48 protein-coding genes and 1 pseudogene are annotated in these 49890 nt (G+C 39.6%); 34 read left to right on the forward strand and 15 right to left on the reverse strand.

What is annotated here, in order from left to right; translation table 11 throughout:
* Positions 1 to 265 precede the first annotated feature (265 nt).
* From DXB52_RS16960 to DXB52_RS07800, 28 genes are all read left to right on the forward strand, one after another.
* On the forward strand, positions 266 to 559 hold the full coding sequence (locus DXB52_RS16960; RefSeq protein ID WP_270370109.1) for a helix-turn-helix domain-containing protein: 294 nt from the start codon (positions 266 to 268) through the stop codon (positions 557 to 559).
* Positions 540 to 932: a TnpV protein gene (locus tag DXB52_RS07665; protein WP_118106879.1), complete on the forward strand. Its 393-nt coding sequence runs from the start codon at positions 540 to 542 to the stop codon at positions 930 to 932. The genes DXB52_RS16960 and DXB52_RS07665 overlap by 20 nt, the downstream gene beginning before the upstream one ends.
* Before the next feature lie 216 nt (positions 933 to 1148).
* The gene (locus DXB52_RS07670; protein ID WP_118106880.1) at positions 1149 to 1655 is read left to right on the forward strand and encodes a hypothetical protein; all 507 of its coding nucleotides are present in this window, start codon (positions 1149 to 1151) and stop codon (positions 1653 to 1655) included.
* Between the two features lie 83 nt (positions 1656 to 1738).
* Positions 1739 to 2953: a hypothetical protein gene (locus tag DXB52_RS07675; protein WP_118106881.1), complete on the forward strand. Its 1215-nt coding sequence runs from the start codon at positions 1739 to 1741 to the stop codon at positions 2951 to 2953.
* A 250-nt stretch (positions 2954 to 3203) separates the two neighbouring features.
* Entirely contained in the window at positions 3204 to 5774 is a 2571-nt protein-coding gene (locus tag DXB52_RS07680) for a SpaA isopeptide-forming pilin-related protein (protein ID WP_181989177.1), read from the forward strand.
* Positions 5761 to 7653: an isopeptide-forming domain-containing fimbrial protein gene (locus DXB52_RS07685; protein ID WP_270370110.1), complete on the forward strand. Its 1893-nt coding sequence runs from the start codon at positions 5761 to 5763 to the stop codon at positions 7651 to 7653. The genes DXB52_RS07680 and DXB52_RS07685 overlap by 14 nt, the downstream gene beginning before the upstream one ends.
* Positions 7654 to 7673: 20 nt before the next feature.
* Positions 7674 to 8504: a class C sortase gene (locus tag DXB52_RS07690; RefSeq protein ID WP_118106883.1), complete on the forward strand. Its 831-nt coding sequence runs from the start codon at positions 7674 to 7676 to the stop codon at positions 8502 to 8504.
* Positions 8491 to 9210: an isopeptide-forming domain-containing protein gene (locus tag DXB52_RS07695; RefSeq protein ID WP_147343358.1), complete on the forward strand. Its 720-nt coding sequence runs from the start codon at positions 8491 to 8493 to the stop codon at positions 9208 to 9210. Before DXB52_RS07690 ends, DXB52_RS07695 begins: the two co-directional genes overlap by 14 nt.
* On the forward strand, positions 9211 to 9888 hold the full coding sequence (locus DXB52_RS07700) for a class B sortase (RefSeq protein ID WP_118106885.1): 678 nt from the start codon (positions 9211 to 9213) through the stop codon (positions 9886 to 9888). It begins immediately after the preceding gene.
* A 107-nt stretch (positions 9889 to 9995) separates the two neighbouring features.
* On the forward strand, positions 9996 to 10310 hold the full coding sequence (locus tag DXB52_RS07705; RefSeq protein WP_147343359.1) for a hypothetical protein: 315 nt from the start codon (positions 9996 to 9998) through the stop codon (positions 10308 to 10310).
* A complete protein-coding gene (locus DXB52_RS07710; RefSeq protein WP_118106887.1) occupies positions 10307 to 11539 on the forward strand; it encodes a type III secretion system chaperone family protein in 1233 nt (410 codons plus the stop codon). Before DXB52_RS07705 ends, DXB52_RS07710 begins: the two co-directional genes overlap by 4 nt.
* 14 nt (positions 11540 to 11553) lie before the next feature.
* Complete coding sequence (locus DXB52_RS07715; RefSeq protein ID WP_118106888.1) at positions 11554 to 12177, forward strand: hypothetical protein; 624 nt, start codon at positions 11554 to 11556, stop codon at positions 12175 to 12177.
* 4 nt (positions 12178 to 12181) lie between these two features.
* Positions 12182 to 12535 carry a hypothetical protein gene (locus DXB52_RS07720; protein WP_118106889.1) on the forward strand — a complete coding sequence of 118 codons (354 nt, stop codon included), beginning with the start codon at positions 12182 to 12184 and terminating at the stop codon, positions 12533 to 12535.
* 17 nt (positions 12536 to 12552) lie between these two features.
* Positions 12553 to 13389 carry a hypothetical protein gene (locus DXB52_RS07725; protein ID WP_118106890.1) on the forward strand — a complete coding sequence of 279 codons (837 nt, stop codon included), beginning with the start codon at positions 12553 to 12555 and terminating at the stop codon, positions 13387 to 13389.
* 14 nt (positions 13390 to 13403) lie between these two features.
* Positions 13404 to 13793, forward strand: a complete 390-nt coding sequence (locus tag DXB52_RS07730; RefSeq protein ID WP_118106891.1) for a PrgI family protein — start codon at positions 13404 to 13406, stop codon at positions 13791 to 13793.
* Positions 13794 to 16457, forward strand: coding sequence for a VirB4-like conjugal transfer ATPase, CD1110 family (locus DXB52_RS07735; protein WP_118106892.1), 2664 nt, complete (start codon positions 13794 to 13796; stop codon positions 16455 to 16457). It abuts the gene before it with no gap.
* 1 nt (position 16458) lies between these two features.
* Positions 16459 to 18363 (forward strand): CHAP domain-containing protein, encoded by a 1905-nt coding sequence (locus DXB52_RS07740; protein WP_118106893.1) that lies wholly within the window; start codon positions 16459 to 16461, stop codon positions 18361 to 18363.
* Positions 18364 to 18381: 18 nt separating this feature from the next.
* On the forward strand, positions 18382 to 19197 hold the full coding sequence (locus tag DXB52_RS07745) for a DUF5038 domain-containing protein (protein WP_118106894.1): 816 nt from the start codon (positions 18382 to 18384) through the stop codon (positions 19195 to 19197).
* 95 nt (positions 19198 to 19292) lie between these two features.
* Positions 19293 to 20966: an AAA family ATPase gene (locus DXB52_RS07750; RefSeq protein WP_118106895.1), complete on the forward strand. Its 1674-nt coding sequence runs from the start codon at positions 19293 to 19295 to the stop codon at positions 20964 to 20966.
* A gap of 86 nt (positions 20967 to 21052) precedes the next feature.
* Positions 21053 to 21586, forward strand: coding sequence for a helix-turn-helix domain-containing protein (locus DXB52_RS07755; protein ID WP_118106896.1), 534 nt, complete (start codon positions 21053 to 21055; stop codon positions 21584 to 21586).
* Positions 21587 to 21954: 368 nt separating this feature from the next.
* Positions 21955 to 22188: a hypothetical protein gene (locus DXB52_RS07765; RefSeq protein ID WP_118106898.1), complete on the forward strand. Its 234-nt coding sequence runs from the start codon at positions 21955 to 21957 to the stop codon at positions 22186 to 22188.
* A 125-nt stretch (positions 22189 to 22313) separates the two neighbouring features.
* Positions 22314 to 22697 (forward strand): hypothetical protein, encoded by a 384-nt coding sequence (locus DXB52_RS07770; protein WP_118106899.1) that lies wholly within the window; start codon positions 22314 to 22316, stop codon positions 22695 to 22697.
* Positions 22694 to 23083, forward strand: a complete 390-nt coding sequence (locus tag DXB52_RS07775; RefSeq protein WP_118106900.1) for a plasmid mobilization protein — start codon at positions 22694 to 22696, stop codon at positions 23081 to 23083. Before DXB52_RS07770 ends, DXB52_RS07775 begins: the two co-directional genes overlap by 4 nt.
* Complete coding sequence (locus tag DXB52_RS07780; RefSeq protein WP_118106901.1) at positions 23055 to 24095, forward strand: relaxase/mobilization nuclease domain-containing protein; 1041 nt, start codon at positions 23055 to 23057, stop codon at positions 24093 to 24095. The genes DXB52_RS07775 and DXB52_RS07780 overlap by 29 nt, the downstream gene beginning before the upstream one ends.
* Before the next feature lie 110 nt (positions 24096 to 24205).
* A complete protein-coding gene (locus DXB52_RS07785; protein ID WP_118106902.1) occupies positions 24206 to 24496 on the forward strand; it encodes a hypothetical protein in 291 nt (96 codons plus the stop codon).
* Positions 24478 to 25329: a hypothetical protein gene (locus tag DXB52_RS07790; RefSeq protein WP_118106903.1), complete on the forward strand. Its 852-nt coding sequence runs from the start codon at positions 24478 to 24480 to the stop codon at positions 25327 to 25329. The genes DXB52_RS07785 and DXB52_RS07790 overlap by 19 nt, the downstream gene beginning before the upstream one ends.
* Positions 25330 to 25332: 3 nt before the next feature.
* Entirely contained in the window at positions 25333 to 25911 is a 579-nt protein-coding gene (locus DXB52_RS07795; protein WP_118106904.1) for a septation protein SpoVG family protein, read from the forward strand.
* The gene (locus DXB52_RS07800; protein WP_118106905.1) at positions 25908 to 26942 is read left to right on the forward strand and encodes a DUF5688 family protein; all 1035 of its coding nucleotides are present in this window, start codon (positions 25908 to 25910) and stop codon (positions 26940 to 26942) included. The genes DXB52_RS07795 and DXB52_RS07800 overlap by 4 nt, the downstream gene beginning before the upstream one ends.
* Before the next feature lie 360 nt (positions 26943 to 27302).
* Here DXB52_RS07800 and DXB52_RS07805 read toward each other — a convergent pair whose 3' ends face one another.
* From DXB52_RS07805 to garD, 13 genes and pseudogenes are all read right to left on the reverse strand, one after another.
* On the reverse strand, positions 27303 to 27893 hold the full coding sequence (locus DXB52_RS07805; RefSeq protein WP_181989180.1) for a Maf family protein: 591 nt from the start codon (positions 27891 to 27893) through the stop codon (positions 27303 to 27305).
* Between the two features lie 302 nt (positions 27894 to 28195).
* Positions 28196 to 28597: a DUF5300 domain-containing protein gene (locus DXB52_RS07810; RefSeq protein ID WP_118106907.1), complete on the reverse strand. Its 402-nt coding sequence runs from the start codon at positions 28595 to 28597 to the stop codon at positions 28196 to 28198.
* A gap of 232 nt (positions 28598 to 28829) precedes the next feature.
* On the reverse strand, positions 28830 to 29687 hold the full coding sequence (locus DXB52_RS07815; RefSeq protein ID WP_015527994.1) for an aldo/keto reductase: 858 nt from the start codon (positions 29685 to 29687) through the stop codon (positions 28830 to 28832).
* Positions 29680 to 30906: an NAD(P)-dependent oxidoreductase gene (locus tag DXB52_RS07820; RefSeq protein ID WP_118106908.1), complete on the reverse strand. Its 1227-nt coding sequence runs from the start codon at positions 30904 to 30906 to the stop codon at positions 29680 to 29682. Before DXB52_RS07820 ends, DXB52_RS07815 begins: the two co-directional genes overlap by 8 nt.
* A gap of 94 nt (positions 30907 to 31000) precedes the next feature.
* Positions 31001 to 31891, reverse strand: a complete 891-nt coding sequence (gene garR / locus DXB52_RS07825; RefSeq protein ID WP_055148600.1) for a 2-hydroxy-3-oxopropionate reductase — start codon at positions 31889 to 31891, stop codon at positions 31001 to 31003.
* Between the two features lie 18 nt (positions 31892 to 31909).
* Positions 31910 to 32998 (reverse strand): iron-containing alcohol dehydrogenase family protein, encoded by a 1089-nt coding sequence (locus DXB52_RS07830; RefSeq protein ID WP_015527997.1) that lies wholly within the window; start codon positions 32996 to 32998, stop codon positions 31910 to 31912.
* 31 nt (positions 32999 to 33029) lie between these two features.
* Positions 33030 to 33980 carry a hydroxyacid dehydrogenase gene (locus tag DXB52_RS07835; RefSeq protein WP_117499244.1) on the reverse strand — a complete coding sequence of 317 codons (951 nt, stop codon included), beginning with the start codon at positions 33978 to 33980 and terminating at the stop codon, positions 33030 to 33032.
* Between the two features lie 18 nt (positions 33981 to 33998).
* Positions 33999 to 35324, reverse strand: a complete 1326-nt coding sequence (locus DXB52_RS07840; RefSeq protein ID WP_055148596.1) for an enolase C-terminal domain-like protein — start codon at positions 35322 to 35324, stop codon at positions 33999 to 34001.
* A 158-nt stretch (positions 35325 to 35482) separates the two neighbouring features.
* The gene (locus DXB52_RS07845) at positions 35483 to 36370 is read right to left on the reverse strand and encodes a dihydrodipicolinate synthase family protein (protein WP_015528000.1); all 888 of its coding nucleotides are present in this window, start codon (positions 36368 to 36370) and stop codon (positions 35483 to 35485) included.
* Between the two features lie 20 nt (positions 36371 to 36390).
* A complete protein-coding gene (locus tag DXB52_RS07850; protein WP_055148593.1) occupies positions 36391 to 37803 on the reverse strand; it encodes a GntP family permease in 1413 nt (470 codons plus the stop codon).
* 14 nt (positions 37804 to 37817) lie between these two features.
* Positions 37818 to 38717, reverse strand: a pseudogene (gene garR / locus DXB52_RS07855) (2-hydroxy-3-oxopropionate reductase); the annotation flags it as partial.
* A gap of 449 nt (positions 38718 to 39166) precedes the next feature.
* Positions 39167 to 41092 (reverse strand): sigma 54-interacting transcriptional regulator, encoded by a 1926-nt coding sequence (locus tag DXB52_RS07860; RefSeq protein WP_118106909.1) that lies wholly within the window; start codon positions 41090 to 41092, stop codon positions 39167 to 39169.
* 220 nt (positions 41093 to 41312) lie between these two features.
* Complete coding sequence (garD, locus tag DXB52_RS07865; protein ID WP_055148587.1) at positions 41313 to 42830, reverse strand: galactarate dehydratase; 1518 nt, start codon at positions 42828 to 42830, stop codon at positions 41313 to 41315.
* Between the two features lie 219 nt (positions 42831 to 43049).
* Between garD and DXB52_RS07870 the strand changes: the two genes are divergently transcribed.
* The 5 genes from DXB52_RS07870 to DXB52_RS16975 all read left to right on the forward strand — a co-directional run bounded on the left by DXB52_RS07870 (position 43050) and on the right by DXB52_RS16975 (position 46776).
* The gene (locus DXB52_RS07870; protein WP_118106910.1) at positions 43050 to 43964 is read left to right on the forward strand and encodes a LysR family transcriptional regulator; all 915 of its coding nucleotides are present in this window, start codon (positions 43050 to 43052) and stop codon (positions 43962 to 43964) included.
* A gap of 76 nt (positions 43965 to 44040) precedes the next feature.
* Positions 44041 to 44871 (forward strand): PA domain-containing protein, encoded by an 831-nt coding sequence (locus tag DXB52_RS16965; protein WP_318550650.1) that lies wholly within the window; start codon positions 44041 to 44043, stop codon positions 44869 to 44871.
* Positions 44868 to 46145, forward strand: a complete 1278-nt coding sequence (locus tag DXB52_RS16970) for a hypothetical protein (RefSeq protein WP_318550649.1) — start codon at positions 44868 to 44870, stop codon at positions 46143 to 46145. The genes DXB52_RS16965 and DXB52_RS16970 overlap by 4 nt, the downstream gene beginning before the upstream one ends.
* Positions 46142 to 46606 (forward strand): GNAT family N-acetyltransferase, encoded by a 465-nt coding sequence (locus DXB52_RS07880; protein ID WP_472520036.1) that lies wholly within the window; start codon positions 46142 to 46144, stop codon positions 46604 to 46606. The genes DXB52_RS16970 and DXB52_RS07880 overlap by 4 nt, the downstream gene beginning before the upstream one ends.
* The gene (locus DXB52_RS16975; protein WP_472520037.1) at positions 46603 to 46776 is read left to right on the forward strand and encodes an N-acetyltransferase; all 174 of its coding nucleotides are present in this window, start codon (positions 46603 to 46605) and stop codon (positions 46774 to 46776) included. The genes DXB52_RS07880 and DXB52_RS16975 overlap by 4 nt, the downstream gene beginning before the upstream one ends.
* On the opposite strand, the gene DXB52_RS07885 is transcribed toward DXB52_RS16975, so the two are convergent.
* Positions 46763 to 47899 (reverse strand): glycerate kinase family protein, encoded by a 1137-nt coding sequence (locus DXB52_RS07885; protein ID WP_118106911.1) that lies wholly within the window; start codon positions 47897 to 47899, stop codon positions 46763 to 46765. The genes DXB52_RS16975 and DXB52_RS07885 overlap by 14 nt on opposite strands.
* Before the next feature lie 367 nt (positions 47900 to 48266).
* Here DXB52_RS07885 and DXB52_RS07890 point away from each other — a divergent pair, with 367 nt between their 5' ends.
* Positions 48267 to 49349 carry a CdaR family transcriptional regulator gene (locus DXB52_RS07890; protein WP_118106912.1) on the forward strand — a complete coding sequence of 361 codons (1083 nt, stop codon included), beginning with the start codon at positions 48267 to 48269 and terminating at the stop codon, positions 49347 to 49349.
* 90 nt (positions 49350 to 49439) lie between these two features.
* On the opposite strand, the gene DXB52_RS16055 is transcribed toward DXB52_RS07890, so the two are convergent.
* Complete coding sequence (locus DXB52_RS16055; protein WP_147343360.1) at positions 49440 to 49709, reverse strand: hypothetical protein; 270 nt, start codon at positions 49707 to 49709, stop codon at positions 49440 to 49442.
* Between the last annotated feature and the right edge of the window lie 181 nt (positions 49710 to 49890).

A 49890-nucleotide genomic window follows, 5' to 3' on the forward strand; every position in this document is an offset into this window, starting at 1 on the left:
AATGGAAATAAAAGAAAATGTTGCACAGAAAAATGTTAAGTGTTCTGGGAAATATATCTATTAACAAAAAGATTTGATCAGAAATTTGGATTGAATCTTTTTTTATTGAAAAAAAAGAGATATGCCGGAAGATGATTCTGATTTCTTTGATAACGTCATTGAGTGGAAAAAGGTGCACAATGTGCGTAAAAAGGATTGAAAAAACACACACTGTGTGTTATATTAAAACTAGAAACACGTACAAAGTGTATAAAAGTTGGTGGTAATGATGAATGAAAAAAAGAAATATATTGACATAGATAGTGTCGTTGGAAATCTGGATGAAGTAACGGTAAAAGACTTACGAAAACAAGCGGGGATGAGCCGTAAGGATTTCTGCAATAGTTTTGAAATTCCGTATCGCACCTTACAGTCCTGGGAACTTGGAGAGAGAGAAATGTCAGATTTTTCAAAACGATTACTGGCATATGTCATAAAAACAAGTGAACTGGTGGAGAATTATAAACGAAATTTAGAGAAGCAAGTGGAAGGAGAGCAGGATGGAGAAAAAAAAGAATAATACAGAATTAGATTTGGACGAGGATGGAATTCCAAAATTGGAATATATTCAAGTGGGCGAATTCCTACTGCCGAATCTGTCACTGGAAAAGGTGGATGGATATATAGGAAGATGGGGAATCATGAGAAAAGAGTACCTACAAAAACACAAACCAGCTGTCTATTCTTCGATGCTTTTGATGGATGAATTAAATCAACATCTGATTGATATTCAGAAGACAGCAGATGAAAGAATGGATGTGTTGGAAAAACAATTGCTGGAACGTGATCCGGCACCGGATAAAGCCAAAGATGGTATGGCATGGACAAGACATATGAATCAGATCAGACATCAGGCAGAGGAATATGTAAAAAGTGAGATCATTTTCAATTAAAAAAGGGAAATCTATTTTTCAATGATTGTCCCCTTAAGAAATGAAATTAAAGTAGCTGCCGCCCTACCATATCCGGTCGCATATGCTCCGGGTGAGACGTGCTAGGTACTTCCTACATAAAGTAAACAATTAAAGTGTATAAAACTTACGTTTTTTTGGAAAATAGTAAAAATATTTGAGGGTTAATGTTGGATTCAAAGGAGGGGAAGAAGTACAATGTATGGAAGACCAAATTATAGTCGAAATTATGTGGCTTATGAATGGGTTTTATCAAAGGATGAACTCATTACAGAATTAAAGAAACGCATTGATTTTTTGGAAGATGATCAAGTGAAAAGAGCGACAGAGCATATAAATTTAATGGGAGAAAATATAAATCTGCGGCAGAATCTTTTAAAAGCGAAAAAAACGATTGAAGTATTGAAAGAACAGCAGAGTGATTTTGATATAAGAATTTACCAAGAGAGATTAAAGAAACTTGAAGCAGAAAGAGATCATTTCCGCTTGTTATTACAATGGACGGAGTACGAACTGAAAGAAGAAAAGCAAAGACAAATGAGTGAAAGTTTTGATTTCTTTAAAAATTGTAATTCTCCTGGAGAATTGGCAAAAAGAAAAAAAGCATTGATTAGTATTTTCCATCCGGACAGTGAATGTGGAGATACTGAAATTACATGTATGATACTAGAGCAATATGGTCAGAAAATAGAAAATTACGAATAAAAATTGACTGTTTCTATCAAAAATCACGGAGAAATAGATGTACCGAAATTCGGTACGAAAGCAGCATGAGAAGGAGAAAAGGTATGAGAAGAAAAATAGTAGCAATTCTGTTAGCAGTAATGACAGTTTCTACAGCAGTAATTGGTTGTGGAGATAATAAAACAACTGAGACAGAAAGCAAAAAAGTACAAACATCAACAGAAACATCAGACCATGATGAAATCAAGAAATATATTAAAAATGCAGATGAAATTGTAATTGTAAAAGATGCTAAGAACCTGGATCTTGAAAAAGCAGTGAACAGTCTGGTATCCGAGGAACAGAAAGCAAAGGTAGAATCTGTTACTGTAGACGATAGCAAGGTTGACTCTACAAAGGCAGGAACCTATCCTCTTACAATTACAGTGAAATTGAAAGCTGAAACTACAGAACAGAATATAGCATCCTCAACAACAGAAAGCAGCACAGAAAGTCAGGACGCATCAACAACGGAGAAAGAGCCGGATACAGTGAAAGATACCGTAGATGTAATTGTAGCTGAAAAGAAGGATGCAGAGGATCTTCTGAATAAAGGATCAGCTGTCATTGGTGATGACAGTAAAGTAGAAGTAAAAGAAGATAAGAAGAATGCTTCCAATGATGGAAAGGAAGAGGAAAAGAAAACAGAAGATTCTTCTAAGCAGGAAGTGTCTAATAAGACCGATTCCAAGAAAGAAGAGTCAAAGAAGGAAGATACGAAGAAGAATGATACAAAGAAAGAACCTTCTAAGCAGGAGAAACATGCAAAGAATGATTCTAAGAAGAATGAGGCATCAAATACATCTACTTCTAATAAAAAACAGGAAACAACAAAGCCTACCCCATCAACGTCTACTACTACAAAACCGGCAACAAATAGTGGAAGTAACAAAGATAATTCCAATAAGACAGAAACAAAACCAGTTCACCAGCATAACTATGTAGCACAGACGCATGTAGTTCATCATGAAGCAACCGGACACAATGAGCCGTATGTGGTGCAGGATGCATGGGATGAGCAGGTAACAACATATGAGGATTATCCATGGGATTGCTGTAACGTATGTGGTGCGGATTGTACAGCAGACCCAGGTGGTCATGCATATCAACATGCAATTAAAGGTGAAGGCGGCGGACATCATACCGAATATGATTCACGACCAGTTACAAAAACAGTACATCATGATGCGGTCTATGGAACACGCTGGGTGCAGGATACAGCAGCATATGATGAAACAGTAGTAGATGGATATGTTTGTTCCTGTGGAGCAAGAAAATAAAAATGTACCGAAATTCGGTACAAAGAAGAGAATCACAAAAAGTGGTTCTCTTTTTTGTGCTCAAATTTAAAGGAAAGGAAGAAAAATGTAAATGAAAAGATGTTCCAGAGCACCGCCCGGTGGAAAATATCTCCATTAAAGATGAATGGCAGGAAGGAAAAAATAATAGTTTGACATAACTATAAGAAGGGAAGAGAAAATGAAAAGAAAAAAGAAAAAGGCTAGTCGGATATTTTCATTTATCTTAGCCATGATGTTTTTGACTACAGCATTTTTTTCTAATTTGGTAGATGCCAAGGAACGCAACCTTTCAGATAATTCAAGTGTTGATAAACAAGAAAGAATACAATTAGCTCAGACATTAGGTCTGGAAAAGTGGATTGATTCGGATGGATATCTTTCAGAAGATTATTATAAGGATAAGACAGATCTGGAACTTTCTGAAATGGGTGTTGCTCCCTTGATACATACAATCGACCTTAATAGCGAAGTCATGACATTATCTGTAACGAAATACCAGAAAGTTTCATATGGAAATACAGTTGTTGGATATTTTGAAGTTGATGGTTATCCGTCACTATGTTGCGAACATGATCGACGTACACCAGAAGCCGGTGCCTCAACCGGATCTTGGGAAGAAATTACAGACGCGAATTTACGAACAGTTATGTACTATGGCTACACCGGTCCAGGCAATATTTTCAGTGACTATAATAAAGGCTGCGTAGGTACATCTTTAGCACTTAGCTATTATGTCCGTGGTCTGTCCTCAACTGGTATGGGAGGTCCGCATTCAGCTGGAGCAGAAAGAGTTGGAATGTCGCAGCTGATCTATAAGGCTGAACAAAAAGCATCTGTTCCAAGTGGATTCAAAGTGTATCGTGTTACAACAAATGGTGGATCAACACAAAGATTAATGTTCTCAATTTATAATCCTAAAACTTATACAAGTTTGACAGTACAAAAGACATGGAATGATCAGAACAATAAATATAATCTTCGTCCATCTAGTGTGAAAATTAATTTGTATCGGTGGAGTAATAAAGATTCAACAAGAGTTCTTATTGGTAGTGCAAATATTACTCCAAGTAATAATGAATGGAACTGGAAAGTGACATGGAATAATCTGATTCGTACAGATGGGGATACGATCTATGATTACACGGCGCAAGAGGAAGCAGTTCCAGGTTATACAGGAAAAATGTCATGGGAAGGTTCGTATGAAAAAGGTTGGGTAGGAAAACTTACAAATACGCTTCAGACAGGATCAGTCAATTTACAGAAGACATCTTCTGTGCCGGATGTAACAAATGGAAATGACTGTTATTCTTTGAAAGGTGCTGAATATGGTGTATATAGTGATTCATCACTATCGGGTGCGTCCAAAGTAGGTGTCTTAACTACAGATGAAAATGGGGAGTCCAACACACTCACCTTAAATGCTGGGACGTATTATGTAAGGGAAACAACAGCTCCAAAAGGTTATGCATTGGATAAGACAACCTATACAGTAACGATAAAGCCAAATGAAACTTATAAATTAAAAGTATCTGACAAGCCAACATTAGACCCGGTCGGTGTCCTACTTGGAAAAGTAGATAAGGAAACGAATCAGAATAAACCGGAGGGTTCATTGTCGTTGGAAGGTGCATTGTTTACAGCTAAATTCTATGCGGGAGTTCAGTCGGATTCAGACCCGGCGGTAGAGGGAAAGACTGCTAACAGAACCTGGATATTTAGAACAAACGAAGATGGATTTTGCTATTATGAGGAGAAATATTTAGAGTCTGGTGATGAATTATATTTATCACCCACCAAAAATCCGAGTTTGCCAATTGGTACACTTACTATTCAGGAAACCAAAGCTCCAGAAGGCTATCTGATCAATCCGGAAGTTTATACGGTTAAGATCACAAGCAATAACAACGGTTCGGAGTTTGTTTATACTTATAATCAACCGACAATTCCAGAGCAGTCCTTAGATCTAAACATTGTCAAAAAGGAAAAAGGTAAGGAGTATGCGATTGAGGGAGCTGTGTTTGAGCATACAAAACCGGACGGAACAACAGAGACCGTGACTACAGATGCAAACGGAGTATGTAAGTTCAAGACATTAGGCTATGGACAGCATAAGGTACGAGAGGTATCTGCACCGGAGGAATATACCGTAAATAGCGGAGTTGTAACCTTTACCGTTGCTAAGGACAATAAAATTACCTTAGATTCTAATACAGCAAAGGATAATTCCATGCAGTTTGAGGTTGAAAAAGAAGGAACCGCACGATTATGTGTAGAAGATACTTTAGCTCCATATCAGCTGAAAATAACAAAAGTCAACGAGAAAGGAAAAACACTGGAAGGTGCAGAGTTTACGCTCTACGAAGATGCGGAAGGTACGAAAGTGGTTTCTAAGATCGTTACAGATAATACCGGTGTTGTGACAACAGATCCGTTAGAAGTTGAGAAAAAGTATTACCTGAAGGAAACAAAAGCACCGCAGGGATATCGAATCCCAAAAGATATCAATGGAAACGATTATGTGTATGAAATCTATACCAAGATCAATGATAAGAGACAGTATGAATACTATGTAAATGGTGAAGTTCATACAAAGGATTCCGGAGATTATGCGATCGAGGGAACTCCGCATGAGCGAATTGTGAATCTGAAGGTAGAAAACCACACCGGATTACAGATGCCGGAGACAGGAAATCATGCAACACTAATCATTGTTTTACTTGGTGCAGGCTGTATGCTTGCAGCGATCATTCGTCAAATGAAGAAAGGAAGAGGGAAAGAGGATGAACATGAAAAAATCTAATAAGAAAAAAGTCGCAATGATATTAACTGGAACACTCGCTTTAGCAGGTGCAATTAGTTCTACTCCAATGCCATTGTTCCAGAATGGAATGGCTGCGGTTGTTTATGCGGCAGATGGGACAGAATATAGTACGGTCAAGGGTATTGCTACAATGGGAACTGGACAGGCACACATTGATATTGCAGGAAATGAGGGACAGACACTGGTTGGAAAGAAGTTTAATGTATATAAGCTGTTCGAGGCAGAAAATGCAAAAGGTGGGGAATCCATCAATTATACATTCAATCCAACTTATGAGCAGGCTTTAAAGAATGTCGTAGCAAAAGCATTGACGAAAGCAGGTACAACAATTGCAGCTGCAGATGTAACAGAATATCAGGTGATCGACTACATCCAGTCTTTAAATAATTACCCAGTTGAAGGAGCTACTACAGAGCAGAAACTGGAAAGCCGTTACAGTGCATTTCGTTATTTCATTGAAGAGTTGAGAGATGAGATGACAAAATTAAATGAAGTACCAGAAGTAGTCAACGTAAAAAATGTTCGTTCTGATAATTCTATTCGCCTGGACGGACTTGAATATGGTTACTATGTCATTGATGAAGTGTCCAACGTAGAAGGAACACATTCCGCAAGCTCTCTTTGTATGGTAAATACTGCAAATCCTGCAGCACAGGTTATGATCAAGTCAGATTATCCAAGTATCACAAAGAAGATCCAGGAAGATGATTCAGATGCAAATATCAAAGATGCAGACAGATGGAATGATATTGGAGATTATGAGATCGGACAGACAGTACCATACAAATATACATCAAATGTTCCGGATATTAATGGATATGATACTTATTACTATGCATGGCATGATGTAATGGATGATGCGCTGACATTCAATGCAAAGAGTGTAAAAATTGAAATTTCCGGAACAGTAGACGGAAAAGCCAAAACTTATACGTTGAATAATGATGAGTTTACTGTGACAGAGAAGCCGGACAATGGCGATACTTTTATGATCGCAGTCGCTGACCTCAAGGCAATTGTGGATCGTGAATTTGATGAAGTCGACAACCGGAAAGAGAATACCTACGGACAGACTGTAACACTTACATATAATGCAACACTGAATGATAAAGCTGCAGAAAAAACAGGACGTCCAGGATTTGAAAATGATGTCCGCCTTGAGTTCTCCAATGACGCTGATTCAACAGGAGAAGGAAAGACTGGATATACACCATGGGATACTGTTGTATGCTTCACCTACAGATTAAATCCAATCAAAACGAACGATCATGACAAGGTGCTGGATGGAGCAAAATTCCGTCTGTACTCAGATGCGGATTGCAAGAATGAAGTATATGTAAAAGAAGGACAGGATGGATATATTGTCATCAACCGTGATTCCATTGGCGGTACAGACCACACAGGTGGCACAAAGCCAGATACAGCGGTAGAAATGGTATCTAATGCAAATGGAACATTTAATATCTATGGACTTGACAGTGGAACATACTACCTCAAAGAGACAGATGCTCCGGATGGATACCGTTTATTAAAAGACCCGATCAAGCTGGAACTCAAAGCAACATTTTCAACAGAGCGTGACAGCTATGTGAAAGGTGATGGTGCAACAGATAAGACGCTTACCGCATTTGATGCAAATGCAAACATCAAGACATTCTATAACGGACTTAGTAAATCAGAAGACAAAAAACTGGAAACAAGTGTAGAAGATGGTTCTGCAAATATCACGATTGTGAACCAGGTTGGAAAGAAACTTCCGATCACAGGTACATCTTCTGTAGTGATCATGCTTGGAGCAGGTGTTGTTCTTATGAGCGTTGCCATTGCAAAAGGACGTAAGAAAGACGAAGAGATCTAAGCAAAAAGGAAGGAGATTGCATGAGAAAAAAATGGAGTACGGGAGTCATATTCATCATTGGATTTGCACTCTGCTGTCTACCAATTATCTGGAATGTGATCGAGCAGCGGCATCAATCAGATGCCGTTGCTACTTACCAAAACGCAGTAAGCAAAAAAGATGATACAAAGCTTAAGGAGATCATGGACAATGCAGCTGCATACAATGACATGCTTTACCAGACAGGCGGTGCAGTTGTAGATAATTCTGATACTGATATCTTAAGTGACGAAAGCTATGAAAAGCAGCTGAACATATCCGGGAATGGAACAATGGGAAGTCTGGATATCCCAAAGATTAATGTGGAACTGCCGATCTATCATGGAACGGATGATACCGCACTGTCAAACGGAATCGGACACCTGCAGGGAACGAGCCTTCCTGTGGGCGGAGCAAATACCCATTGTGTTCTGACCGGACACAGAGGACTTCCAAGCTCCAAACTCTTGATCCGCTTGGATGAGATGGTGGAAGGAGATCTGTTCTTCTTAAGGATTGGAAATGAAACACTTGCATATAAGGTGAATAAGATACAGATCGTAGAGCCGGAAGATGTCTCCGGTCTGCAGATCGAAGCAGGAGAGGATCTGGTGACACTGGTTACGTGTACACCATATGGAATCAACACCCATCGGTTACTGGTGACCGGAAAGCGTGTGGAATATAAGAAGGCACAGCATGATGCGATCAAACAGGAACTTCCATCTGCGAGAGAACTTATCTTTTTCCTCTTGCCATTTTTGTTTGCTGCGATAGCAATCGGATTGTATTTATGGAACAGAAGGGAGACATATGAAGATGGTAAGATATAAGCAGATACTGGCCGCAGCGTGTGTATTTGCAGCTCTTGGTGCATCAAATGTAGCTGCGGCAGAGACAACATTAAATGAGAATGATCTTGTGATCGATAAAACGGTCACGGTCATTGGAGATCAGGTGTTGCCGGACAGTGAGGAGCTTGCAAAGGTCGAAGAGGTAAGAACCGGAAGTATTGGGGTGGTGCTGACCGACGGAAAAGCAGGAACAGAAAAAAGTAACGTAAAGATTAGCTGTCAGAAAGTTGCAGATATTATGGATGGAGAATATGTACTGACAGATACTTATAAAAAGAGTGAAGTAGATTTAAATGCGATCGAGAATGCAAATGATCTAAAAACTGCGGCAGAAAAATTGCTTACAACTGCGGGAGAAAGTACAAGTGCAGTACCGACAGATGCAGATGGATCTGTAACATTTAAAAACTTAGAGGTAGGCGTATATCTGATTTATGCACAGGATACAGAAACCTATGACACAGTAGAACCATCCTTGATCGCAGTACCGACCTGGAATGATTCAGAAGGTGAGATGCAGTATGATGTTATGATCGCACCAAAACATACGGAAAAGCCGGAAAAAGAAGACAATGTTGCACCGCAGACAAGTCTTCAGGAGAATACTTGGAAGTATGTTACAGCGGCAGGCATCTGTGTGTTTGGAGCATTGCTTTGTACGATTTTGTATAAGGGGAAACATTAAATGAGAGACAGAGTATACAGATTTCTGAGCGTGCTATTCCTTGGAATGGCAGTAGTATTTTGCTTTCTTGCCTATCACGAACATAAACCATTTCTGGATGCAAAGATCAGTCATGAAGCAATCAAAAAAACGGCTGTAGTCCCGGAAAGTAATGAGGATGCATCAGATCCTATGAAGAGGAGGATTGATTTTGAATTACTTAAGGAAGTCAATCCAGATATCATTGGATGGCTTTATATCCCACAGATCGGAGTGGATGAGCCTATCTTACATGGCAGAACAGATACAGAATACTTAAACAAAGGATTTGATGGAAAACGAAGTGTACTAGGTTCAGTATTTACCTTTGCTCATGTAAATGAAAACTTGTCAGATCCGCATATCTGTCTTTTCGGACATAACATGATGTCCGGACAGATCTTTGGAAAATTAGATGAACTTACAGTGGATGAAGACAAAGTACAAAGCATTTATATCTATACGCCAGAGCGAACCAAGGGACTTACAATCGTGTCTGTATATTCCTGTCACAAAAAAGATGCGGTATTCCAGGATGATTGGAAACCAGATCAAGAGGATGTACAGACCTTTACTTTAGCAACTTGTACCGGCTATTCAAGGACTCCGTATCGTTTGGCTGTCAATTGCAAAGTGACAAAAGAAAAACTCATCCTTTAAGGAAGGAAAACAGTGGGATGAAAAGAGTAATCATTACCATCCTGATCTTTTTATTTGGCATCGGCTGCGGCTTCGGTGCATTTTTTATGCTCAAAACGGGTGGAAATATGAAAAAAGAAGAACTAAAAAGTGTACAGCGGCTAGAAGTTCCTAAGACAGAAACAAAAGCAAGTAAAGAACAAAAGAAAAAGGAAGAGCCAAAGAATAGCGAACAAGTGAAAGAAAAGGATGATGTACCGAATTTCGGTACACAAGAGGAGAAAACAAAAGCAGTAGAAGAAATCTTAAGTGGTCCTGCACCAAAAACTGGAGAAGAAAGCAGAATTTTAGTGTTTTCTGTATTGCTTGGGATGTCTGTAACTGTGATGGGTGGAACTATTTATAGAATTAAAATGAAGAAGGGAGCGAATGGAACATTATGATAAATGAAGCAAACCAAGATCCGTTGTACCGAGATTTGAATGAAATCTACCAAGAACGGGAGAAACTGTTTCAGCAAAGAGAACGGGATTATCTGGAACAGAAAAAAACATTAAATAACTTACTCGAATCGATCAAGCAGGAAAAAGAGACGTTGAACCAAAAAGGACAGGAACTCAAAAAACAACAAGAGGAACTGCATAAAGAGGAACAAAATCAGCAAACTTGGTATCAGCAGCTCTGTGAAGAAAAAAAACTGCTTGAACGAGACAAAGAAGAACTGAACAAAAAAGAAAAGGAGTTTGAGACAGCAAAGGATTCCATGGAAGTACGCTATCAGGTGCAGATTGAAAAAGCAAAAAACATGGAAATCCAGGCAAAACAGTCAAAGGAAACTTTTGAACATAAGTTAGATATGCTAGGACTTGTTTTGGATGCAGATGGCAAGCCAGGAGGAGAAGCAACCAAGTTTTTTGAATCCTTACTTGGTGGAATGAATAAGTGGAATGAAGAAGAACTGCAGAGTCTTGAAGAAGAGAATAAAGCTTACGAAAACGAGAGCAGAAATTTAAAAGAGGAACTCGAAGAGCTGAATAAAAAAAGTAAACAGCTTGAAGAAGAAAATAATCAGCTACAAAGTGAAAAGGAGAGCCTTTCTGAGAAAATTAAGAGAATTGAAGCAGAAAAGAACCGTTTGTTAACACTGGTATCAAGTATCTCTCAAAGCAAAAAAGAGGAAGCTGTACCGAATTTCGGTACAAATGAGGAAGAAGAGGAAGACGCAGCGAATTCCGATACAAAAGAAAAACCTTATGTTCCAACCTTCGGAAGAAAACAGGAGTCCAATGAGTCAGAGCGAGAGAGTGCAGTATTTGAAGAGCTGACAGCATCCGTTTTAAACAGATATTTGGTAAAAAATGAACCAAAATATATTTCTGCTGAAATCAAACACTCCGAAGAGGGGGAACAGCTGCATGTTAATATCAATAACTTAGATTATGTGTTCCTGTTTTCAAGTCCGGCAGCGTTTGACATTTCAGCTCCAAAGAAGAAAAGCAGAGCATTAGATAAACTGCTTGTTCGTTTAAATACACAGCATCCGGGAGTGAAGTTTTATTATGACGAACAGGAGCATCGGGTTTATGCATCCGGATATTTCAGCAATACCATGGCTCCGGAACGGTTAATGGAGAAAGTGCATGAAGTAAGTGACTGTTTCCGTCAGAAGTAGAGAGGTGGGTACCAATGACAGCTTTACAGTATATGGGAACAGGCATCGTTTTTGCGTTAGTTGCCGGAATTTGTTTTGTGGGTGCGATCGTTTATTTCCTTCTTACAAAGCAGAAACACTATCTGTATGCAGAACGATTGGGAAGAATGAAATTCCCGGAGCAGTTCTACAAAGATATGAAAGAACAATATGAAAAGACGGAAAACATTTCACAGACGCTAGATCTTCTGTTGGAGCAATATCCGAAAGGAAAAGTAGCAAAACGTTTACGTGCATCTAAGGATTATTTAAAGAACAGTCATTATAAGGATTATGAAACCGCATTGTATCGTTATCTGTCAGATAGTGATACAGCAAATGTGATCACAGAGCTTCTGTTAAAGGATTTACGAAAAATATGCAGGATTCCATGTAAGCAGGAGAAAATACTGGAGAGGAGAATAAAAATGAGAAGAAGTAATTGGAAAACAAAAGTAATAGTAGTAATCGCATTTATTTTAAGTATTGTATTAGGAGTTGTAGCAGCGATGTTTGCACCAGATGTATGGAAAGGTTTAGTAGGGTTTGGAACCTTTGCGGTTGTGCTGCTTGTATTAGTATTTATTTTAGTAAAAGTTTTACATATTGGGAGAGAGTAAGGATATGAGAAAGAAATTGATAAAACTGGATAGAAAAAAATTGGTAACACTGATGACACTTTCTTTAATGATGTCTGCAGTATTTGTTTTGCAGTTAGGATTTCCGGTTCTTGCTGCAGAAACTGATGGAAATACAGTAATCAAGACTGGTTTTAATACAATCTATGGGCTGATTGCAGCAATCGTATCCTCCATCGGAAGTCTGTATCTGCTATGGGGTGTTTTTGAGTGGGCACAATCCATGAACTCTCAGGACGGTGGTGCACAGTCTATGGCATTTAAACGAATTGCAGGCGGTCTTGTTGCAGTTATCACACCACAGTTGATTCCAGTGATCACTTCAAGTGTAGGAGCATAAAAAGGAGGAGAAGAAAGATGCCAGACTGGTTGCCGGATTTTCTAAATGGCAGTTTATTATACGGACCATTCTATCAGATTGCCAGTGCGATATGGAATACTGCCATGTCAGCATGTATGGGAATCATGACAAAGACACCGGAAGGATTTTCATCTGCTACATGGACTTATGTAAATAATGAATTGTATCCGTGGGCTTTGTCCATCGGAATTATGAGTCTGAACTTTTTTGTGATGATGGGATTTTTTAAAGCAGTTGGGAACTTCAAAGAAAATATGACAATTGAACTTATGATCGAAGCAATGATCAAGGTGGTTGTCTTAAACGTACTGTTGGTAAAAGGATTGGACGTGATCAAAAAGATTTTTGAAATGGCATCGGCAATGGCAGGAACGGCGGTCATGATTGAACCGCCGGCCTTCTTTACTGGTGATGTGGATGTCGGTTCTGTTATGTTTTTCTGGATCTATGGGTTGTTCTACTTCCTTGTAGCAATGGTCTGTGCATTTCTGATTCTGATCACGCTGTACAGCCGCTATATTAAGTTGTATCTTCTGGTTGTAACATTCCCACTTGCAATGCCTTCGATCACAGGAGGACGTGGAATCGAAGGAACAGCCTATGCATGGATGAAAAGCTTTCTATCCAATACGTTTGAAATTGTCGTTATAGCACTTGCCATTGCAATCGCAGGAAGAATCACTTCCGGTATCTCCATTTTTACATCTGATAGTGCCATTTTTAATGCGTTTGATGGATTTGCCCAGGCTCTTAATTCCATGATCTATATGATCCTGATGGCAGTTTCCGTAAAAGGAGCACCAACGTTTTTAAATAAAACATTCAATCTGTAATGAGGTGAACGTGCATGAAAATAAATTTAAATAAAGATTTTGAGGAACAATATAAAAATGAGTTATGGAAAGGTTTTACCGCAAGGGAATTAGGGTATGGTGTGGTTGCTCTGCTTGTTGCCGGAGGAGTCGCATTTTCTGTGTGGAAGGCAACAGGCCTTGCAATCAATCTTTCTATTTATGCCGGAATCCCATTCATGGTTCCGATTATTTATCTAGCAATGGTGAAGCACCAGGGACATACCTGGATTGAATCATTAAAAAATATGTGGTTTTATATGCAAACCAAAGAACTGCCTTGTGAAATGGAAGAAAGGAATGTTTCACAGCACAGAATCTTTTCTATGGATACAAAATGTATCAATGAGCCAAAGAAAAAAAGAACTACAAGGAGGAAGAAATAAATGTCAATCTTTAACGGAAACAGTCTGTTTCTGTCAAAAAAAAGCAAAACAATGCCGGTAGTAAAAGTACCAAAGAATGTAAAACAATCTCTGCAGATTGACAGAGCCTTTGAGAATGGGATATTTAAGATCGAGCCAAAAGAAAAAATGGCGGTTTATGACAGATGCTATATCTTTGAAGATATTAATTACATCAACAAGAATATCGGAGAACAGAACGATTTTCTTATGAATCTGATGTTTTGGTTAAATTCGATGGATGTAGAATTTAAAATCACATTAGCCAATGAATATCAGAGCATGGAAGAGTTTTTGGAGTCTATTCGTGCAGAAAAGAATAAAGCAGAGTATCCGGATATTGCAAATGGAATCAGACAGTGGCAGGATGAAAGAATCAAGGAAACCAATCCGAATGTAACTACGCTGCGTTATCTGACCGTGACTACAAGAGCAGATAATGAAGCGAATGCAAGAGTGTATTTGAATGCGATTGAGACAACCATTATGGAAGCATTTGCCGGATGGGGAAGTCGTATTGAAAAGCTAAGCACCTTGGAACGTTTGGAATCACTGCAGAAACTGATCTGTCCGAATCATCCGGAGCAACAGGACTATATCAATCTCCCATCCGATAAAAAGAAACATCAGAAAGACTGGAAGAATGATATCCTGCCACGAGGCATCAAACAGTATCCAAACTACATGGTCATGGGAGATACCTATGTTACTGTTTTATTCGGACACAGATATCGTCAGGCAATTGATACCGACAAGTTTATCCATTCCATGTCGAATGTTTCTTATCCATCTTTTCTTACACTGGATTATGCTCCGGTTGAGACAGACCTGGTAAACGATAAGCTGATCAATGCACAGGTCAATAATGAAAGAGCAATCACCGAAGAGATTGAACAGAAGCGAAATGCAGGTATTCCGGCCATTAACGCTTCTTATCCAAGAGAGAAGAAAAAGAATGAGATCGAGTCCTATATCGATCAGTTGGATGAAAATGATGAAAAGGGATTCTTTCTAAATTTGTTGGTTGTAATCACTGCTCATGATGAGGAAGAACTTGCAGAACGTATGAAAGAAATGCAGGCAATCGGAAAAAGAGAAGGTGTTGTGCTAGAAACCTGTGATTATACACAGTTAAAAGCATGGAATACAGCACTCCCGATCGGTGGAAGACAAGTTGATTATATGCGTTTCTTCTTAACTTCTTCCCTTGTTGCATTTCAGCCTTTCTTTGCACAGGATGTCATTGAGCCGGGAGGACAGATGATGGGACTCAACCATACTACAAAGCATTTCATTGTGGGGAATCGAAAGAAACTGCCGAATCCGCATGGAATTATCGTAGGGCTTTCCGGTTCCGGTAAATCTATGCTGATCAAGTTGACTGAGCTGTCACAGACATTGCTTGCAACAGATGACGATATTATGATAATCGACCCACAAAACGAATTCCGGGATATTGTGGAGAAAGACAAAGGAAGTTATTTTGATCTGACACCAAAAAGCGGAATCTTCCTAAATGGATTTGAGGTATCAGAAGAAGTGTTTGCATCTTCCGTAGCAGTGCAGAAAGAATTTATTGCGCAACAGACGGAATATGCCAAGACCTTGTGTGCAGCTGTAATGAAAAACATCAATGTTACACAGGAGCATGATTCGATCATCAGCCGATGTACGGAACGCATGTTTAAGGATGTATTTGAACAGAAAAAACTAAAGAAACAGCCGACACTTTTGTGGCTGCGGGAGGAAATCCATAAGGAATTACAACGAGTCGATAATGAGCATGATGAAGCCTTGATCCGAGAGATCTACAACAGTTTGGAAGAATATACCATTGGTAGCTGTGATATGCTGGCTCATCCATCCAATGTAAGTCTGAATCGTCGTATGATCGGCTTTGGAATGTCCAATGTGCCGGAGAATAATTGGGAGGCAGTTATGGTCACGATCCTGCATTATCTGTCCGTTCGTATGGATTACAATAAGAGGTTCCAGAAAGCAACGCATCTTGTGATCGATGAGACACAGGTAGTATCTAAGAAACCAGGGAGTGCAAGTCAGCTTAATAATGCGGTTATTACGTTCCGTAAGTTTGGTGGGATTGTAACAATGGCTATGCAGAATGTAACAGCAGCCTTATCTAATCAGACACTGATTGAATTGTTTCAGAACTGTTCCTACAAAGCTTTTCTCGATCAGGGTGGTGTAGATGCACAGAGTCTTGCTGCTATCCAGGAATTTAGTGCAAAGGAATTTAAAGCACTGTCTTCCGGAAATATCGGTGAGGGTGTTATGGTGTGGAATAAAAAGGTTGTGATGTTTGATGCACTAATCAGCAAGGAGAACGTATTGTATAAAAATTACAGTACTAACTTCCATGAAAAAGCGAAGGAGCAAAAACGGTTATCTTTTGAAGAAGAGGTTGTACCGAATTTCGGTACAAAAGAAAAAATAGAGCCACGTTCTGTGTTGAGTGAAAAAGAAGAAGAACTGATTCTTAAGGTTTCCTGTATTATGGATATCACAGTAACAGATGTGGAACGTTTGTTTAATAAAGATACAAAAACTTGTCTTGGATATCTGAAATTATTAGAGGAGAAAGGAAAACTCAGAGAAGTAGAGGGTAGATACAGAAGGGTTGGATAGGATGCGGATTAATGCAAAAGACGAAAAAACATTTAAAGCAACAGCACTTGCCTTAAATGCTGCAAAGCAGTCAGTAAAAACTTCCAAGCAGCATATGACAGCCTTGAGTATGGGAAATGAACCAGACCGCCAGGGAGAACAATCAGCTTATGTAGATCCAACAAGGTTTTTAGATGGAAAAGAGATTCATAAATGGAATCAGTTACCGCAATCATTAAAGAAAAGATATATAGCTGAAGGAATAAAAGAAGCTAAAGCAAGTTCAAAAGCAAGAAGCGGAATTCTAAAAGACAATTATGATTTCACAGAAGAGATTGAAAAAAAAGTAGCAAATGTTTATACAGCAGATCTTTATCGTATGGAGGAAACATCAGGGGTAAATACATATCAAAGATTTGAGTACAATCCGTTGAAAAGATTCCAAAATCGTTGGAATCACAGAGAGAAAAATAAAAAGCTATCATCAGAAAATGAAATACAAGGAGTTACGGACAAGAAAAGTTCAGCTGCAGGACAAGAATCCATCCGAAAAGGAGAAAGATATCTTTCCAAAGAGCAGGAGCAGATAAAACTACAAATAAAAGCAGGAATCAATAAGGAGAGTGTTGCGGGAAAAGCGGTAGCTGATTCGGCAACAGCAACAAGTACAGCAGCTTCCGGTGCAGCTACAGCAGGAGGAAGTCTGGTTGTCACGGCAGGGAAAAAAGCAGCTGATAAGTTCAAAGATTATATGCAGGAACGCTCCATGGCAAGTGAGCAGGCAATTAGAAATGTAGAATCCAAAATGACAGAGATCAAGAATGCAAACCATGAAATGGATTCCTTGCCATCCTCTTTGAAATATATTGGTGCGGCAGTTGGTGCGGTATTACTATCCGTACTTGCCGTTGTGGTTCAGGCAGTATTTTCATTCCTTGCAGTTATAATTGGAGTGATCATTGCAATCTTAGTTCCAATCATTGTAGTGGTAACAATCATTTCAACGCTCATAGGGATTATAGCTTCCCTAATGTCTTCGACTCCTGTGATAGCAGGAGGTGGAGAAAGAATCGTACAGATCGCTTTGCAGGAAGAAAATAATCCAAGTGGAGCAAAGTACTGGCGATATGTTATGGGAAGCCAATTTGTTAATGGTGATGTGACTCCTTGGTGTGCGTGCTTCGTGTCCTGGTGTGCAAACGAAGCAGGACTGATTGATTCCGGTATTGTTCCAAAAGCTGCAGCTGTTCGAGCGTATCACAGGTACTATGCCGAAAGAGGACGTTTCCATTACGCATCCGAAGGCTATACGCCGCAGCCTGGAGACTTTATCGTGTTTGGTGCGGATACACACATTGGAATTGTTCAGTATGTGGAGAATGGAAGAGTAGTTACAATTGAAGGGAACACTTCGGATGCAGTACATTCAAGAAGCTATGCATTGAATAGTTCGTATGTTACGGGCTATTGTAATCCGGAATATCCGGCAGGAACTACGATTGAAATCCCGGAAGGAATGGGAACAACTCACACTTATATGGGATGGAGAACAATTACAAGTCGGACAAGTTTACAGTATCAGTTAAGGGAACAAAGTGGAGAACATTATGACAGTGAAGGATTTGGAATCATCGATGGAAGATATGTGATCGCTTGTACAACCTTATATGGACAGGTTGGAGATTATGTAGATTTTTATCGGGAAAATGGAGATGTCTTGCATTGTGTGATTGGAGATATCAAGAATCAGAATGATCCGGGATGTAACCAGTATGGACATCAGAATGGGGAGCGTGTGGTTGAGTTTGTTGTTCAATATAGTACGTGGTATCCATCTCATGCGAATCCTGGAACGCCAAGCTGTAAACCAGAATGGAACTCAAGAGTTGTTAAAGCAGTGAACTTGGGATATAACTATTTTCATTAAAGAAATGGTGAGAAAAAGATGAAGAAAAGAATTTTAATCAGTGTTCTTTTACTAGCTTTGCTGTTTGGAATTTTGTTTGGTGGTATTTTTCTGCTTAGAAAAAATGCGAATGAAAAAGAAAAAATAAAATCCGAAGAACAGACAGTTGAGCTTGAGAAGAAGACAGAAGAAAAAGAAGAACAGCGGAAGATGGACTTTGTAAATGTCAATTTATTGGAGTCTTTTTTTTCTGCTGAAGAAATCAAAAGCATGGAACAGCAAGCAGAAAAGTTGTTAAAGCAGGATGAATTATTTGCTTCTGTTACTACGCTTACTTGTACCGATGCAATTTATGAAACACAAAATCAGATCCGCTTCTATTTTACATTGGATGATGGAAGCACTTTGTTTGCGTCCTATAAAAAAGAAGACAATAGCTTTTTCTTCTGGACAGAAAAGAAGGAAGATTCTGAACAGGCGATCGCAGAATGGTTGAAACAAAAAGAAGCAGATACAAAGGCTGTCGATACAAGTTCCTGGGAGGAATCGCAGGAACTTCCAATCAAATGGAATGAAAAAGGACAGGAAAATATCCCGGTAGTTTTATCCGGAAAAGAAAATCTGCAGGGGAAAATTCCAGAAGAAGACTTGAATTATTTGGAAACAAAGTTGCAAAAATTTCTGGAAGAGAATAATGAGTTGAGAAGAGAACTTTCAATTTTGGCAGACAAAATCATCCAAACAGATCAGGAGGTAACATTTGAAGCAGACTTTATAACACCACGAATTGACAAAAAACAGTTGCAGGTAACGTATCATATCAAAGAAAAAAGCTTTGGGTTTATGATACAATAAAAGTTATTGGCAGTAGGAAGTATTGAAATACACTAGAAAATTTTGTACACTGATAATAAGAAAATTTAATTATAATTGTCGGAGAGGGTGATGGTATGGAAAAGTGGCAGGATAAAGCGTTATTAGAGATCAAAAAAAAGATGAGAATTGTAGATGGAAGAAATATTTCAGCAGAAGATTATCCTGAAAAAAGAGATTGCTATCCAAAATTATATAAATATATAACAGAACACAATCCAGATTACAATGGAAAAATCTGTGCATTATATGGACTGAGGCGTACCGGGAAAACCGTTATGATGAACCAGTGTATTTCTGAGTTGCCACCAGAAGAGAAAGAAAAGAGCGTTTATATTTTATGTAAAGAAACCTGTGATATGCTGGAAATGGAGCAGGTGCTTGATGAGTTATATGAAAAAGGAAAGCGTCTTTTCTTTATAGATGAAGTGACACTAATTGAAGATTTACAGGTGTATGGAAATGTATTTTCAGATTATTATCGTACAATGGGAGCAAAGATTGTTATTGCAGGAACAGATTCTTTTGGAATCTATATGGCGAAAACAGATATTCTTTATGATCGCACAATTCTAATCCATACTTCACAGATTCCATATGCGGAGTTTAAAAGAATTTGTAAAAAAGATTTGGATACTTACATTGAGTATGGTGGAACACTTACTAATACCACTTATAAAAATAACCAAAATGCAGATGAGTATCTTAATACAGCTATCGTAGAAAATATCCTGCATGGATTGGAGGGAAGAGAAGAAAAAAGAAAACATGCTACAGTTTTGACAGAACTTTATGATCGAAATGAACTTGTTTCTGTAATCCAGAAAATGATTAATAGATTCAGTTATGAAATTACTATGAAAGCAATTAATCGATCCTATAAAAGTGCACCTCTGTATGCAACATACCAAACTGATAAATCAAAATACCAAGGAAAACTTAAGATTATGTTTATTAATGATGCAACAAAGTCAGCATTAGGAATAAAAAATAATGATGAGATGCAGACAGTAGTAACACAAGAAGATTTGGAAATGATAAAAAAATATTTGAGATTTTTGGATCTGTATATCACAATACCAACATTTCAATCTCTGAAACGGGGAGGTGGGCGAGACTTAGAAATCTTGCAACAGCCAGGAATGATTTATGCACATGCGACGGAATTACTACATCAATTGGAGCAGGATAATGTATGGAATAATACGTGTGAGATTGAAGACAAAACAATATTTATGCAGAGGGCAGATCAATTTGTGAAGGGAATTCTTCTTGAAAATATTATTCTTTCCGAAACATATAAATGTTATCAAGAGATTGATCGCAAACGGTTTTATGTATCACAATTATCAGTTGGTCCAGTAGATGACTTGCCGGATGCGGAGGCTGATCTAATCATTGTAGACATGGAGAAAAAAGAAAGTTATCTATTTGAAATCAAACATTCAGATCAAGTTGTAGACAAACAGACTCGGCATTTGCGAAATGAAGACTTTATAAATTATATCAATGAAAATTTTGCTCCGGTGAAAAAATGTTGTGTAATATACAATGGACAACCGACAAGAAACGGAGCAATAGATTATCTGAATGCTGAGAAGTTTCTGATGTGTATTCATGAAATGGATTTGTCAAAGAGAGAAAATCTGGATAAATTATTTCAAACAGACGAAATCGAAAAAGAAATAAATCCAGAGACAAAATCGAAGAAAAAAAAGGCGAAGAAAAATAATATTTGCTTGTCAAGGTGAGAAGGACAATAATAAAAAGTATGAACAGTGGAAACAAATTCTGCTGTTCTTTTTTTACATATTTTTGTTAGAGGTGAGAAGAAAAAATGAAATTATCTGTTTATTTAAAAATCGGAACCAAGATGAAAAATTTGAGAAAAGAAAAAGGAATTTCTCAAAAAAAGATGGCAGAAAGATTGAATCTAATCCCTTCTGCATATTCTAATTATGAAAATCTAATCTGTGAGATTCCTGTTGAAGTCATGCAAAAATTTTGTGAAGAAGTTGAATGTAGCATGGAAGAATTGATTGAATTTGATATAGGAAATTTGGATGAAGTCCATCCGGTTTCTTCACTTTCAGATTTGATTCTGTCGATCATGGAGCTGAATAAAAAAGATCTTCCTGTTTCGGTGGCATTTCACATGGAGAAGAAAAAAATGAATGTGGATTTTCGAGCAACAGAGACGAAGTTTGAAAAAATCTTGGATGAACTGGAGGGTGAACTTGGAAAATACCAGGAGAAAAAAATTGATAAAAATCAATTCAGACAGAATGTGCGATCGCTTCTGGATGGAGAAACTAACTACAAAAATAACTACCTAAATAACGAAAAAAAGGGTCTTAGGGAAGTTCCCTAACAAGAAGGTGAAATGTCTGACATTTTGCGTATCTTGCAAATCACCTTCGGTGATTCAGAGAAAGCCATACAGAAAGCTGTACAAAAGCCATACACTCAGCCATACGAAAAACAAGGGTTGCCATACGCAAAGCTGTACAAGATGGCTCAATTGCCATACGATGCCATACAGAAAGCTGTACAGTACAGCAGGAAAGCCATACAGTGCCATACAAGGAGCTGTACAAGACGGCTCGAAAGCCATACAGTACGGCTCAATTGCCATACGATGCCATATACAAAGCCATACAGTACAGCAGAAAAGCCATACAGTGTACATACAGAAAGCCATACACGAAAAAAGATAATAAAAAGAAGGAGACAACTAAGATGGAAAAATTAAAAAGAACATTCAGATTATCCGAACAGGCAGTGGAAGCGATTGAAAACAGAAATCGGAAATTATATCCGACTGCGACTGATTTTTTAGAAGCAAAAATATTGGCACCAGCAGATAACAGTACAGAAATGTTACACAAAATTTCTGCGCAGTTAAGAGAAATGGAAAGTCTTCTTGTTCAACAGTATCATAAAAAAATAGAAGAAGAGCAGCCATTCCATTGAAAATGTGTACCTAAAGTAACCTAGATAAAGGTGATTGGATTTGATAAAATAAAATTAGAAAACCAGAGGTAAGGGATGCAATTCAGCATCTCTTTTTTAAAACAGGAAACGGAGTAGAGTGAAAAATGGATTTAAAAGAACAATTAAAAAAAGTAACGGAAGATTTGGAAAAGCTGGAAAGAAAAAAAGAAAAATTTTTGGCGGATTATGATGAAAAACGGAAAAAAATTCTGACAAAGAAAAAGGAACTTGAAAATAAAATTCAGAGAGAACAGGAAGAAAAAATATTACGTGCCGTTCAAGACAGCTTCGGAAAAATTAATGAAAAAAATATTGATACTTTCTTGGATATTCTGAAAAAAAACAGTGAGGAATTTTCGATGGAGATGGAAATTGCATTAGAAAACTTTGAAGAAAATAATGAAGTAGTTTCCGATGATCTACCGAATTCCGGTACACAGCAAAGTGTAGAAGAGCAAGGATATTCATATGAAAGCAATGAGCCATGAGCCGACGAGACATTCGATATACGATTCGATTTTCAGAAAAGGAATGGGAAATATTAGAAGAAAAAATTAAGAAAGAGGATGCGTGGAAATTTAAATATGGAATAAAAGAAGGAAGCGTAAATGTATCTGCATTTATCCGGGAAAAATTATTTCGAGAAGAAATAAAAGAACTGGCATATTACCGGGAATTAAAAAACTTAACTTATCAAATACGAAAAATCGGAGTTAATATCAATCAGGTGGCTGCAAAGATCAACAGTGGTCATGGGAATATCGACTCTGTTTTTTATTTGCAAAAAAATCTTCTACAGGTTGAAGAAGAGGTAAAAAATCTGATTGAAAAACTGGAGGAAGATCGTGGCAATCACAAAATTGATGAACATTAAACAAGGTAGGAGAGGTGGCAGCAAACATTTAAATAATTCGATTCGTTATATTATGAATCCTAAAAAAACAAATGATGGGGAATTGATTGGTGGAAACTCAGGATTCACACCGCAAGAAGTTTATCAGGTTATGATGGATACCAAACTTGACTGGGATAAGCTGGAAGGAAGACAGGGATATCATTTTGTTATCAGTTTTCAACCTGGAGAGGTAAATGAAGAAATGGCATATCAAGTCATAAAAGAATTTTGCGAAGAATATCTTGGTGACGATTTCGATTATGTTTTTTCAATTCATAATGATCAGAAGCACATGCATGGACACATTGTTTTCAATTCAGTGAATCGAATGAGTGGATATAAGTACCGATACGAAAATGGAGACTGGGAGAAGTATATTCAGCCGATCACAAATAAAATTTGTGAGAAGTATGGACTGCCGCCACTGGAATTCGATGCAGAAACAAGAAAAGGAAAATCTTATGCACAATGGCAGGCAGACAAAAAAGGTGCGCCAACCTGGAAAAAAATTATTCGTGCTGATATTGATTATATTATTTCTATCTCTGGCAATGAAGAAGAATTTATTTCTAATATGGAAAAAATCGGTTATCAGATTCGTAAGGGAGATTCTCAAAAGCATGGTGCGTATTTTTCATTTCGTGCAATGGAACAAAAAAGAGGTTGGAGAAGTTACAACCTTGGATCTGGGTATCATTATGAGGAGATCCTTTCAAGAATTCGAAGAGAAAAATTTGTATATAAAAATCCAAGGAGTCCTCGAATAAGATTCTATAAAATGAAAAGGATAAATACGCATCAGGCGGTAACACAATTTCAGAAAAAAAGAATCCGGAAAATATATTTTGTATCTGTCCAATATCATAATATAAAAAATCCATATGCCGTAGATTATCGGGAAGTACGAAAAAGTCTGCTACACATTGACCAATTGTGGGAAAACATTAATTATTTGAAACAATTTCAAATTAGTTCCTATGCGGAGCTTTAGATAGAGAAGCGAAAATAAAAGAACAGGAAAAAGCATTAAAGAATCAAATATACAATAAGGATTTTCTACAGGACAATGAAGCGTATATAAGATATAAGAAGTTAAAAGAAATGTTAAGTGAAGTGCCAGAATCCGATGATAGTTTTGAAAAAATATTGGATGAATTGGAAGAATTGGAACAGGATTTTCCAGATGCAATATTGGATGGAAGTGAGAAGGTTGAACAAATGGAAAAGAAGTTACAGTCCATTCGGGATGAAAAAAGAATTATCAGGCAGATAAAAGAAGAGGAAGAGGAAGACAAATTATTCTATACCGCAGCATGGGGACAGCCAACGGAACATACTTATCAAAACAGTAAAAAGAAAGAGGTGCAGACGCAGTGGGCGAAAACAAAATAAATACGATTAATTTAAATGATATTTTTCAAGATGTAAAGACAGATCTGATCGGAAATCTTTTAAATGAGACAAAAGATAGTAAGAAATGTATGTGGTATCTCATATGCGCATTAGATGGAATGGGAGATCAGGAAATACTGGAACTTTCAGGATATACAATTCCTCAAATCCAAGATGCCAGAACAAAATTTCTGAAACAAAAATATCAGGCAAAGACTTCCTTATCCAATGAAATTCAGATGTTAAAAAAACAGGTTATGGATGTAGTGAAGGAAAACAGAGATGTACGATCTTCTGTTGAAGCTGGACTAGATAAAGCAATTCAAGAGCAGATTGAAAAATCGAATAAACTGATCGAAGCAAAAGATGAAATGATTACAATGATAAATATGCAAAAAGTGGACTTGCAACGACAAAATGAAGAATTAAAAGCAAAGGTAAATGAATTGGAAAAGCAGTCAACATCGGTAGTGGCAGCAACGAGTAATCCTGCAGACAGGAAGGATGCAGAAACACAAATAGAAAAACAACTAAGTGAAGAGGAAAATATTGAAAATAAGATAGAAGTCAGACGGGAAGAAATTCAACCAGAAGAGAGAAAAAAGAGTATAGGAAAACGTATTCGTAAGTATCTTTTTTCGTCAACAGATACAAAGAAATTTATCGGGAAATATTTGGAGAATGATAAGATGACGAAGGAACAAAAGGATTATCTGTTGGAGTGCCTGGAAAGTGGAGTTGGTGTAAAAGAAATGTCAGAATTTGCATTTGAAAATCTGACGGTTGAACAAATGGAACGTTTAAGAAAGATAAATGAAAAAAGGAAGGAATAAAGGATGGATATTCATGTAGAGATGCACTTATCTTATGAGACGGATGTGTGGGCATATGGAATGGTCACTTTAGAAAATATCATCCGATTTCCGGTTCAGCTTCGTAAATTTAAAAATAAAGATACGGGAGAAGAGACTTCGTTTCTTAGTTATCCCAGAAGAGAACGTTGTGGAAAATGGGAAAATATACTTGTACCCGAAAAAAAATTAAGGGAAGAAATTGAAAAGGCTGTAGGAGAAAAAATCAAAGAGGAAATGAGAAAAGATTTGTATCTTCCAGAGATAGAAATACTTTCCATCAGCCCAATTGTTCCACGGTATCCACCGAATGCGAAAGCATATATATGTGGTGTTGCATCTGTTCAATTGCTAGGACTTACAATTAATGGAATCACTATTAAAAAAGGACAAAGAGGCTATTTTATTAATATGCCACAATATAAAAGTTCGGATGGGTATCATGATGTGATCTATGCCATAGGGAAAGCAATGCAGAAGAAAATTTCGGAGTGTGTTCTTCAGGAATATCGGAAAATAATGGGCGTACCGAATTTCGGTACAGAGGGAGGACTGACAAAATGAAAAAGGAAGAATTCATACAATTTGTAGCTAAGAATATTAAATATCATCTTCCATCTGAATTCAAAGATTTCAAAATTGAGGTTGGAAAACACATGGGGTTAGTGATATCAGAAAAAAAATCTCCTAACACAATAAGAATATATTTGGATGAAGCATATGAAAAATTTATGGAGAACAAAAATATATTTCCAGTCATGGAAACTGTTGCAAATAACATTACGCAGGGGTGGCATACTGTTGGGAAAATTAGAGACGAAAAAAGACAGGCGATAGAATTCGTGAATAATTACACAGAGGTAAAGAAACATCTGCAGTTCGTGTTGCGAGATCCGGATTTTACTGAAATTCCGATGAATCAGATAAAAACGGAGCTGGGAAGTTATGTTGCGTTGTATGAGATCAATATGGACAAAAATGATGCGGAACATATATCTATACCAATAACCGATAAGTTAACCAAACGTTGGGGGATTACGGCAGATCAACTATATCAAGACACGATAAAGGTTCAGGCAGCATGGAATCAACCTTTACTGGCAGATCTATTGGAAATGGGAACTTATTTGAATGGGGGGACAAGACCTGATAATCTGCTATCAGCAGACAAAATTGATGATACCGGGCTGTACGTGCTAACAAATTATAAGCTGTATAATGGCGCAGCGATGATTGCACATGATGAAATGGCACAAAAAATAGGTAATCTGTTACAAATGGATTATTATATACTTCCGTCTACTGTACATGAATTGCTGGTGTATCCCGATAATGGAGTTATATCAATAACACAATTGCAAGAAATGGTAAAAAGTGTCAATGCTACAGACGTGTTGCCGAAGGATAGGTTGTCCGATAAGGTTTTATTTTACAATCAGCAGGAACGCAGATTAGAGCTTGCTACGGAAAGAGAGGAGTATTTTGAAGACAAAACAGAGGACACTCAAGAGAAAAAGGAATTAGCTGAAGGCAAAGATAAATCAGAATCAGAGAAAAAAGAAGATAAAAGTTTGAAATTTTCAATCCGATTGTAGAAAAATGTTTTTCTAGAAAGTTAATTCCTATATTTAGCACAAGAGTCGGAAAGCGAGGAAAAAATGATGTATGAAGCATTAGTACAGAAATTGAAGTTCCTTTAATGTAATTATTCCAAACAGTTATAATTACGTACATAAGGAATCATAGATCTTTTTTGATGGTTGAGCATCCATTCAGGCTAATTGTCGCTGTCATCTCCGTCTAGCCATTTGCAAACATAGTAGCCAACTACACTTGCTGCGACGGAAACAAGAAAAGAGATAAATATCGACATATTCACACCCCCTTTCTGTTGCCAGATTAGGAGCGACAACATATGTATTATACTATATAATTACAAATGTAACAATATATGTTTAGCGTTTTTTCAATTGCTGATACACATATGATACCGGCAGTCCAACCACATTATAGTAGTCCCCTTCGATTCCATCTATATACGCCGCAAAGCTTCCCTGGATTCCATAAGCTCCCGCCTTATCCATCGGATCTCCGGTTGCGATATACGCGCGGATTTCTTCTTCGCTCATCTCATGCACATGAACCTTTGTCTCTACCGCATGGTTAATGATTTCTTTCTCGCCTGCATTATTATAGGAAAGAATTGCAACACCTGTATAGACTTCATGTGCTCTTCCCTGAAGGCTTAGAAGAATCTCATATGCATGATCTTCATTCTTTGGCTTGCCAAGGATTTCTTCGTCACGTACAACGATTGTATCTGCTCCGATCACAATTGTATTTTTCAATTCTACTCCCTCTGCCTGAAGATCAGATGCAACATTTTCTGCTTTCATCAATGCAAGTTCTTCTACAATCTTCTGTGGTTTTATACTTGTATAGACTTCCTCTTTATTACTTACCTTTACCTCAAATTCTAAACCGATTTGCGCAAGCAGCTCTCGTCTGCGCGGAGATGCTGATGCAAGAATGATTTTCTGATTCATTATCATTATCCTTTCCTATTATTATAATATAATTTTCACCGATGTCATTTCTTTCTTCATAATAGCATAACTGTTCAGAGCCAACCTCCAAAATGCTACGCATTTCGTCGGTGTGGCGTATCCGCCAAATAAAATTTAAAAAACAGTCTTAAAAATGCAAGCATTTTATACCTGTTTTTTTAATTTTGCTTGGCTCTGAACAATTACATAATATCATAAAAAGAGTGGACAGCAAAACTAATTTCTGCTGTCCACTCTCTTCATATTATGAAAGACTTTGAAATTTATAAGTCTTGTTCTCTTCAATCATCTATCACATTCGATGAAACTCCAAGTGTCATATCTTCTTCAAGATAAATCACAGCTTCTGTTCCGTCTGTGATTCTTCCGCTGAAATGTCCGGCGAATTTTCCGGCCAGATCAGATGTTCCGCTCACCTGGACTGTAACTGCCGGTTTTGCTTCTTCTGGAATCTCAATCACTCTTTTCTCTCCAGACTGCATTGCCCCGATTGTTACTGTTTCTGCTCCGTTGAACTTAACCTGAACATTTTCCAGTTCAAGCGGTGAAGTGTTACGGATTGTTATGTTACTTGTATACTGTCCACTTGCTTCCACATATTCTGATTTTCTATATAAAAACATGCCTGTAAACAAAAAGATAACTGTAAATGCGATGATCAGATTCTGCAAAACTCTTCTCATTCCCCTGCCTCCTATAAACTCTCTTTAAAATTTCTATTCTTATTTTCCTTTATTACACTAACAGAATAGCATTCAGAGATTTCTTTTTCTAGAGACAGATTCACTTAATTTTTTTCTGTTTTTCATCGTTTTGTCATTGATTTCGTTGACAAACATTGTTTATTTCAAGACAATGTAATCGTTTCCACACGTTTTTGTTATATTTTCACAATACTTCTTCTCACAGCTTATTCTATACAATATCCAAATAGGTCTTATGCTCCGGTGCTGGAAATGCACGGTCAAGAGCAGCGTATTCTTCATCTGTAAGGACAACATCTTTTACTGCCCAGTTCTGAAGTACATGCTCTGTTCTGCCACTTCTTGGAATTGCAATCACCTGGTCTTTCCGAAGAACAAATGCGAGAAGTACCTGCATCGGTGTAATGCCACGAGCTTTTGCTATTTTCTGCACTTCTTTGTTCTTTAACAAGCTTCTTTGCAGGCTTCCAGCCTGTGCAAGTGGGCAATACGCCATAATCGGTGTCTGATGTTCTTCCAGCCAGGGCATCAGATCATACTCTATCCCACGGGATCCCAGATGATACAATACCTGATCCACCTGACAGTGATCTCCATTTGGAACTGAAAACAGTTCTTTCATATCTGATGTATCTAGATTGGATACGCCCCAGCTTCTGATCTTGCCTTTTTTCACCAGTTCTTCCATTGCATCCACTGTTTCTTCCAACGGAATACTTCCGCGCCAATGCAACAGATACATATCCAAATAATCTGTTTTAAGATTATGCAATGTCTGGTCAATACTGTCATAAATCTGCGGACATCCTGCATTGTGCGGATATACTTTTGAAACAAGAAAGAGTTTTTCTCGAGAATATCCCTGGATCGTATCCCCGATTAATTTCTCTGAAAGTCCATTTCCATACATTTCAGCTGTATCTATTAAAGTAAATCCTGCATCAAGCCCTGCCTGAAGCGCCTTCTTTTCCTGCTGGTAGATTGACAGATGTTCACCAAGCATCCAGGTTCCCATACCAAGACGCGGCATTTTCATTCCATTTTTTAATGTAAGATATAAATCACTCATTTTCTTCCCTTTCCATATATCGAATCATCCCTTCAGCAGCCCGTTTTGCTTCCTCTACAGCATGAACCACCGTATTCGCTCCCTGTACAACATCTCCTGCTGCAAAAACACCTTCATGTGTTGTCATGCAGTTCTCATCTGTCAGAAGAAGTCCCTTCTCTGTCGTTTTTAACTGATCCGTTGTAAGTACCAGCTTATTCTTTGGTGCCTGGCTCACGCAAATGATTACAGAGTCTGCTTCTACCTGATCTAATTTTTCTTCATATCCAATCACTTTATTGTTTTCATCAAATATACTTGTTTTAAACATCGGACCGGCTTCATTGATCGACCCTATTGCCTTTCCGAACACAAAGTCTGCGCCCTCCAGTTTTGTATAAGACACCTCATGAGAGCTTGCGGAAATGCGTTTTCCTCTTGCATACAGTGTAACCTCTTTTGCACCATGACGCAATGCAGTTCTGGCTACATCCATCGCAACATTTCCCATACCGATAACAGCTACTTTCTCTCCCAATTGATGTGCCTCCGGTCTTCTGAGGTAATCAATCCCAAAGTATACATTTCCAAGACTCTCTCCTTTAATTCCGATTGCCTTCGGTCTCCATACTCCTGTTCCTACAAAGACACTGCTGTATCCGTCGCGGAACAGATTATCGATCACGATTGCACTTCCGATCACGGTATTCGGGCGAATCCGGATTCCCAATTCTTCCATTTTCTTTTTGTATCGGTCGATCACAGATTTTGAAAGACGGAATTCTGGAATTCCATACTGCAGCATACCGCCGATTTTGCTTCGTTCTTCGAAAATCGTTACTTTATAACCTGCTAATGCAAGCTTGATAGCAACTGTAATTCCTGCCGGTCCTGAACCGATCACCGCTACTTTCTTTCCGTTTTTCTCTATTTTCGGCACTTCCATCCTGTCAAGATAAGAATCTGAAATGAAATTCTCAATACTGCTAAAATGGATTGGACTGCTCTTTCTTCCTAAAACACAATGGCCTTCACATTGATTTTCATGGTTACATACGGTGGAGCAGACAGCGGACATTGGATTATTTGCAAAAAGGATTTCACCGGCTTTCATCAAACGGTTTTCAAGTAATAATTGAGTGATTTGTGGGATAGGTGTATGAATCGGACACCCTTGCTGACAAAGTGGTTTTTTACATTTCAGGCAACGTTCTGCCTCGTCGATAATATGTAATTTCATTCTGTTCTTCCTCCTGACCTTTTATTCAGATAGAAAATGCCGACCACAGTTTCCCATGACCGGCAATAACTTATATTTTTACAAATGGTTAATCTTAGTTTTCTCTTTCTACAGACACATTAGATACTTTTTCGTAGTATTTTACAATTGCACTGTGGTCATCTTTTTCATTTCCGTCAGCCTTTAAGGACTGCATGATCTCCATGATCTCTGCTGTAAGCGGAAGAGATGCATTTACTGCATGTGCAGCGTTCAGCGCATTGTTCAGGTCTTTGATGTGAAGTTCAATACGGAATCCCGGCTTGAAGTTGTGATCCATCATCATCGGTGCCTTTGCATCAAGAACTGTAGAACCTGCAAGACCTCCACGGATTGCCTGATATACAAGCTCCGGATCTGTCCCGGCTTTCTTTGCCAGTGTCAGTGCTTCGGATACTGCTGCGATATTCAGTGCAACGATTACCTGATTTGCGAGTTTTGCAACATTTCCTGATCCAAGTTCTCCAACATATACAACAGAACCTGCCATCTGCATCAACAGTTCATAATATTTGTCAAATGTCTCTTTCTTTCCACCAACCATAACAGAAAGTGTTCCGTCGATTGCCTTCGGCTCCCCACCACTTACCGGTGCGTCCATCAGTTCAATTCCTTTTTCTGCAAGCTCAGCGCCAATCTTTTTAGATTCTACCGGATCAATAGAGCTCATATCAATTACAACTGTTCCCGGTTTTGCTGTCTCTGCAATTCCACCTTCTCCAAGACATGCTGCACGTACATGTGGTGAGTTTGGAACCATTGTGATGATTGTGTCACACTCTGCTGCTACTTCAGCTCCGCTTTTTACTCCCTTTGCACCTGCTGCAACAACCTCTGCAACTGCTGTCTCATTAAAATCAAATACAACGAGCTCATTTCCTGCTTTTAACAGGTTCATGCTCATCGGTTTTCCCATAATTCCAAGTCCAATAAATCCTACTTTCATTCTATTATTTCCTTTCTTTTAACACATCTGTTTCATTGCTTCATGCAGCAGCTTAAAGCTCTCTTCTGACTGCTCTACATAAGGAGAATCAATCAGATACGCTTCCAGAATATCAAGATTCTTCTGCGTCGGCTCGATTCCAAGCTCCTGCAAAGTTAATGGCATGTCCATCCCTTTCATGAACAGACGAAGTGCCTCTTTATCTTCACTTAATTTATTGTAATAAAGCTGTGTAAACAGTGCCACTGCCACGATTTCTCCATGCAGCGCATGCTCTGCTTCCTTTGTAAAATAAGTCCGCACACCGTCATACATCATATGACCAAGTGCTGACTGTGAGAAGCTTTTCGTGATGTTCGCGATCACACCGGTTACAGCGATATTGATAAATGTGATATCTTCCACTGCCTTTGTCAGTCTCTTATGACGGATATCTTCAATTGCCTGTGCACCATACTCTACAAGCACCTCGTAAGTATACTCTGCCATCTTGTAGGCACTGAACAGATCGATTTTATTTTCACTGAGATACATCTTCGGCTTGCCGTTCTGTATCTCGATTTTTTTTGCCATCGCATCCAAAATTCCGGCTGCCGCATAACGGATTGGGCATTCTGCGATCACTTGCAGATCTACAAGAACCGCATCGACTTCATGTTCGAATCTCCAGCAGTCCTTCTTCGCACCTTCCGGCGTATACATAACACTCATTGTTGTAAATGCGGCACAGGTTGCGATTGATGTCGGAATGTTGACAACTCCGGTATCCGCATATTCACCGACTGCTTTTGCAAAATCCATAACAAGTCCGCCACCGATTCCGACTACCTCATCACAGTTTTCTGCTTTGCATTTTTCAGCATATTCCCTGGCAGCTTCATAAGAACACTTTCCACCATACAGGTGCAATTCATACTCAAGTCCTGCCTTCTCAAATCCCGGAATCATCCGTTCTTTCACTGCATCCCACGCTCTGTTTCCGGCAATGATAAATGCTCTCTTTCCAAAACGTGAAATTTCTTTTCCACACTCTTCAAGTAAATTCTTTTCCTGTCTGTATCTCCCGGCTCCGAATTTAATTGCCGGATCTAAAGTCACTTTTTCCATTTTCCCGCTGCCTTTCCTCTTCTGTCATAATCTATCTTTTAATTGGATGTTTCGGATTCTCTCCGGAAAGGACAAGATGTACATCTTCCGCCACATCCAGTGCGATCCGATCCATACATTCCACCGTATTGGAACCAATATGCGGTGTCAGAATCACTTGTTCCAGTTTCAATAATGGATTGTCTTTTTGGGGTGGTTCTTCTGAGAACACATCCACTGCTGCACCTCTGATCTGACTGTTCCTAATTGCTTCTGCTAACGCCTCTTCATCAACAACGCCGCCTCTGGAAACTTGAATCAGGGAAGCGGATTTCTTCATCATGGCAAACTCTTTTTTTGAAATAATTCCCTGGTTCTTTTCTCCTCCCGGCACATGCAGACTGATATAATCCGATGTTTGCAAAAGTTCTTCCCAGGACACAATTTCTATATACTCTGGAATATCTTTCCCTTCCGGACGCGACACATAGGAAATGACTCTCATATCCAGTCCCAGTGCCGCCTTTCTTGCTACCTCTTTTCCAATCTTTCCAAGACCGATGATCCCGAGTGTCTTTCCTGCTACATCGGTCCCTTTCAGTGAAAATTTCTTCTGAAAATCCCCATTCCTTACCAGTTCTTCGGATTCTTTCAGACGTTTTGCAAGATTTAAAATCACCGTTATAGTGAATTCTGCAACAGATAAGGTCGTCGTGTCCGGTGAATAAGTCGTATAAATCCCTAACTCATTCGCAGCCTTCCAGTCAAGATTGTCATATCCTGCCCCATGTCTGGCTATGATTTTCAGGTTCTTTCCTGCTTCAAGTATCTCCTTGTCTACTTTTGCAGTTCGCTGAATCATTGCATCACATACTGCAATATCATTTTTTATTGATTCTTTGTCTGTCTTTCCGCTGCCGCGGACTATCTCATAGCCTTTTTCTATGAGATAGTCCTCTCCCGCTGCAGCGATTGGCTGAGGAATGTAAATCTTCTGTTTCATTTTCCACTGTCGTTCTCCTTATCTTACAAGGCAAGGTTTCTTTGGATCGAATTTCCATCCCGGAATCAGATACTGCATTCCTACTGCATCATCTCTTCCTCCAAGACAGTTATCAAGGTACAGCTGATGTGCTTTCTTCACCTGCTCAAGATCCACTTCAATACCAAGTCCTGGTTTCTTTGGAACTTCTACACATCCGTCTACGATCTGAAGTGGCTCTTTTGTCAGTCTCTCAAGACCTTCCTGCCAGATCCAGTGTGTGTCCAGTGCATTGTACTCTCCCGGAACCGCTGCTCCAACCTGTGTAAACATTGCAAGGGAGATATCAAAATGGTTATTTGAATGAGATCCCCATGTATATCCAAAATCATGGCACATCTGAGCTACACGTACAGAACCACTCATTGTCCAGAAATGTGGGTCTGCAAGGATGATGTCAACTGCCTGAGATTCCAGAGAGTGTCCAACCTGTCTCCAGTCTGTAGCGATCATGTTTGTTGCTGTCGGGAAACCTGTACGTCTGCGGAATTCACTCATAATCTCTCTTCCTGAGTAAACACCTTCTGCTCCGCATGGATCTTCACAGTATGTAAGGATTCCTTCCATTCCCTTTACATATTCAACTGCTTCTTCAAGAAGCCATCCACCATTTGGATCAAGGTCGATTCTTGCGTCCGGAAGTGCTTTCTTCATTGCACGGATCACATCCATCTCTTCGTTTCCTGCAAGAACTCCTCCTTTCAGTTTAAAATCTTTAAAACCGTATTTCTCTTTTGTAGCAAGTGCCATCTCTACAATCTTATCTGCTGTAAGTGCTTCTTCGTGACGCAGACGGTACCATGCACAATCTGAATCCGGCTCTGAATCATACGGAAGATCTGTCTTGTTACGGTCTCCTACAAAGAAGAGATATCCAAGCATTCTTACTTTATCTCTCTGCTGTCCGTCTCCGAGAAGTTCACAAACCGGAACACCAAGCTGCTTTCCAAGGAGATCAAGACATGGAGCCTCGATCGCTGTAATTACATGAACTCCTGTACGAAGGTCAAATGTCTGGTTTCCTCTGACATCTTCCTCTCCCTTAGAATCAAGATGTGCTTTTACTTTAAGCAGTGTGCTCTTATACTCAGCAACCCTTGTTCCTTCAACAAGCGGGATACATTCCTCAAGTGCTTTTGTGATCTTCTCTCCTCCCGGAACTTCTCCAACTCCTGTCTCTCCGTTCTCATCATAAAGAACAACAATATTTCTTGTGAAGTATGGTGCGTGTGCTCCACTTAAATTCAGTTCCATGCAGTCTTTTCCGGCTACTGGATATACTTCCATCTTTACGATTCTAGACATAACAATTTCTCCTTTTATACACGAACTTTTTCTCTATCTGTTTCTATTCTACTTTTATTTTTACTTCAGTGATCGGACCGGAGATTGACTTGCAGTCCGATCACCGAAATCATGGCAGCAAATTTTAGTTTATTAACATTTTTTAATAACTTCTTGTTTTAAACAAGGTTCATATCTGCAAGTACTTTATGCAGCTTCTCTTTCTCTTCCGGTGTCAGTTCGCCGATCGGATCTAAGCATTTTCCTACCGGAATTCCTTCCTGAACGAGACCTTCCTTGATTGCTGCCGGGAATGTTCCCATACCGCATGCAATACGGAACGGAGCCAATGTAAACTGTGCTTCCAGAGCTCCTTCAAGATCTCCTGCAACGTATTTATCATAGATATCCGCTGCAATTCTCGGTGCTACATTTGCACAGGATGCGATTGCTCCTGTTGCTCCGTAGCAAAGAGCTGCGTAGATCAAAGTATCTCTTCCCATCAGTACAGAGAAATCTTTTCCTCTTGTCAGACGGATATACTCTGCAGCATTTGTCATATCACCTGTACTGTCTTTTACAGCAACAATATTTTCAATATCAGCAAGTTTTGCAACTGTTGCCGGTGTGATTGTCACATTTGTCTTTGGTTTATTGTTATACATGATGATTGGAAGTGTTGTATTTTCTGCGATTGTCTTATAGTAATTGTACAACTCATCCTGTGTCTGGGATACAAACATTGGTGTCAGTACGGAAACTGCATCAACTCCGACCTCCTCACAGATCTTTACCAGTCTGATAACTCCTCTTGTTGTAATATGGCTTGCTCCACCATAAACCGGAACACGTCCTGCTGTCTCATCAACGACTGTCTCAAGGATCTTTCTGTATGTATCATCATCGAATGCGTAGAATTCTCCGGTTGTTCCAAGTGGGAACAAACCGTGAACTCCGTTGTCGATCAGGTGATTTACCATCTGTCTTAATACCGGATAGTTTACTTCACCCTCGTCTGTTAATGGTGTAATAATTGGAGGTATAATTCCCTTTGGTACGAATGTCATAATAAAAAACTCCTTTCAATTTATAACACAAACTGTAATAACAGTAATTCTATAATTCCAACTCCTGCCATGATCAATGACACTGCTGTTTTACATCTTACCTGATCTTTTAATTCTGTCAGACCGAACATTCCATTGAATACCCAGAATCCACTGTCATTGAAGTAGGAGAAGGAAATTGCTCCTACACAACAGGAAGCTGCGAGCAAGATTGGGGATACACTGATAGCTGCCATCAGTGGTGCTGTCAGGGATGCTGCTGTTGTGATTGCTACTGTTGCAGATCCAAGCGCGATTCTCATCAGTGCTGCAATGATAAATGGAATCAAGATTGCCGGAAGCGGAAGTCCTACAACTGTCTCTCCAAGAACATTTCCGATACCGCTGACTTTGATTACATTTCCAAGAGAACCGCCGGCTCCTGTGATCAGCATGATAATACCTGTATCTTTGATTGCTGTATCCATGATACCGATAACTTTTTTATTATCTTCTTTTCTTACCAGTCCATAGATTGCAATGATTGTTCCAACACCAAGTGCGAAGATTGGTTCACCTACAAGACTGATGATTGTGTTTGCCACTCCTTCACCTGTTCCAAACAGTCCCCAGAATGTTTTAACAAAAATCAAAACAATCGGAATGATAATCGGAAGAATAGATGCTGTAAATGATGGGAGATTCTTCTCTCCTACCAGTTTTTCAACTTCTTCCATGGATTTGATATATTCTTTTTTGAATTCTTTTCTTTCATATCCATGTCCACCTTCATTCGGAATCTGATAGATTTTCTTTCCAATATATTTACAGTAGAATACTACAACAATCAGCATCGGAATAGAGATTCCTGCTCCGACCATGATCATCTGTCCCACATCAACTCCAAGCATTCCGGCTGCTGTCAGCGGTCCCGGTGTCGGCGGTACCAGACAGTGTGTCAGCTGAAGTCCACAGGCCAGTGACAGTGCAAGTCCTACAACAGAGATTCCTGTTACAGAGGACATTGCTTTTACAAGTGGTGCAAAAATAACGATTGCGGAATCTGCGAATACCGGGATGGATACAACCCATCCTGTGATTGCCAGTGCCCATTCTTCTTTTCTCTTGCCAATCACACGGATAAAAGTAAATGCAAGCTGTTCCGCTGCTCCTGAAACTTCCAGGATTCCACCCATCATAACTCCAAGTCCGATTATGATACCGGTACTTTTCAATGTGTTTCCAAATCCGTCTTTGATAGCGGTCATAACTCCGACTGTCGTTTCTCCGGCTGCATTTGTGATATCTGCGACCGGCATGCCCCCGATCAAGCCTGTGATCAATGCTGCGAGCAATAATGCAATAAATGTATGTACCTTCGTCTTCATAACCAGGACGATCATTATCGCAATTCCGATCACCAGCCCCAGCATCATTCTGGTTGATTCACTCATAGTTCTTACCTCTCTTAATTCTTTTTCTCAACAGATGTATCAGAAATCTTCTCGTAATATTTTACGATTGCACTGTGATCATCTTTTTCATTTCCGTCTGCCTTAAGTGACTGCATAATCTCCATTACCTGTGAAGTAAGTGGAAGTGCTGCATTTACTGCATGACCTGCATTCAGTGCATTATTCAGGTCTTTGATATGGAGTTCAATACGAAATCCCGGCTTGAAATTGTGAGCCATCATCATTGGTGCTTTTGCATCAAGCACTGTAGATCCTGCAAGACCTCCGCGGATAGCTTTGTATACAAGCTCCGGATCTGCATCATTTTTCACTGCAAGTGTCAGTGCCTCAGACACTGCTGCAATATTCAATGCTACAATCACCTGATTTGCGAGCTTTGCTACATTTCCGGATCCAAGTTCTCCGACATACACTACAGATCCAGCCATTGCCATTAATAAATCATAGTACTTATCAAAGTTCTCTTTGCTTCCTCCGACCATAACAGAAATTGTTCCGTCGATCGCCTTTGGCTCTCCACCACTGACCGGTGCATCCATTAAGTCAATTCCCTTTTTGTTCAGCTCTGCTCCGATTTCTTTCGACTGTACCGGATCAATCGAACTCATATCAATCACGATCGTTCCTTCTTTTGCTGCGGAAGCGATTCCGTTTTCTCCTAAACAGACTTCTCTGACCTGAGGAGAATTCGGAAGCATTGTAATGATCACCTGACAGTTCTCTGCCACCTCTGCCGGGCTTCCTGCTGCCTGTGCTCCCTCCGCTGCCAATTCTTCTACGCTTGCCTTGCTTCTGTTATATACAACAGCTTCATATCCTGCTTTCATAAGGTTTCTGCACATTGGTTTTCCCATAATTCCAAGTCCGATAAATCCAACTTTCATTGTTCTTCTCCTCTCAGATTTCTGATATTTTGTATTACTGCTATTTCAACTTGTTCCTAATCGTCTTTGATAATTCGCGCGCTTCTTATTGCCTGCCTTGCCTTTGGTCAGGTAACTTATCTATCTGACATGCTTATTGTACAAAACTGAGTACAAAGATTCCATTGACAGATTGTTCAATGGAGTGTGCTCTGATTTATGTAGATTTCATAAGTCTTCATTTTTTGAATTGTATATTTCATTTTTATTTCATTATGTTTCGCTTCTGTTTTTTCCTATTTGTTTAAATTTCAATTTTTTCCCATTTATTTCATCATATGTAATTATTTTTTCATTTTTTGAAACATTATGAATTCTACACAAATTCTCACTTCATTTTTATACATAACAAAATACAGTTTTTCACATCAAAAAAGGAGACAGTTTTAAACCATCTCCCTGTATGCATTTACCTGTTCCTATAGTAATTCATTTCCCCCATAATTGGCTTCTATTCCATACTTTTTCATTCTTCTCCAGAGAGTTGTCGTGCTGATACCGAGCTCTTCTGCCACCAGTTTCCTGTTTCCGTGGAAACGTTCAAGCAGCTCCTCAAGTTCATCTGTCTCCTGAGAACGATACACAAGAATCCTCTTCTCTCCATGAGATTCTTCCACATGCGGAAACAGTTCGTCATATAAATTTTGAAGAACGACTTCATCAATCATGCGTTTTTTGGCTGTAAGAACAAGTCGTTCACAAAATGACCGTAGCTGGATTCCATTCCCGGTCCACTTCAGCTCCTGCAGCTTCTTATATGCTCCTTCTGTTACGCTAAGCGGACGGTTGTATTTTTCCTTATATATCTTCAATTCTTTATCAAAACAATTTCTCAGATCCTCCGGGCGTTCATTCAATGAAGGAATCTCAAGTACCAGACTCTGCAGCATATAATATAATTCCTCGCTAAACTCTCCCTTTTCCACCAGATGTTTCAGATTTATCTTTGATGATCCTATGATTCTTACATCCAACGTGTCAAGTGGCTGTGCATCTGTTCTCATCTGCGCCCTGCTTAACATTGTACGCAAAATCTGATGCTGTACACGCAAAGTCAGATGCTCGATTCCTTTAATAAATAAGGTTCCGTGATTTGCCTTTATCATTGCACCCTTTGCACCAAAAGTTGAAACTGTATCTCCGGCTTCTCTTCGGAAAAGCTCTTCCATCTGATGTTCTTTATCCATTCCCCGCATATTAATGCTGACATATGGACCCACTTTGCGGATACTATTATTGTGAATTGCTTCTGCCAAAAGATAATCCTCTGTACCTGCTTGCCCATAAATCATAACTGCGTGTTCAGACAAGGCATACATTTTCGCAGTTTCAAGCATTTTTCGCATCTGTGCATTCTCTGTCTGAATATCTTCAAATTTGGTCTGCGCCGCAAATCCATGCAGTAGCATATCTCCCTGGATATCCTTGGTCTTTTTTGAATTGTCTGCCAGCTTCTGAAGAGACAAAATTGCTCCTGTAATCTGATTGTCATACTGGATTGGTGCGATCATTGCCATCCAGGTCTTTTTCCTGACAGAAACAGAAGTGGAATAGCTTTCGCTCTTTCCGCTTAAAATATTCTCGATCAAGAGCGAATCGATTCCGGGGAGAATCTCCGTCAGACTCTTTCCAACCAGATCTTCACTATTCTTTCCTAACAGATTTTCAACCAGTTTATTGACTACAATCACTTTTCCTTCTGCGTTCACCTTGATAATTCCATTAAAGGACGTATCCAGTACTGTTTCAAACTGCGCAGTATTACGCTTCTCACTTTCAGCTGCATAGGACGCATTCTTCGCTGCAAGAAGGGCTTCTTTTAACGATTCTCCCGTGGATTGATAAAACAGCGTCGAATATCCCATCGTTTCTGCTGCCCTGCAGGTTCCTTCTCCACCAATGATCAGATCCGGCCTTTCCTCAAAATCTGCAATAATGCTTTCAGCCTCTTCAATACGTTTTAGATAAATCACATCCAGTCGTATATCAAACAGCTGCTCCATATACGACATATCACAGAGCATATTTTCAAATGCGATCAATGCAATATGTGGGTGCGCTTTCTTAAGAATCGTCTTTGCTTTCTGAATGAGCAGACCGATCTCCTGTGCATGAAAACGGATCTCAACAACCGGAATATTCGTATATTCTTTGATCAGCTTCGCCTGATATCCTCTGGCTACCAGAATGTGAGCTCCGGTTTCCACTGCAACTCTTGCTTTATTCACTGCATCTACTGTATGCACAGCCTCAAGATAGACCACATCCAGATGATTTTCTTCTATAATTTTTCTCGCCGGTTCGACCATCCGCTCTTCCGGGAGAAGCATTCCTATTTTAACCATAATAAATGCCTCCGACTATAATTCACTTTCTTTTACCTTATCACGCACTTCACTATTTTATCAACAAATTTATTTCCTACTATTATAAAAAGAAAAAGAATCTTCTCCGCAGCATTTGGGACAAGATTCTTTTTCTGTTCGTGTATTTGCCGGCCGCAGCACGCTCTGCGGCCAGCTCTATATTCTTTTTAGGAGACTAAGAATTTTTCAAAAACATATCTTAGGTGATCGGTGCCGGATTAAAGATGCACAGATCATTGTGGAGTTTATATTTTTCTGCAAAGCTCTGATCTTTTCCGCTTGCAACCGCAATAATTTTATTAAATAATTCTGTACCGATATCTGAGATCTGTGCTTCACCTGTAGCAACCGGACCTGCGTTGATATCGATCAGATCCTGCCACATCTCTTTCATCTCATTTCTGGAACAGACTTTAATAACCGGTGCTGCTGCAAGTCCATAAGGTGTTCCTCTTCCGGTCATAAATACCTGTAGTGTGATACCGGATGCAAGCTGGCAAGGTCCACAGACAATATCACTGGCCGGTGTTGCTGCATAGATAAGACCTTTCTTTGACGGGCGCTCTGCCGGAGATAATACTTCTACGATCGGTGAGCTTCCTGATTTTGCAATCGAGCCCATTGCTTTTTCTACAATATTACAAAGTCCGCCTTTCTTATTTCCCGGAGTTGGATTAGCGCTTCTGTCAACATTTCCCTCTTCCAGATAATGATCATACCATTTCATCTCTGCCGCAAGTTTGTCGCAGACTTCTTTGCTCACACAGCGTTCTGCGATATAATGTACGCCATCTCTTACTTCTGTAACTTCTGAAAACATTACGGTTGCACCTGCATTTACAAGCATATCTGCTGCGTATCCGGCAGATGGGTTTGCGCTGACGCCTGAAAATGCATCACTTCCGCCACACTGCATACCGATGCAAAGATCGGAAAGCGGTAATGTTTCTCTTCTTCTCTGATCAAGAATTGCAAGTTTTTTATCTGCCATCTCCATAATGGCATTTACCATGGCATCGAAACCTTTCTGTTCCTGAAGAACAATTACATTTTCCGGGGAAATATCTGCCTCGTCCAGCAATTTTTCCACTGTTAATTTCTCACATCCAAGCGCAACAACCATCACCTGTCCGCCAAAATTCGGATGATGTACAAGATTGCGTAAAGCACGGATCGGCACTTTCGCCTCCGGTGCATTGATTGCGACACCACATCCATACGCATGATTGATTGGAACTACGTCATCCACATGTGGATATTTTGGAAGCAGTTCTTCTTTGATTCTCTTCACCGCCACATTAAGTACACCGGTTACACACTGAACCGTTGTGCTGATTCCAAGAATATTTCTCGTTCCTGCATATCCACCATTTGGATTCCTATATCCTTCGAATGTTGTTACCGGCGGTGTCGGAAGATCTGTTACAATCTTTTTTCCATACTCCATATCATCAACAGATGGTGGTGTCGGAAGCTCCAACATAAATTCATTGATCCAGTCTCCCTTTTCAATATCTTCCAGAGCATACCCCAGAATAACACCGTAACGAATCACCGGCTGTCCCTTTGGGATTCTCTCAAGCGCTACTTTATGAGCCTGTGGAATATCCTGACGGGTAACCAGATCTTCTGAAACCTGTGTTCCGGCTTTGATTTCTTTCACTGCAATTGCAACATTGTCTGCTTCATTCACTTTTACAAGAAGTCGCTTAGCCACGAATGATTCCTCCTTTTCGCTTAGCAAGAAATGTTTCATTTTTCTTTGCTGTTCTTTATTGTTTTATCATACGCTCTTACTGTTAATAAGTAAAATTCATTATTTTTCTACTTCTCTTAATTTTTTTAATAGTTTTTCTTGTCATTCCATATCGGTCGAATTATACTGGAAATAGAAATGTAAAGGCTCATTCACAGAATCAGCAGAAAGGTTATTCCTATGGATTTAAAACAGATTGAATATATTTTAAAAATTGCAGAAGAACAAAATATTACCCATGCAGCCGAAAAGCTATTCATCACCCAGTCTGCCCTCAACCAGCAGCTTCTCAAGCTGGAAAAAGAGCTCGGCACTCCGCTATTCTACCGTTCCCGGACTGACTGGCACCCAACCCCTGCCGGCGAAATCTATCTCAACGCAGCAAAAGACATTCTTCTTATAAAGAAGAATGCCTACAATCAGATTTACGATCTCTGCGAAGCACAGAAAGGTCATATCACTCTCGGATTCACTCCCGGCCGCGGAATTGCCATGTTCACCAGTGTTTACCCTAAGTTCCACAATATTTGTCCACGTATAGAAGTGGAACCGATTGAACGCAGCGTTCGTGATCAGCATCCACTTCTCTTATCCGGTGAACTTGACCTTGGTTTTATGACTTTGACCAGGTCGCAGCAAAAATCAGGAATCATCTATGAAACACTAGCTTCGGAAGAAATGGTTCTTGCCGTTCCAACAAAGCTTGTGACTGCTTTAGATATGAGGAACGGCGATCTGGCTCTGCTCAGAGAAGAGCCTTTTGTCCTCACACAGAAAACCTCTACCATCCGGGAGATCGTTGATTCCATTTTTAAAAATGCCGGATTCACCCCTAATGTTCTGTTCGAGACTTCAAATAACCATGCGATCATCTCCATGATCCATGAAAATATCTGCTGCGGAATTTTACCGATGTATTATATGGATCCGGAAGATGAGGCAATTACCTATTTTCAATTACCTGACCATCCTTCCTGGGAGATTGTTGCTGCATATCGCAAGGGACATTATATCAGCAAGCCGGCGCGGACACTGATCGAGCTTGCGGAAAATTATTTCTACTCTTGTAACACTTCGCTTGCAGTGCTAAAATAAGCGCAGAATAGATAGATGCCGTCATGGCGATATCTCAAACACATACAACAGGCTCAGACTTTCAGAGGTGATATAAATGGAATCAAAGACAGAAAACAGAATCAACGAATGCATTTCACATCTAGACATTACTTACTCTTATCAGCTGGCAAAGCAGATGGAGACTCACAAAACCAATCCGGTACTCGGTTTCCGAACTGCCGGTTCTGATGCGGAACATAAAACAGGGGATTTTTTATATGAAGAAATGAAACGCATCGGACTTCAGAATGTGACGAAGGATGAATTTTGGCTGGATTCCTGGACCTTTGAACGTGCTGTGCTCCGCTTCCAGGATCAACATGGAGAACTGCATACTTGTCAGATGGGTGCTTATCAGACGAATTTTGAGACAGATGGATTCGAGACTTATGATCTTGTCTATGTCGGCCGTGGAACCGCATCGGACTATGAAGGGCTCAATGTCCGTGGAAAGCTCGTTCTTGCTGATATCAACCAGCGTGATGAATGGTGGATCAACTACCCTGTCTATCAGGCATATTTGAAAGGTGCTGTCGGACTGATTGCTGTCCAGACACAGGGTTATGCTGAGATTGATCCACGGGCACTCAACGCTCAGGATATCGCCGGACCGGAATATGCCCCTGCATTCTCTCTTTCGAGACAGGATGCTTCTTATTTAAAAGAACTTCTCTGTCCCGAAGATCCTGCAGTATCTCATCCGTCCTCTGTCGCAGTTGAACTCAACGCCTCTTCCTGGGTTGAACGTAACCGCCCGGCTTATAACATTACCGGATATCTTCCGGGAACTGCCGCTTCTGAAGGGGACGACCGGATGATTCTGCTTTCCGCACACTACGATCCTATTTTGACGGATTTCAGGATGACAATTGTGCGGTCTCTATGACATTTGGAATCATAAAGGCTCTGATTGACAGTGGCTATCAACCGCGCTATACAATCGCAGTATGTGCCCTTGCTGCCGAAGAGTGGGGTGTCTGTGATTCTAAATTCGACTGGTCAACCGGAGCCTGGAACCAGGTATTCCGTGTTCACCCGGAATGGCAGGGCCGCGTGATCGCTGATCTCAACTTTGAACTTCCGGCTCACGCCCATAACACACAGGATGCAATCCGCTCTACTTATGAGTCTGCTGATTTTCTGAAACATTTTTGTGAAAATGTAACTGTTCCGAAGGAGGCTTACCCTGATGGACTGACAGTACTTGCACCAATCGAGACATGGTCGGATGATTTTTCCATCGCCATCTCCGGTATTCCATCTACCGTAAATGATTTCAGCGCAGGGCCGTTTATGGAAACGCATTACCACTCCCAATATGACAATGAAGAATTCTATCAGGAAGCAGTTTACCGTTTCCACCATGAGCTCTATACAAGGCTTTTAGTTACACTGGATCAGCTGACACTTCCGCCCCTTGACTTTTCCAGACATTTTCTGGCAATGAAAAGTTCCGTCGCCGACTGTCTTGCAGCACAGTCCAATGCCCCGGCAGAAGTATTGGAAGAAATTCCAGCGCTTCTGGAAAGTATTTCAAAGGTATGTGAATCTGCCGATTTATTATATGAAAAGATTCAGGAGATCAACAACCATACTGTTTCCGCTGACTTCCCAATGGTGTCCGGACTTTCTTCTAAACTGCTGCACATTTTCCGGAAGATGCAGGACTACTTCGTCCGCCTCGACTGGCAGGACGCAGTTTGCTTCCCTCATGCTGCTGCCAGTCAGAACCTCTGTCACCTGGAGCAGGCAGTCCATGCACTGGAAAGCCAGAACATCACTGCCGCACTGGAGGCACTCTATGAAGTTGATAATAACTGCTACGCATTTTTATTCGATGAAGAAGTCTATTATCACTTTACGGAATATATTTTACATCAGCCAAAAGACCGTCTGATGTGGGGCGCCGGACGCATTCTTCACCATGAGAATCTCTACGGCCTTGTCCAGCGTCTGAAAGAACTGGATCAGATGGCAATCCCAGGTTCTCTTGATGTTGAGATCAGAAGACTTGAAGCCGCTATCCGCCGCCAGCAGGCCTACTTAAAAGATGATTTACATTATATGAAACAATCTGTTGATAAAATCCAGGCTTTGATAAACGATTGCCTTGAAACATCATCACATTATAATAAAGAAAAGAATGGAGAAAACCAATGAATAGCGATAAGCTCTACAAAGTACAGGAACAGGATCTTGACCGCCTTAAAGAAATACTGACTGTCTGCTTTCAGAACGACCCGCTCTACAGCACTCTGATCGAAGATGAAGCAACAAAAGAACGTCTGCTGCCACATCTTCTTGAGTGCGACGTAACTGAATTATTTGAAACCTGTGAAGTCTTTGCTGACAGCCCTGAGTTGAAGGGAGTCCTGATCCTTTCTGACGAATCCGATCACCGTCATGCATTTTATAATTATTTTGTCAGCCTGAAAGAAAGCCTCATCACAGACGGCTGGCTGCTCCACGAGGATCCGACTATGAAGACATTTTTCAACTTTGTCCTCGGAAAAGATTACCTCAACTCCGCTTGGACCGCCCAGCTTCATGAAACCCGAAGACTTCATGTCATCTACCTCGCCGTTGATCCGAAATTTCAACATCACGGTCTCGCAGAATGATGATGAATGAAGTCATTGCCTGCGCCGATCGCAATGATATGATGATTTCTCTTGAGACACACAATCCGAAAAATATACCATTCTATGAACATCTTGGATTCAAGACATTCGGGATCGTGGAGAAACCTCATTTTCAGTTAAAACAATATTGTATGATCAAAGAATTGTAAATGTTCTGTACACCTGTTCTGCAGTATCTGCCAGGTTTCTCTTAGCGTTTTCATTCTTCATTGCCTCTTCCAACGTAACCACACCACGCAGGATAGGGAAAAATGCATCAATGCCATGTTCATTACATTTTCTGGCATCTCTTTCGACTGCGCCTGCAAATGCAAGTACCGGCTTGCCGTATTTCTTTGCAAGTGCAGCCACTCCAACCGGAGCTTTTCCCATCGCTGTCTGACCATCCATCCGGCCTTCCCCCGTGATGACAAGGTCTGCATCCTTTACATACTCTTCTAACTGTGTCTCTTCCAGCACGATTTTAATTCCTGATTCCAACACAGCATCTGTAAATGTGAGAAATGCGAATCCAAGGCCTCCTGCTGCTCCTGTTCCTTCCTGCTTTGCATCTGCCTTTGGGAATTTTTCTTTCGCCAATGATGCATAATATCCTAGCCACTGATCCATCTGACAGATCATCTCCGGTGTTGCACCTTTCTGAGGACCAAATACTGCACTGCATCCCTGTTCTCCGCAAAGAGCATTTGTTACATCACATGCAATCTTAAACTTACACTCTTTTAATTCCGGAAGCACATAAGTATCTGTGATTTCCTCCAAAACCTTCAAACCCTTTGCACCAAATGGAACCTGATTTCCGTCTTTGTCAAGGAAACCGTAACCTAATGCCTGAAGCATCCCGACTCCCCCGTCATTTGTCGCACTTCCGCCGATTCCGACGAGAAAACGTCTGCATCCCTTGTCAATCGCATCACGAATTACTTCTCCCACGCCATATGTTGTTGTATTCAGCGGATTTCTCTCTTCATCAGAAACCAATGTAATTCCTGCTGCCCCCGCCATCTCGATCACAGCTGTTTTTGTGCTTTCAATGATACCATACTCACAGATCACCGGTTTGCCAAGTGGTCCTGTCACCTGTACTTTCTGTAATGTTCCATTCATTCCGGATACAAGAGCCTCTACTGTACCTTCCCCTCCGTCAGCTAACGGTCTTACAATCACTTCTGCATCCACATCCACTCTTTGGATTCCCTCTGCCGCTGCCTGTCCTGCTTCCATAGAAGTCATACTTCCTTTAAATGAATCAATCGCTGTTACTATTTTCATAATGAACTCCTTTCCATGTCTGTTCCGTGTTTTATTAATATTAGGATACCAAATTTCTTGTTTCTCAAATATGTTATATGTAACATTATTTCAAATTTATTCTATTATTATTTGTTATATATAACATTTTATAGTAAAATGGTAACTGTTCAGAGCCAAGCAAAATTTCATAAAACAGATGTAAAATGCTTGCATTTTTAAGACTGTTTTTGAAATTTTATTTGGCGGATACGCCACACCGACGAAATTCGTAGCATTTTGGAAGTTGGCTCTGAACAGATACGTAAAATAAAAGGAAGAAATTATCTTCAAACTCATACCATATTGTAATCCGCCATGTCAAAAGAAAGGATATAATAAAAAATCTATGATAACTAAAATCGACCGCGAACTCGCAGAACAAATCGTAAATACAATCAAAGATGTCTGTGATCATGACATCAACTTTATTGCTCCATCTGGTATCATTCTCGCCAGCACAGACTCATCCCGTGTCGGAACCTTTCACGAGATTGGACAACAGGTCGCTGCTTCCGGTTCTGTACTGGAAGTAACAGAAGACAACAATTTTTCTGGCACAAAACAGGGAATCAATCTTCCGCTTTATCATAATGAACATCTGCTGGCCGTCATCGGAATCACCGGTATACCTGATAAAGTCCGCAGTTATGCTTATCTCGCAGAACGCATCACCAATCTTCTGATCCGGGAGCAGGAACTAAATCAGTACAGCCGCAGACAGGCCGATAAAAAACATTTTGTCATTCAGTCTTTGATCAGAAATGAAACCGACAATCAGGAATACCTCACCTCCTGTCTACATGAATTTAAGATTGATCTCAACACAAAGAAAAGAATTGTTCTTATTCGCACAAATAAGCAAAATCCAATTACAAACCGCTCTATTTTAGAACAGAAAATTCAACAAATGTTTGCACAGGCACATGTCTGTCTTCACACATTTAATTATCCGGGGGATTTTATTGCTTTGATCGAAGAAACTGATTTTGAAAAACAGAATTACATTTTTAAACTCTTTGCAAAAGAACATTTCGATATTTTAGATATTGCAGTTGGAAAACCGACATCACTCTTCCAGCTCCATATCTCCTATCAATCTGCTGAAACTGCTTTGCACAGCCTTATAATTTCATCTGAACACTATGTTATTTTTGATGATTTGACACTTGAACTGATTCTTTCTACGATCACACCAGAAAATCAGAAAGAATTTTTAGCCAAGACAATCGCCCCGCTCAATGAACAAGAACTGCACCTGCTGGAAGTTTATTTTTCTGAAGAAATGTCCCTTGCCGCCACAAGTGAACGACTCTTTCTCCATAAAAATACATTGCAGTATAAATTGAATGCGATTCAAAAGAAATGTTCACTGAATCCGAGGAAATTTCAGGATGCGGTGCTGCTTTATCTGGCTGGGAAGATTAAATAACCGTACAACTTGATTTTAGCAGGGGCAAAAATATACCCCTGCGCAATCTTGCGCTTTCATCTCGGTAATTGAATTGCCGAGGATTCCCGCTTATTGTCCTAAAATAATGGTTTTTGTTTTCGGATAGGGGAAATAGCATATATCAGGGACATTTTGAGTGGTTAAAGGAGAATCTATTTTTAGAGGATTCTCTCCATTGGAGTATTCTGCATTATATTCTTTTAGTGACAAAAAATTATCATCTGTTGGTTGTGCAGAGTATGTTTTGTTATAACTTGGAATTGATAGGTAATCTTGAGAATTTGTTTTTAGAGGATTTTCTCCATTGGAGTATTCTGTATTATATTCTTTTAGTGACAAAAAAATTATTATCTGTTAGTTGTGCAGAGTATGTTTCGTTATAACTTGGAATTGATAGGTAATCTTGAGAGTCTGTTTCGTGTACATATATTGTCATGGCAGATGATAAAAGTAATAAAACTTGAGAGTCTGTTTCGTGTACATATATTGTCATGGCAGATGATAAAAGTAATAAAACTGC

It is taken from the genome of Ruminococcus sp. OM04-4AA (assembly GCF_003462585.1).
In the GTDB taxonomy this organism is placed as follows: domain Bacteria; phylum Bacillota; class Clostridia; order Lachnospirales; family Lachnospiraceae; genus Mediterraneibacter; species Mediterraneibacter faecis.

Coding starts and splice junctions, on each gene's coding strand:
- DXB52_RS16960 (WP_270370109.1), top strand. CDS start 266: ATGATGAATGAAAAAAAGAAATATATTGACATAGATAGTGTCGTTGGA.
- DXB52_RS07665 (WP_118106879.1), top strand. CDS start 540: ATGGAGAAAAAAAAGAATAATACAGAATTAGATTTGGACGAGGATGGA.
- DXB52_RS07670 (WP_118106880.1), top strand. CDS start 1,149: ATGTATGGAAGACCAAATTATAGTCGAAATTATGTGGCTTATGAATGG.
- DXB52_RS07675 (WP_118106881.1), top strand. CDS start 1,739: ATGAGAAGAAAAATAGTAGCAATTCTGTTAGCAGTAATGACAGTTTCT.
- DXB52_RS07680 (WP_181989177.1), top strand. CDS start 3,204: ATGATGTTTTTGACTACAGCATTTTTTTCTAATTTGGTAGATGCCAAG.
- DXB52_RS07685 (WP_270370110.1), top strand. CDS start 5,761: ATGAAAAAATCTAATAAGAAAAAAGTCGCAATGATATTAACTGGAACA.
- DXB52_RS07690 (WP_118106883.1), top strand. CDS start 7,674: ATGAGAAAAAAATGGAGTACGGGAGTCATATTCATCATTGGATTTGCA.
- DXB52_RS07695 (WP_147343358.1), top strand. CDS start 8,491: ATGGTAAGATATAAGCAGATACTGGCCGCAGCGTGTGTATTTGCAGCT.
- DXB52_RS07700 (WP_118106885.1), top strand. CDS start 9,211: ATGAGAGACAGAGTATACAGATTTCTGAGCGTGCTATTCCTTGGAATG.
- DXB52_RS07705 (WP_147343359.1), top strand. CDS start 9,996: ATGAAAAAAGAAGAACTAAAAAGTGTACAGCGGCTAGAAGTTCCTAAG.
- DXB52_RS07710 (WP_118106887.1), top strand. CDS start 10,307: ATGATAAATGAAGCAAACCAAGATCCGTTGTACCGAGATTTGAATGAA.
- DXB52_RS07715 (WP_118106888.1), top strand. CDS start 11,554: ATGACAGCTTTACAGTATATGGGAACAGGCATCGTTTTTGCGTTAGTT.
- DXB52_RS07720 (WP_118106889.1), top strand. CDS start 12,182: ATGAGAAAGAAATTGATAAAACTGGATAGAAAAAAATTGGTAACACTG.
- DXB52_RS07725 (WP_118106890.1), top strand. CDS start 12,553: ATGCCAGACTGGTTGCCGGATTTTCTAAATGGCAGTTTATTATACGGA.
- DXB52_RS07730 (WP_118106891.1), top strand. CDS start 13,404: ATGAAAATAAATTTAAATAAAGATTTTGAGGAACAATATAAAAATGAG.
- DXB52_RS07735 (WP_118106892.1), top strand. CDS start 13,794: ATGTCAATCTTTAACGGAAACAGTCTGTTTCTGTCAAAAAAAAGCAAA.
- DXB52_RS07740 (WP_118106893.1), top strand. CDS start 16,459: ATGCGGATTAATGCAAAAGACGAAAAAACATTTAAAGCAACAGCACTT.
- DXB52_RS07745 (WP_118106894.1), top strand. CDS start 18,382: ATGAAGAAAAGAATTTTAATCAGTGTTCTTTTACTAGCTTTGCTGTTT.
- DXB52_RS07750 (WP_118106895.1), top strand. CDS start 19,293: ATGGAAAAGTGGCAGGATAAAGCGTTATTAGAGATCAAAAAAAAGATG.
- DXB52_RS07755 (WP_118106896.1), top strand. CDS start 21,053: ATGAAATTATCTGTTTATTTAAAAATCGGAACCAAGATGAAAAATTTG.
- DXB52_RS07765 (WP_118106898.1), top strand. CDS start 21,955: ATGGAAAAATTAAAAAGAACATTCAGATTATCCGAACAGGCAGTGGAA.
- DXB52_RS07770 (WP_118106899.1), top strand. CDS start 22,314: ATGGATTTAAAAGAACAATTAAAAAAAGTAACGGAAGATTTGGAAAAG.
- DXB52_RS07775 (WP_118106900.1), top strand. CDS start 22,694: ATGAGCCGACGAGACATTCGATATACGATTCGATTTTCAGAAAAGGAA.
- DXB52_RS07785 (WP_118106902.1), top strand. CDS start 24,206: ATGTTAAGTGAAGTGCCAGAATCCGATGATAGTTTTGAAAAAATATTG.
- DXB52_RS07795 (WP_118106904.1), top strand. CDS start 25,333: ATGGATATTCATGTAGAGATGCACTTATCTTATGAGACGGATGTGTGG.
- DXB52_RS07800 (WP_118106905.1), top strand. CDS start 25,908: ATGAAAAAGGAAGAATTCATACAATTTGTAGCTAAGAATATTAAATAT.
- DXB52_RS07805 (WP_181989180.1), bottom strand. CDS start 27,893: ATGAATCAGAAAATCATTCTTGCATCAGCATCTCCGCGCAGACGAGAG.
- DXB52_RS07810 (WP_118106907.1), bottom strand. CDS start 28,597: ATGAGAAGAGTTTTGCAGAATCTGATCATCGCATTTACAGTTATCTTT.
- DXB52_RS07815 (WP_015527994.1), bottom strand. CDS start 29,687: ATGAGTGATTTATATCTTACATTAAAAAATGGAATGAAAATGCCGCGT.
- DXB52_RS07820 (WP_118106908.1), bottom strand. CDS start 30,906: ATGAAATTACATATTATCGACGAGGCAGAACGTTGCCTGAAATGTAAA.
- garR (WP_055148600.1), bottom strand. CDS start 31,891: ATGAAAGTAGGATTTATTGGACTTGGAATTATGGGAAAACCGATGAGC.
- DXB52_RS07830 (WP_015527997.1), bottom strand. CDS start 32,998: ATGGAAAAAGTGACTTTAGATCCGGCAATTAAATTCGGAGCCGGGAGA.
- DXB52_RS07835 (WP_117499244.1), bottom strand. CDS start 33,980: ATGAAACAGAAGATTTACATTCCTCAGCCAATCGCTGCAGCGGGAGAG.
- DXB52_RS07840 (WP_055148596.1), bottom strand. CDS start 35,324: ATGTCTAGAATCGTAAAGATGGAAGTATATCCAGTAGCCGGAAAAGAC.
- DXB52_RS07845 (WP_015528000.1), bottom strand. CDS start 36,370: ATGACATTCGTACCAAAGGGAATTATACCTCCAATTATTACACCATTA.
- DXB52_RS07850 (WP_055148593.1), bottom strand. CDS start 37,803: ATGAGTGAATCAACCAGAATGATGCTGGGGCTGGTGATCGGAATTGCG.
- DXB52_RS07860 (WP_118106909.1), bottom strand. CDS start 41,092: ATGGTTAAAATAGGAATGCTTCTCCCGGAAGAGCGGATGGTCGAACCG.
- DXB52_RS07870 (WP_118106910.1), top strand. CDS start 43,050: ATGGATTTAAAACAGATTGAATATATTTTAAAAATTGCAGAAGAACAA.
- DXB52_RS16965 (WP_318550650.1), top strand. CDS start 44,041: ATGGAATCAAAGACAGAAAACAGAATCAACGAATGCATTTCACATCTA.
- DXB52_RS16970 (WP_318550649.1), top strand. CDS start 44,868: ATGACATTTGGAATCATAAAGGCTCTGATTGACAGTGGCTATCAACCG.
- DXB52_RS07880 (WP_472520036.1), top strand. CDS start 46,142: ATGAATAGCGATAAGCTCTACAAAGTACAGGAACAGGATCTTGACCGC.
- DXB52_RS16975 (WP_472520037.1), top strand. CDS start 46,603: ATGATGATGAATGAAGTCATTGCCTGCGCCGATCGCAATGATATGATG.
- DXB52_RS07885 (WP_118106911.1), bottom strand. CDS start 47,899: ATGAAAATAGTAACAGCGATTGATTCATTTAAAGGAAGTATGACTTCT.
- DXB52_RS07890 (WP_118106912.1), top strand. CDS start 48,267: ATGATAACTAAAATCGACCGCGAACTCGCAGAACAAATCGTAAATACA.